A 49864-nucleotide genomic window follows, 5' to 3' on the forward strand; every position below is an offset into this window, starting at 1 on the left:
AATCCATCTGCTGACGGAAATCATCAATTTGCGCTAGAAGCTGATCCGGATGGACTTTGTCAATCTTATTGACCACCAAAATAACCGGTACCTTAGCCGCTTTCAAGCGTTCGATAATCATATCATCGCCCTTACCACGCGCCTCATCAGCCGGTACCATAAAGAGAACAGTGTCCACCTCACGCAACGTACTATAAGCCGCTTCCACCATGAAATCACCTAGAGCCGTCTTAGGCTTGTGGATTCCCGGCGTGTCGATAAAGACAATCTGCTCCTTATCCGTCGTGTAAATACCCATAATCTTATTGCGTGTAGTCTGGGCCTTGTCACTCATGATGGCAATCTTTTGCCCCATGACATGATTCAAAAATGTTGATTTGCCGACATTTGGTCGGCCTAAAATGGCTACAAAGCCTGATTTAAAAGTCATTGTTCTATTCCTTCTCTAAAAAATAATATCCCACAGTTTTGGCAGAAAGATAATCAAACCTGTGATAACTGCAAAACCAGAAACCACCAAAACTGCACCAGCTGCCATATCCTTGGCATTCTTAGCCCGCATAGAAAAGTGATAATCACTAGCCAGATCCACAACATTTTCAACGGCTGAATTCATGATTTCAAAGGCGATCACCAAAAAAATACTTAGCAGCAAGAACAGCCACTCCGTTGCTGAAATCCGAAAAATCAAACCCGCAATGATGGCAGCCACAGCTGAAAGAACATGGCTCCGCATATTCTTTTCTTCCTTAAAAGCTGTGAAAATCCCCGTCAGAGCGAACTCTAAACTTGATATGACATCTCGATTTTTCCACTTGCGCTTGTTATTTTTATTGTCTTGTAAGTCCATAAGCTGTCAAAATTTCTTCCTGTAAGCCAAACATTTCTGCTTCTTCTTCTGGCGTATAATGATCATAGCCGTTGATATGCAGAAAACCATGCACCGCCAAAAAGCCCATCTCCCGCTCAAAGCTGTGGCCATATTCTTCTGCCTGCTCCCGCGCCTTGTCCACCGAAATGAAGAGCTCGCCAATATAAGCATCAAAATCCTCCAGCATCTCAGCCAGCTCAGGGTTGTCTGCTAAATCTTCCTCGTCAAAGGCAATATCCAGCTCTGGCTTGTATTCCAAGCTGATGACATCCGTCGGCCGATCTGTGTCTCGGTATTCCAAGTTGAGCTCATGGCTGCGCTCATTGGTCACAAAAGTCACGGCCATTTCCTTATTTTCTTTGCCCGTTTTCTGAGCCGCAAACTCCAAGATTTCCTGAGTCTGCTTGATGATTTCTTGAGAAACCTGACCGGTTTCATCCACCATTTCGATATACATATTTTACCTGCCTTGCTAATATTACTTTTATTATATCATATTTGGGCGCCTATTAGAGCCACAAGCCTTGCATTTAAACGAGGAGAAATCCTGATTTAAAACCAAAAAAGGCTGAGAAAATCTCAACCTCTTTATCTAGTGCTAATTGCCGGGATCGAACCGGCGACCTCATCCTTACCATGGATGCGCTCTGCCTACTGAGCTAAATCAGCATTACCTATCTACTATATCATGTAGATAGGCACTTGTCAATATTCTTTCTCATTTTTTTGCGAAATATTGGTCCTTAGTCAGATAGTAATGCAGCCGCGTCACTATGCGTCCCTCCTCATGCTGGTCCAAGGCTGCGTATGGCTCTTCGTGCGAAAAGATCATGCCTGACTTTTGCATGACACGGCCGGAGGCAGGATTGTCAATATCATGTACGGCGACCAATTTGTTCATGCCAATTTCTTCAAAAGCCAGCTCAAGCACTGCCCGATTGGCCTCAGTCGTGTAGCCCTGATTCCAGTATTTTTTATGGATCACATAGCCGATAGCTGCGGTTTTCAAGTCCAAACGGATCTTATGCAGGTCAATCGTCCCGATAAAGTCGCCAGTCTCCTTCAGCTCAATGCCCCAGCGCCCCAAAGGATTAGCTAGGTAAAACAAGGCAATATTATTGCGGGTTTCTTCTAGATTTTTGTTGGTCGCAAAGGTATAGCGAACATTCTCCTCGTCCGAAGCATATTCAAACATGGCTGGAGCGTCCTCCAAAGTCACTGGACGCAAGATCAATCGTTCCGTTTCCAGTCTAGAATGCTGACTTAGCTTGACATAGATATTTTCCATCTCTTCCTCCTGATTTTTCTTATCAGAATAGCATAATTTCCTGCTCAAAACAATCCTTTTTTTCTTGCTTTTTGCGATAGTTTCCTTTAAAATGAAAACATCACAATAATTGACCTAGGTCCCTTTGTAGCCCTGTATTCAGAGATCCTAGCGTTAGAAAAAGGAGTAAAGCTCTATGTTAATCGGAATTCCAAAAGAAATTAAAAATAATGAAAATCGCGTTGCTCTGACGCCAGCTGGTGTACACAGTCTTGTAGGAAAAGGCCATCAGGTACTGATCGAAACAAATGCTGGACTTGGATCTGGCTTTGCAGATGCAGACTATGAAAAGCAAGGTGCAAAAATCGTTGCCACTGCTGCTGAAGCCTGGGCAGCTGAGTTAGTTGTTAAGGTTAAAGAACCGCTGGAAGCTGAGTACCAATTCTTGCGTGATGACCTTCTACTCTTCACTTACCTGCACATGGCCGCTGCTCCCGAATTAGCCCAAGCTATGGTAACTGCTAAAACTACCGGGGTTGCCTACGAGACTGTACGTGACGGACAAGGACAACTACCACTCTTAGTACCTATGAGTGAGGTTGCTGGCCGTATGGCGGTTCAAATCGGAGCTCATTTCCTAACCAAGCAAACAGGCGGCTCTGGCGTTCTCCTTGGCGGTGTACCCGGAGTGCCAAAAGGTAAAGTTACCGTTATCGGAGGCGGTGTTGTAGGAACTCATGCAGCCCGTATCGCTCTGGGACTAGGTGCTCAAGTTACTATTCTCGATATTAGTGCCAAACGTCTATCCGTACTGGAAGAAGTCTTTGGCAACCAAATTCAAACTCTCATGTCCAATCCATTTAACATCGAGGCAAGCGTCCGCGAAGCAGATGTCGTGATTGGAGCTGTGCTCATTCCTGGTGCTAAAGCACCAAAACTGGTAACTGACGATATGGTGAAGCAAATGCGCCCTGGTTCTGTCATTGTTGACGTGGCCGTTGACCAAGGTGGTGTTATCGAGACTGCTGACCGCGTGACAACCCACGATGAACCAGTCTATGAGAAACACGGTGTTCTCCACTATGCAGTAGCCAATATCCCAGGTGCCGTAGCCCGCACTTCTACTATCGCTCTGACCAATGTCACCCTTCCTTATATTGAAGCACTGGCTGGCAAAGGCTTCAGACAAGCTATTGCAGACGATGCTGGATTGCGTGAAGGTGTCACAACCTATCACGGTCACATCACTAGCCGACCAGTTGCAGAAGGCTTGAATCTCGATTATACTTCTATTGACGAACTTATCTAATCATTTTTCTCTTATATACAAAACCCGAAGGAGCTTCTAGTCCTTCGGGTTTCATTTGTTTTAAACTTGAAATTAGTATCACGCTGCAATCCATTTAGACAAGATCAACATTGCTTCAGGTCTTTAAATTATCAAGTCTGTTACTCTTTAATAGACATTTTTAAAAAAGCATACAACACTTGTGATTCCTAGCCCTGACTAGGCTCTTCTTTCTGGTAAAAGTTCATCCCAACCTCAGTATCCTCGACCAGAATATCATCAGTCTGGCCCAACAGCAGCAAAGCGATGTAAAAGTCACCAACACAGCCCGCTGCATGAATACTAGCTAGAGGCATGTAGAGAGTTGAACTGAGCAAGCCAAGCATAGCCAATAAGGTCAGAAACAGGCTAATCAAAACAAAGGGAGCCAAACCAATGACCAAGAAGTCCTTACGATGGTAGAAGGTTCCTGGACTAGTCGCATAGGCCATCCCATTTTTAAAACCAAACTTGACCTTGGCTTTCCCTTTACCAAGAAACTTGAAGAAGAAACCGTGGATGCACTCATGGATGACGACAAGGATAAAGGTAAAAACTAACAAATAGGCAAGATCTAGACCCGAAAAATCATAATGATCGGCTCGGAAGATTAGCTGAGTCAATTTCGCAAAAAGCATGGAGAAAGGAAAAATCAGCAATAGCCCCGCTATATTTAGCTCGATTACATATTTCTTTTCTTCCATAAAATTAATTTTTTTAATGAGTTTCATAAAATCTNCTCCATCATTTTCGACCTTTACTCAAGACATAGGTGCTTGCACTGATAAAAATAAGAAGCCAAATCACCAAATTAGAGAAATCTTCAATTTTAAAAGAATAGTCTCCTGTTTCAAAGAAGTTGATAAAAGGATTCATAAAAGTAAAACGTAGAATGTGCTGTATTGTTTTATCAAAACTAGCAAATAAGGGTACGAAACTAATCAGCAACAGCGGAAATAAACTATAAACCTGAGCTTGAGATTGTGTCTTGGAAATACCACCAATAAAAAGATTGATTAAAAGGATAATAACAATAATTAAGAGATTGATCAAAAGATAGATAGGCCATTTGCCAGAGAGATCTACATGCAAGTAATATGGGAAAAAAAGCAAGGCAAAGACTGTAAATAGGAAGGGATAAACCAACATGGATAAGAGGTATTCAGTAGAACGAACCCCGCTCAACATCAAGGTCTTTAGATTGCGCTTCTCCTTGTCCTCTGCCATCATAATAGACACCATATAGCCGCCACTCATGGCAAAGGTCATAGGCAGGATCATCTTCAATAGCCCTTGACCTGCATTGCCATTCTTATTTAAAATCATATTGTACAAAAAGAGGAGGCCAAAGGGCAGCAAGACGGACATAAGCAAAGAAGAATTTGTCAATAAAATCTGAGTACGCAGCCATGTGAGAGCTTTAATTTTTTTATACATCTAGTTTTTCTCCTGTTAATTGAATAAAGATTTCTTCTAATGTAGGTTCGCAAGAATGTACTGTAATAGCTAATTTTAGGTCTTTTGTAGCCAATTCTGAGAACGAAATTTGCTCGGTTTCTCCATTTTCATAGCTAATTTTAACTTTCTTGGCTGTGTTATATTTTTGAATAATAGCTTTCGGCTTGCCATATTCTACTAATACTCCCTTATTTAGCAAGGCCAGTCGATCACAAAGGGCGCTAGCCTCGTGCATATCATGTGTCGTCAGAAAAATGGTTGTTCCCTTTTTCTTCAGCTCAAGCAAAAGCTCATGAATCACCTTGGAAGTACGAGGATCAAGCCCACTCGTTGGTTCATCCAAGAATAAGACCTCAGGATTATTTAAAAGAGCTCGAGCTAGAAACATCCGCTGCTTCATACCTGTCGAAAGCTTCTCTGCTACAATATTTTTGCTTTCTAACAGACCAACCTGCTCTAAAACTTCATCTATCCGTTCATTTTTTAAATCGTATAATTTCGCATATATCTGCAGGTTTTTATAGAGAGTCATCTTTTCATAAAAGCCACTTGTATCAGATACTAGGCCAATTTTCACCAAATCCTGAGCATTAATAGCATCTGAAGCTTTACCAAGGATTTTACTTTGACCATTGTCGGCATCAAGCTGGCCTGTCAGGATATTAATTAAGGTTGTTTTTCCCGACCCAGATGGTCCTAAAAATCCGAAAATTTCTCCTTGATCGATATGAAAATTAATCCGTTCTAAAGCTTTTTTATCTCCAAAACTTTTAGAAATATTCTCTACTTGAATCACTTGTGACATAAGGCCTCTTCTCACTTTCTTACTTGTAATAACGTTTAACGATTTTGTACTGGCTGACAGTAACATAAAGATAGATGACCGATACCGCAATCCAAGCCAAAATCGTATCCAGTTGGAATAGAAGATTTAACAGTATCAGTCCAATATAGATACTAGGAAAGATAAAGCTTACTAATTTCAGATGAACTCCTTTTTAGCCGACAAACAGCTTATTTGAAATATCTTTTAACTGCTTGATAGGAGTCCACATTGATATAGACAAAAATAATGGTTAAGACAATCATGCCAGATACGACCTGCATTGGTGTCCCAACTCCAAGAATAAAGAGCAAGACATAAAGGCCTGGAATGAGGCGCTGATTGAGGTTGAAGAGGGTCAAAAAGCTCTGCTCATAATGAGCCTGCAACTCTCCTTCATCATAGGACAGCGCATAGTCCTTCATCTCCTCAATGGTCGGCATAGCAGATAATTTATATTGACGAACCTTCTGAGTGGTTTTCAATACAAGAATTTGACCTAACATCAAAGCAAGAAACAGTGCAATATCATAAAATGGAATGTGAATCGTCGTTTCTGACCCTAGCAGCTGACCTAGGTAGCTCACTCCTACAAAGAGGGTGAATAGAGTCAGAGCAGACGAGATATTATATAAAATCGTCGCATATTCTAGGGTTTTAAAAGTTTGACGATATAGCTCATAACTTTTGTCATCATCTTCTTCTCTCTGGTAAGCCCCGTGAACTTTATGCGTCTGATAGAGCAAGAAAAAGGTTACGGGATAGAGAATGAACAAACTCGCTCGACCAATGTTCTTCAGCAGTTCAACATTTAAGACGGTCGGCCAAGAGAAATGCTCAAAATGATCCATTATAAAAACAACTGCTCCTCCTAATATAGCAGCAAGAATTAAGATGCCGATATTTCTCAATATTCTTTTCTTTGTTGACATTGTTTTCTCCTATTCTTAAATAAGCGCAGTCAACCAAGTCATGACTTGGCTAATAAAATCAGAGGCAATTTCCAGTATTTCACGGCCAAATAAAGGTAAAATAATCAGGACTGTCATCAGAAAAATAAAGTGATTTCTGACTTTTTTGCTCATTTTATTCCACAAATAATCCCTTTGCAACCATCCTGCCAGATAGGCATAGCCCAAGGCTACAAAAATCCCTAACTCAGTTGATGCTAGCACTACAACTGCGAAGATCAGACGAATATAAGCTACCTTTATCCCAAAATAATCCGCCAAACCTGCACAGACACCAGCAATTTTTGCTTGTTCTTCGTTAACTTTAAAGTTTTCCATAAATTCTTGCATTGTTTTTCTCCTTGTTTTACTTTCCGTCACTTGCGGAAAAGCACTAATATACTTACTCAACTTATCAGGATCAGACAAGTAATCGCTATGATATGAAAGCTTGCTTGCTAGTCTTCATGACAAGATGGCTAGCATAAACTATCTCCAGCAACTGATTTTTCCTGACTATCTACTCTTCCTCCACTAGGCGAAAGACATTTTCGACACTTTCGTTGAAAATCTGAGCAATTTTGAGAGCAATGACCACGGAGGGCGTGTATTCATCCCTCTCCAGCAAGCTAATCGTCTGCCGCGACACGCCGGCTTTCTTGGCCAAGTCAGTTTGATTCAGCCCGTCTCTAGCCCTCAGCTCTTTGAGTCGATTTTTCAGCTTCATGACAACACCTCTCAGTCTTCTTTCAGTTCAACAGACTTGATATCGTCAATGCGCATCAATTTCATTCTTGTTTGACCTTTTTTATTGGTCTTACTCAACTTAACCCAATCGTCATCAGCATCAACTACCTCCCAGCAATCTGTCCCGAAAACTTCACCAATGATGATCGGTTTTTTCCCAATCATTTCTTTAAAAAAACGTGACATTTCTCCACTCCTTTCTTTATTTCTCTCTAAACGTTTCAACTTCCTTTTCACCTTGTTCAATTCACTGGATGACGTCAGCCACAAACCAGAAAATATCGGAAGTAGACACCAAAACAGTATCTCCATCAGTTCCTCCTTTTATCTTTTCTTCTTAACTTAAATACATTGTAACAGATTCTTTTCTTTTTGACAAGTATATTTGTCAAAAAAATAAATATTTTTGTCAGAAAGACTTGGATCCTTTACAAATGTTTGAGAAAGATAATCTGAAGACTGTGCAATTGGTAAATCCAAAATAACTTTCTGAAGGCATAAAAAAAGCCCCATATGAAAGCAATGAAAGGCATCATTGGAAAAATCATATGGAACGATGTTATTTGATAGAAAGGAACTTACTTATTTCTCCTTGTATAACTCAAGGAAATCCTGATAAGACTGTAAGAGATGCTCTTGATCATCAGATGAATAAGAACGATCTAGTTTGACATTTGTATAGAGATCGGTTTCTCCTTCAGACGCTAGAAGTCTGATACTGGTTTCATAAGAATCTTCTCCAGTTACAACTAAACTCCAGCCACTAGCAAGTTTTTCCTCTATATTTGGAAATTGCTGGCTTAGCTGCAACTTTTTAATCTGTAAATTTCCTTCCCCTTGAATGAGGGTGAAGTTATGCGGACTGTTGAGCAAAACCAAGCCGTACTTCTCTAGTTTGTCATCCAGATTGCTAGCACCATAGACAGGATACTTGTCACGGATACTCAGGGGCTTAAAATAATCTTTTAGATAAAAAGTCTGCCCGTTTTCAATATTGGTATAGAGAGTATAGATAGGCTTCTCCTCATGAGCGTTCGAGTAATCATTTTCATCCTTACCACCCGGTAGATAGACTTCAAAAGCAAAATAATATTGCCCATCCTGAGGATCTTGATACAGCTGATGGATGACTTTCCCTGGTATGGCTTGACTATGCAGTTTTTGAGCCAATTGAACTAAATCGTAATCTTTATACAACGCTTCAACTTGATTTAAAAGCTTAATTTTGACATGGTTGCTATGTTTATTGTCCTTACTAAAGACCTGATAGCTGTCGAAGTGGAAGGATTGATCAGTGTAATTCATTTCTTGCTGTAAGACATACTTATCAGACAAGATAGCAGAATTAGGATTTTTTACCATATAGATCTTGTCTGCAAGTTTTTCTATCTGAACAGCCTCATCTTTCGCTCTTGTAGGTTTCTTTTCTTGGGATGTTTTAGCCTGTCTTTGCTCAGACTGAATGGCTATTTTTTCCCTATCAAAAACATAAAAAGCCAAAAATAAACCAAGTGTAAAAGCCAAGGTATAGCCAACAACATTCAAAAAGATTTTATTTTGAAAGCATTTTTTTATATTTATCACTATCTTCTGCACCTATTTTTCCTCCGGAACTTTTACTTGACGAAGCTGTCCATCGATAAGGACATATATAATCCGACCAGACTGGATCATTTCATCGTGATTCAAGCTAGGCATATCAGTTGTCTCAAACTGTAATGAATCAAGAAGTGGATGCCCATTTTGTACTAATATTTTGGTCTTCCCTACTGCAAGATTGCTGTTAGTCCCAGTCTGATTCACTGTCATTTGCCCTTCTTCAAGACTAAATATGGAGAAGATTTTGTACAAGATTCCTTGATCCACAATTCCCTTAACGATATTCATATCGGATTCATGTACATTGTTGTTTGTTTTATATTGAAGCCAAGTGATATAGCGGGTCTCTTTCGGTTTATTGATTTTAGAATCCTCAATCAACCTACTGTAATCACTTACTGATTTTCTACCTAATTTATAAGACATGGCTGTGTCGATACTGACTTGATCAAACCGCACATCCCTTATATAGGAATAATTAGAGTCGATAAAGCCTAAACTATCTATATGGTCTTCTAGGTCAAAATTTTGGAGATAAACAGGTCCTTTTTTGAAATCAACGCTGACTATTTCCCCAGTATTGATATCAAAACCGATAGGAATCATTCCTTCTACCGCATTAAGCTTGCCTTCTTCTTTTACCCTCTCCATGAAAAAATCATATGAAAGGGGAGTCGATAAATCTTTTGTCTGTTTCAAAGCTCGGTCTGCCACGTAATCTTGTTTCTGTTGAGCAGACCAAAAGGGAGCTTCACCTGGATAATTGAAAAGATTAGCAAAATTTGAAACTTGTTGAGTTAGATCTTCTTTGTATTGAAACTGTGGATAGATCGTAAAACTACCTTTTTTAGCCATTTCAAAAATATGAGGATATTCTTGGTAGAGATTGATGAGTTCTCCTCCCTGATATGGTCGCATTGTGATGGTATCATCAGTATCAATAACGAAGCTCAGGTTCTTCAAGCGCTCTGCAAAGACAGGATTGGCTCTGACAACCGATAATTCTCTATTAGTCCTGCTAGTAATCTTTTCCTCAGATGAAGATCCTATAAGGCGAGTAATGCGACTTTCTAAGGTCTGTAAATCGATGATCAGTGAGAAAGTTCTCGCATCACCATTGATTTCTTCCAGCCCTATTTCTAAATAAGGAGCCTTGGTGGGTGAGTCAAAAGCATCTATTTTCGCCGTACTGATGATCTTATATTTCTTCTTTTCTTTGAGAAGGATATCTCTTACATCAATCTTTCTCAGTGACTGAATCCCTTCATCCTCTTTGTAAATGTCAATTTGATAAAAATACTCTGATTTTTCTTTGTCATAAAATGCTTGTCCTTCAGAAGGATCCTGAGTTTTGGGAATGCGATAATTCTGGGCAATAATGTAGCCTTCCTTCTGCTGGACATCACCAAACATATCAATGGCCAAAGCAAAATTTCCAATCTTTTGAAAATCTTTTACTTGACCATAGGCGATTTGATATTTGGACTGGCTCAGTCTAGCATCTTCCTCGTTCCTAGCTGTAAGATGAGGGACAAGAGATTGATAGTAGACATGATATGTCACAAAAGCGAATAGAAAGAAACTCGATATTTTCAAGAGTTTTTTGAGACGTGTTTGATTCATTTTTTCCCTTATAAAACTATAATAATACCATTTTATCATACTTTTCTTTTGCTTTTGGCAGAAAGCTTATAAAAAATGATATAATAGTCCATAATCTATCTAAAAGGAGAATAGGATGAAGAAGCTAGAGAATTTCTCTTGGCAAATGTGGCAGATTTATGCTTTAGCAACACTGGTCATTTTTCTTATCGCTGGTGCTTGTTCTTTCTTTTTCACAAAAGAAGCTGCTTATGTGATCAAAGAACGAAATTATGTCTATAAAGGAAAGAATCAGCGTTTGACTAATTATACAGCTATTGGCGAGACCGAACCAGAATTCCCTATGATTGCTCTTTCTTTTAAAGAGAAGGATGGGTGGAGCTCCTATGATTTTGCTGTTGGACGGAAATTTCTAGCATTTCAGGATTCCAAGCAGTATGTGGGAACACTGAAAGAAAAGGACAAGGAAGAATACTTCCGAATTCGTTATTATAAACTGGGGCAGGAGCAAGGGGATGGCCAAACAATTGATGTCTTGAAACTCGTTCAAGATATGGGCTATGTTTCCATAGAAGGAGAGATGGATAATCTTATGTATTCCGATGGAAAAGATGAATATGCAAAAATTCGGATAAACGATAATGATGAAATCTATGTAAACCTAACCAGTAAAAAAGCAACAAAAAAACGACCTAAAGAGGCCATCCAGTTCGGATATGGAGGGCTCTATCGGGTACTTTCAAGCCCATCATTTCTTTCAGAGAAATACTGGGATGATAGCAAAAATGTAACTAATTATCCGCCCACTTTGTTTAGTTACAAAAAGAACGATTACCAATCACGTTTAACGGATGGTGATTCTGATGATAGCGCTAGGAAACCAGAGGATAGTCGACTCCTTTCAATATTGAAAAAATTCGGCTATATAGTAGTTTTAGAAGAAAATATGCCCCTCAACGATAGCATTACCCTAACAAAAATGTTCTTCCCCGATGCCGACTATTTTTACTGGAGTATTGACAAGGAGTATACAAAGAGTGGCAAAGAAGAAATAATCCGTACTGAAGAGGAGTTCAAGCAAGTCATTAAGGAGGAAGCCATTGAAAAAGAATTTAAAGATTGATACGGACAAGATAAAAAGCTTCATGGTGCTTGTATGCTTTCTAGTGGTCTCGTCTTTGTTTTTCTACCGAAATCTAGAAGCTCATCTCAAAGGCTTTTACGCCAATCGTAATTTTCTTGGAGATGTTAAGATAATTGGCTTTTCCTGGGCTGACAAAATTTGGGGCATAGATGTCAATTATACCTATACTGAAAACATTAAGGACAAAACCATCTCTGTTCCTGTAAAAAAATCGGTCCGCTTCAAACAATTAGTCATACCTTATTACGACAAGATAGATGTAGACAAGCGGGAGGGGGAGAGCCCTATGTTTGAGTTAGGAACGACTTATGATGAATCTATGAGAGTATATGCGCCAATTATTGAAAAAGCTTTAGAAATTAACCCTGAGCGAGCCAAGTTGGAACAATCTTTAACGAGAAAGTTAAATCAGTCTTCACACCTAAAAGGGGGAACTGTTAAGTTAAGAAGCACTCTATCTGACCAAAATAGATTTGGTAAAGGTGAGCTCTGGTATAGCGATCGTATGAGAGATGCCGTTAGGAATAACCATTCTATTCTTGAAGAATTGTACGATTTGCCTTTAAATGATGCCTTGTCACATAATGCAGTCTATGTTCAAATTATCTTACCAGAAGAAAAATACAAGGAACATTTTTATCTAAGAGACCAAATCCAGCAGTTACTAGAACAATCACCCCTACCAGATGGAGCCTATGTCTTGGGGACTATTGATGAAACTAACGGTGATTATGTTGAGGTTAAGCATAGACAAATTGTAGAAAGGAGATAGACATGTCAGACAATAAAGAGAGAAAGGAAGCAGGTTTCTCTTGGCAAATTGGATTATTGATTGTATTTTATCTGGTCATCCTTGTCCTACCCTTTTTAAACGATCAATCACTTTCAATTTATCTTTTTCAAAACGAGGATTCTATCTTTTGGGGAAGTAATTTTAGAAATTTAATTGGTTCCTATTTTTTAACTTGTTTTACTTTATTTTCCATTTTGCCTGCTCTAGCTATTTTATTCAAATTCATTTTGAAAAAGAGAGGCTATCCTTTTATAGCAAGCCTACAATCCTTCCTAGTTTTCATAGCTAGTTTTATCTTCATGATCTATGCCCTGTTTTCCATCACTATTCAAAGGGATATTTATAGGCTAGATTGGGGCTTTTACTCTTGTCAAATCATTTTTCTAATTTATATTTTTAATGATTTGCGCTTTCTGAGAGCTAGAATTAAAAGTAAAACAGTGGACTAGATAGCAAGAGAGTGGGACAGAAATCCTAGCCTCTCACTTGTCTTTGGATTATCGAGCAAGACGCAGTGGTTGAGTGGACTCTATTACGCTGATTTCATCAGCTTTTACAGCCCTACTCAACTGTGCGGAGGTGGGACGACGAAATCGAATTCTAACGAATTACCGATTTCTGTCCCACTCTCTTTTAAATTTCCTTACGAGCTATAACTTGCATTCAGAATCATAGTAAATTTTCTTTTTTGAGTTATTACGAATCAAGCTAAGTCCACTCGGATTTAGCTTTTTTTGTGTATGCAAAAAGACCTACCCAAGTGGATAGATCTTTGTTTTCTTACAATTTACCTGCTACTGCCTCCAAGAGTTCTTGGATTTTCGTTTGGTTGCTTCCTCCTGCCATGGCCATGTCTGGTTTACCACCACCACGTCCATCGACGATTGGAGCCAATTCTTTGACAAGGTTTCCTGCATGCACATCTTTTGTCTTGCTTGCAACAAGCACATTGACCTTGTCACCGATAGCTGCAACTAGGACAAGCACGTCAGAGTAGTCTTTTTGTTTCCAGTTATCCGCAAAGGTACGAAGGGCACCTGCATCTGATACAGAAACCTGGCTAGCGATGTAACGGTGGCCGTTGACTTCCTTCACATCCTTGAAGACATCGCCTGCAGCTGCAGCTGCAGCTTTTTCTTTCAACTCTGCATTTTCTTTTTGCAATTGACGGAGTTGCTCTTGAAGCCCTTCGACCTTGTGAGGTACTTCTTTGAGTTGCGGTGCTTTCAAGGTTGCTGCGACGGCTTTCAAAGCGTCTTCTTGTTCGCGGTAGGCTTCAAAGGCTTCCTTACCAGTCACTGCCAAGATGCGGCGAGTTCCTGAGCCAATCCCTTCTTCTTTGACAATCTTGAAGAGGCCAATCTCAGAAGTGTTGCCAACGTGGGTACCACCACAAAGCTCGACAGAGTAGTCACCGATAGTCACAACACGGACTTCCTTGCCATATTTTTCACCAAAGAGGGCCATAGCTCCCATTTCTTTAGCGGTGTCAATATCTGTCTCAACCGTTTCTACTGCAATTGCTTCCCAGATTTTCTCATTGACTTGCTGTTCAATGGCGCGCAATTCTTCAGGAGTTACTGCTTGGAAGTGTGTGAAGTCAAAACGAAGGAATTCGACTTCGTTAAGGGACCCTGCCTGAGTTGCATGGTTTCCAAGGATATTGTGAAGAGCCGCATGGAGCAAGTGAGTTGCTGTGTGGTTTTTCATGACACGGTGACGACGATTGGTATCGATTGCCAAGGTATATTCTTGGTTCAAAGCAAGCGGAGCATAGACTTCAACAGTATGAAGCGGTTGTCCGTTTGGTGCTTTTTGAACATCTGTCACAGTAGCTACAACATTTCCAGCAACGTCCAAGATTTGACCGTGGTCAGCTACTTGTCCACCCATTTCCGCGTAAAATGGTGTTTCCGCAAAGATGAGAGAGGCTGTTCCTTCAGATACAGCTTCTACTTCTGCATTGTCCGCTACGATAGCCACCAACTTAGAAGGCAATTGACTAGCATTGTAGTTGAAGACACTTTCCACTGTGATGTTTTGCAGGGTTTCATTTTGCATACCCATTGAGCCACCTTTAACAGCTGACGCACGCGCACGTTCTTGCTGCTCTTTCATGGCTGCTTCGAAACCTTCACGGTCTACAGTCATACCAGCTTCATCAGCGATTTCTTCTGTCAACTCCACTGGGAATCCGTAAGTATCGTAGAGTTTAAAGACATCTTGTCCAGCGATAACGCTTTGACCTTTTTCTTTCAAGTCTGCTACGATGCCTTGGGCAAAGTGTTGACCTGAGTGAAGCGTACGGGCAAATGACTCTTCTTCGCTCTTGACGATTTTCTCGATAAAATCACGTTTTTCAAGTACTTCTGGGTAGTAACTTTCCATGATTTTTCCAACAGTTGGAACTAGTTTGTAAAGGAAAGGCTCGTTGATACCCAATTTTTGACCATGCATGGAAGCACGACGGAGAAGACGACGAAGGACATAGCCACGACCTTCGTTTCCTGGAAGGGCACCATCACCGATAGCAAATGAAAGGGAACGGATGTGGTCCGCGATGACCTTGAAGCTCATGTTGTCGCCATCTTGGTCGTAAACCTTACCAGACAATTTCTCCACTTCACGAATGATTGGCATGAAGAGGTCTGTTTCAAAGTTTGTCTTAGCCCCTTGAATCACCGCCACCAAACGCTCCAAACCAGCGCCCGTATCAATGTTCTTGTGTGGCAATTCCTTGTACTCGCTACGAGGAACAGCAGGGTCTGCGTTAAATTGTGACAAAACGATATTCCAGATTTCGATGTAACGGTCGTTTTCGATATCTTCTGCAAGGAGACGAAGACCTATATTTTCTGGGTCAAATGCTTCTCCACGGTCAAAGAAAATCTCTGTATCTGGTCCAGAAGGTCCAGCACCGATTTCCCAGAAGTTGTCTTCGATTGGAATCAAGTGACTTGGATCCACTCCCACTTCGATCCAGCGGTTGTAAGAATCTTTATCGTCTGGATAATAGGTCATGTAGAGTTTTTCAGCTGGGAAGTCAAACCACTCAGGGCTTGTCAAGAGTTCATAAGCCCAAGTGATAGCTTCATCACGGAAGTAATCTCCGATAGAAAAGTTCCCCAACATTTCAAACATGGTATGGTGACGCGCAGTTTTCCCTACGTTTTCGATGTCGTTGGTACGAATCGCTTTTTGCGCATTGGTAATACGTGGGTTTTCAGGGATAATGGTTCCGTCAAAGTATTTCTTAAGGGTTGCTACGCCAGAGTTAATCCACAAAAGAGTCGGGTCGTTTACAGGTACCAAGCTGACTGATGGTTCTACAGAGTGGCCTTTGCTTGCCCAGAAATCCAGCCACATTTGGCGAATTTGAGCACTTGACATTTGTTTCATTTATGTTTTCTCCTTAATTTTTCTAAATATTTATATTATGATGAAGAGCTTTCCAGCATCTCCACATAGTCAATAGCGACGCAGAGGGAAATGACCAAATCTGAATAAGCCTCATCATAGACAATCACCTGATAAGTAGAGGTTAGATGGAAAAGCTCCTTGGTAATCTCTGCCACGATTTGATTGCGGTCATCTAGTAATCGGAAGTTGAGATCCCAGATATTGCCTTCGACCCTTAGGCCTAAATTGTCAAACTGATACTTATCACGCAAGATAGTGAACTTCTGACGAATGTAAAAACTCGTCCCGTCACTGAGTTTGATTTCAAACTGGGGCATGAAGGTAAGAAAGGTTTTAGTGATCTGGCTGACAGTCTGCCCCTGTGTATCGTAGATTGTAAAGGTCTTGGGAATCTGAAAAAATGATCCTTCCACCTGATAAGCTACATTGCCTCGATCATCCTTGATATCGAAACGTTCACCGCCTAGGCGAAATTTTTGTTTGACAAGATAGGTCTTCATCGCTTTACCTCCAGAGTCAAGATAAAAGACAAGTTCCTTGTCTGAAGGGCGAAAAACCGCGGTACCACCTTCATTCAATGAACTTGTCATTCTCATTAGCTATTTAGTTTGAAACATGAGTAGCATGAATTTTCCTCTCACATGACTCGCAGCACCGCCAATTCTCTGAGCTGAGATTTAGAAAATCAATTCTCAATAGTTTTATTATACTGACTTCTTGGCTTTTCGTCAAGCTTATTCTGCTGCAGGAGCTGGTTTTTCTTCAGTATGAGCAGCTTCTGACTTGCTTTCTTCCGAGCTTGAAGCCTCAGATTTTGCTTCTTCCGAGCTAGAGGATTGTGATTTCTTTTCTTCTGAACTAGAAGACTGAGACTTGCTTTCTTCTTTAGACGATGAGCTAGAAGTATCTCCTTCTACATATTGGGCAAAGACATTTTGGAAAGCTGGATCCTTCACTTTCAGATTCGCTTCCTTCAATTCTTTAGAAATAACAGAACGAATAAAGCTTGCATCGTTTTGTTTTTGAGTCAGGATTCCCTCTTTTAGTTGTTTCTTGTAATCTGTCCATTTTGCAGATTTTTGAGTTTTCTTCACCAATTTAACAATGTAGTAACTTGCTGAATAGTTCTGCTTACCTCGTACAGTGATCACATCAGAAACGCCATTTTCTTCTAAGGCAAAAGTAGCTTTTTTAACGGCATCCGCAACTGTTGTAGAGGTTGAGTCAAATTTCACCTCACCACCCTTATCTTTGGTGTCCTTGTCGGTTGAGTTTTCCTTGGCCAACTGACCAAAGTCTGCTCCCTCAGCCTTGGCTTTTTCAAGCACTTCCTTAGCCTTTTCTTCACTGTCCACCTTGATAATTTGAGCCGTTACTTCTGGTGTATACGTTTCAAAGAAAGCCTTGTAGTTGTCATCTGTCAGCTCTTTTTCAGCTGCTTTCTTAACAGCGTATTCGACCAATTTATTTGCGCGGATCTGGTCTCTGTAGGCATCTTCTGTCATTCCGCTTTGAGCAAGAACATTTTGGAAGGCAGAACCATAAGCGGATTTCATTTTTTCAAAGGCTTCTTCAACCTCTTTATCCGTTACTTTTTTGCCATACTTTTCTTCAAAAACTTGCTTAATGGCCATTTGAAGCAAAACTTGTTGAGAGGCACCATTATTTTTTACTTGATCGTAAAATTCACTTACTGTGATTGTCTCGCCCTTCATTGTCACAATATCTTTATCTTTTGCTGTTTGTGAACATGCTGCTAAAGCCACTACAGAAAAGAGAGTTACTGCTCCTGTAAGGATTTTTTTCTTCATTATTTTGTCTACTCCTTCAATAAATTCACTTTGTCTATTGTACCACAAATACAACTTGATATCTTAATTTTTCCTAAAAATTTTTGGAAATTAAGAAAAAATCAAAGATATCATTTTTTTCTAATCATAAGTAGTCCATCTCCCAAGGGAAGCAGACTCGCAGTCAAATCTGGACTGTCCAAAGTTGCGTCAAAAAGACTATGCAGTCCTCGGTAAATAGCTCGTTGACCACGCTTAATTGCCTCAAAAGGCTTGGCAACATCGCCGCCTTGGAAGACATCATCAATGAGGACCAGACCACCAGGATTGAGGCGCTTGAGGACCTGAGGCAGAAAGACTACATACTTGGACTTGGCAGAGTCCATAAAGACAAGGTCGTAGGAATCCTCTAATGTCTCAAGCAAATCCACCGCATCACCTTCCAGCAGGATGATTTGCTGACGGCTATCATACTTAGCAAAATTAGCCTTGGCCAACTCAATCATCTCTGGATTGCGATCAATAGTCGTAATCTGGGCTTTAGGTGCATGTTCCGCCATCAAAAGGGCCGAAAAACCGATAGCCGTTCCGATTTCTAAAATCTTCTCTGGTTGCAGACTTTCAAGTAGCAGTCGGAAATAAGCCACTGTCTCATGGGGAATCACGGGTACATTTTCAGCTCTGGCAAAATCCTCCAGCTCCTTGAGTCCACCAGAAACTGGCTGGAGTCGTTGTCTCATAAAGTCTACGACTTCCTCTTTGACTACTGGCCGGCGCATATTAGGATTAGAGTTTTGATTATAAGTCTCGACCATCTTATGCCAGTCCCAACTTTTCTACCAAGGCTTCGAATTCGTCCAGGCGACGCTCAAAGACAGCAAAAGCAGCATTTAGGTAGTCTTCTTTTTCCATATCAACACCCGCTTTTTTGATGACATTGAGTGGATAATCAGAGTTCCCAGCTTTCAAATAGTCCAGATACTTGTCCTTGTCTTCCTGACTGCCATGGACAATCTTTTCAGCCAAGGCAGAAGCGGCTGCAAAGCCTGTCGAATATTGGAAAACATAGTAATCATAGTAGAAATGCGGAATCCGAGCCCATTCGTACTGAATCTGTGGATTATCTTCTTTTTTCAGTCCATAGTATTTCTCGTTCAAGTCAGCGTAAAGTTCATTGAGAAACTCGCTGGTCAAAACTTGACCTTCTTGGTCAGCCTTGTGGATAGCATGCTCAAACTCAGCAAACTGGGTTTGACGGAAGACCGTACCTCGGAAGCCATCTAAGAAGTGATTGAGGATAGCAAAGCGGGTTGCATCGTCCTCTACTTCTTCCAAGAGCTTCTCTGTCAGGATGTTTTCATTGGTTGTCGAAGCAATCTCAGCTAGGAAGATAGAGTAGTCTCCATAAACATAAGGCTGGGTCTCACGGGTATAGCTGGAGTGCATACTGTGGCCTGTCTCGTGTACTAAGGTAAATAGATTATCCAGTGTATCCTGCCAATTAAGCAACATAAAGGCATTGGTATCATAAGAACCGCCTGAGTATGCTCCTGAACGCTTGCCTTTACTTTCATGAACATCAATCCAGCGCTCTGAAAAAGCTGTCTTCACTCGGCTCAAATAATCCTCACCCAAAATAGCCAAAACTTCCTCAGACTTAGCCAAAGCTTCCTCATAAGTGAACTTGTAGTCTGTCTCTGACAAAGGTGTGTACATATCATACATCTTCAAATCAGAAATGCCTAGAATCTTCGCTCGTAAAGCGATATAACGCTGCAAAAGAGGCAAATGCTTATTGACAGCTGAAACTAGGCTATCATAAACACTTTCTGGAATAAAGTCCGCTGACAAGGCTGCTTCACGGGCAGATGAAAACTTGCGGACTTTCGCATTGTAGTTGTGAACCTTGACATTGGTCTGCAAAGTTTTAGCATAGGTATGCTGATACTGCTCGTAGACGCTGTAGAGAGCCTCGTAAGCTTCCTTACGGACTTCTCGGTTCTTAGACTCAACCAAGGTGATATAGTTGCCGTGGCTGAGCTGAACTTCATTTCCATCTTCGTCATGCACCATCGGAAAGACGATATCCGCATTATCCAAGATAGCAAAAGTTTCGCCCGCTGCGCCAAAAATTTCACCAGCACCGGCCAATAGCTCCTCTTCGCGCTGTGTCAGGATGTGGGCTTTCTTTTTCAAAAGCTTATCAAAATAATGCTGATACAGCTGCAAACCTGGCTGCTCAGCCAAGAAAGCTTGGTACTGCTCTTCTGTAATCGCCATAAATTCAGGCTCATAGAAAGCAAAACTTTGACCAAATTCGCTATAAAGAGTCATACCCTTAGCCTGATACTCTTGGTACTTAGCCACACGTGTATCCTGGTCATTCTTCATGTGAGCATAAGAATAAAGCTTTTCAATCCGACGCATCAAGTCCAACTGGATTTCTGTCGTTGTCAAAAGACTATCCGCTGAATCCAGCAAATGTCCAGCCAGACTAGCTGCCTTCTTCACTTCTTCTGAAACCTGCGCCAATTCTGCTTCAAAGGCTTCATCTGTTGGGAAAATTGTTGTCAAATCCCAAGTATATTTTTCTTCAATTTCATTTCTTTGTTTTGCCATAGAAATTTCCTCCATCTTTTCTATTTTATCATAAAACTGGGGGAAATCCTCGCATAAAATATCGGTGGATAGATAATTTGAAGCTGCTTATTTTTTTCAGCCTGATAATAGCGATGAAAGTGCTGGTAATAAGGAGTCAAATCTCTTGTTATTTGACAAAAGGAGGTGGCTTGGACAGGCCGAACCTGCGGATAAAAATCCTCGGTTGACTTAGTCAGAAGATTGTCTCCTTTTGGATAGAGCTGGGCTTGGAGCTTCATCCAACGAGGTTGCTGATAATAAAGCTGCTGACGAACATAGCGACAAATCTCTGGATCTTGCTTAGCCAGATAGCTCTCTAGCCCCTGCTTCTGAAAAGGCTTGCGCAAGACGGATAAAAGGCAGCCTTGACCAAAAGGAAAGGATTTGATCTTGTACTGAGCTCGCCCATGCAAGTCCTCGTGAATGAGATATTTAAGTCGAAGTTCCTGCTGTTTCTCATCCAATTCCCAAAGATGAAAGCCCATATTTTGACTAAAATAAAGAAAGTCCTTTTGCAGTTTCGTCAGTGACTGTTTTAACCATAATTTCTTGCCTAAGAGCCAGAGAACTTGATAGCCATGCTGGCGATAGGACAGCGTCCTTTCCTCAAGTCTTTCCTGACTGAGTGGACTACACTGGACCTCCAGCGCTATGCGACCATCTATCAAAAGGTCAGCAATCTGCCTTATCTTAGGTAAAAAGGCCTCCACCTGAATCTCTTGGCTTTGCTTTCCCCAGCTATAAAGGCCAGCTTTCAAGTTCAAATGCTCCGCACTTTCATTTTCTGCATAGAATGAGCAATTTTCAAGAGAAATATGAGCAAAATGCGGTCGCATGACCCTTCCTTTTTTGAAGCGGACCGCTCCCGAACAGGCAGGACAAAAGAGTTGTTCGCCTAGGGACGGCTGCTTTTCCATCGCATTCAGCAAAATCCCCTCTTTATTTTTCGCAAGCAACATGAGTATTTCCCTTTCAATATAATGTCTTTTATATCTTTATTCGTAATTAAAACACCAAAGAGAGGGCTTGTGAAATGGAACGAAGTATTATTTATTCTCTTACTTATGTAATCTCCCTAAACAAAAAAGAGCTGAAAAAATTCCAGACTCGTTTTTTTCTTATCCAAATAAATTCTGATTCTTTTTTTCAGGAACTTTCAAGAAGAGAGCAAGCAAGAGCACTAGACCTATAATTACTGCCAACATGAAATTCATACTACCATAGCCAAAACGATCTAAGATAGACCCTGACATATTCTGGATGAAAATTGTTCCTAGATTTCTCCCTGTCTGTAGTAACGCAAAAGCGGTCACCAAATATTTTTCATCTACTAAATTTGCCACGATGCGCAGACTAAGCATAGTCAGTACCATGCCAGAAGCATGCTTGGAAAGCAGAGTGACTACGATTTTCGAGCCTAAGCCAAAGTTTAAAGCATAAACCGCATACTGAAGAAGCATCATACCTAAGCAGATATAGAGCAACTTTTTGACAGCTATCTTATCCATGAAAAGATAGGAATAAAAGATCAAGGGTGCCTCACAGAGTACAGAAACTGCGACAACAGTCGTTGCCCAATCAACACTTAAGCCACTGGATTCTAGCATGGAAGGAATATAGGTATGCCCTGTATTGCCAACACCAGAGTAAAGGGCAACAAGGAAAAGATAAAAAAGATAGGTTCTGTTTTTAAGAATGGCTGAAAAAAGCGAATGGCCTCGTTTTTCAGTCTTTTTAGTTAATCTATCTCGCTTGGGATTCATGCCAAGAACTCCTAAAATACTCAGCAACATAGTCCCGATAAAGACCAGATAGATCGCCTGGGGAGAAATATTCTTATAAATCAAACCTGCCAGCTGTGAACCGACGGCATAACCGATTGTTCCCCAAATTCGAATTTTCCCATATTTATAAGGACTTTGGGTTGCTAGTACATCCATCACAGTGCCCACCCCATTGATGAGCATCAAGACAAAACTGTACCAGATGGCCAAGAGCCATAGATTATCAGCCTCCATGAAAAAAATGTCTCCCAGGATAATCAGAAAAAAACTGATAAGCGAAACTCTCTTGATGCCAAGCGTATCCGTTAACAGCCCCATGATCGGCTGAGCCAGCATGGAAGAAAAGAAAGAAGCTGATACGACGATAGATACTTGACCAGCCGTGTAGCCCTTATCCAGCATATAAACGGATATCAAGGTCGAAAACAATGAATTGGACAGAAAATAAAAATTATACATCAAAAAATAAGCCAAATAGCTATTAGAAAACTTTTTCCCCATCATCAAAACCTCTCCAAAAATAGAATAGAGAGTGGGACAGAAATCGGTAATTCGTTAGAATTCGATTTCGTCGTCCCACCTCCGCACAGTTGAGTAGGGCTGTAAAAGCTGATGAAATCAGCGTAGTAGAGCCCACTCAACCACTGCGTCTTGCTCGACAATCCAAAGACAATTGAGAGGCTAGGACTTTTGTCCCAGCCTCTATCTCAGCTTGCAAAATAAGCACAAGCCTTTATTTAAATCTTTGCTTTCTAGCTCTTGCTTTAGCTTTTCTCGATTTCCGATTCTCAATATAGAAAATCAGGACAATAATGACAATTGGCAAGGCAATTAACCAGCGGTTGCTCAGCAAGTCACTATACCAAGTTTTATTATTTTCTTTCTTAGTGACTTCTTCTTTGGCAGACTGGGTGACAGAAGCATCTACTTCCTCCACTTTCATCTCATCAGAGATCTTTGGAGAGAGCGTGTATAGATCATTTCCGGCCTTCAAGACACCATTCTCAACTACAGGCTTTGCCTTCACATCTTTTTTGATTGTCGCATAAAAATCTTCTGGCAGATTGTAAGTTTTTCCATCAATCTCCTGCTTCCCTTTAGAGAACAGTTTCTTGTACTCATAGTCAGCATAAGATTTTTCAATCAAGGCATTTCCAAATGGATGGCGGTAATATTCACCATCTTGGTCAGACCAGTCACCAACACCCATGATGACTCCAATCACGCGCTGATTTCCACGCTTGACAGTTGCAATGTAGTTGAAGGCACCGTTCGGACTTGATCCTGTCTTCAGACCATCTACTCCCTCTAGAGCATAGCGAGCACCTGGCAGAGAGTAATTATAAGTCTCAAATGTTTCTTCATAAGGCGTGCCAGCCTTGACAGTCACCTTAGCCTGATTGGTATAATTTAAAATATCTGGATAGTTCTTTACAAAATTATAAACTAAAATTCCTAAATCACGTGCCGTTGTTTGGTTGCTAACGTAGTTATTATATCTCTGAGGTGTGTAATAGCCCTTGAAAGAAACTGCTGCTGCACCACTGGCATTAAACCATTTGGTGTTGGTCATGCCTAGTTCCTGTGCTTTCGCGTTCATCTTATCCAAGAAAGCATCGGGATCGTTATCTGATAGGTAATTTGCCAGCATCACTGTTGTTGCGTTAGAAGAGGGTACAACTGTCATGGTAATCAGCTCAGAAACAGTATAATTGACTCCAGCCACGATTTTATTATTGGAAATTTCATAAATTTCCGCAACCGCCTGATCTTGCGGTGTCGCCTTAATCACCGTATCTAAACTGAGTTTTCCCTCTTTAATGGCTTCAAAAACCAAGTACAAGGTCATGATCTTACTCATGCTAGCTGGATCGCGAACCTCATCAATGTTATCCTGCCACAGTATATCGCCCGTATTTCCGTCAATCATCAAAGATGACTTAGGGCGATTGATTGCTTGTACATTTTCATTGGGATACATTTTTCGTGCCATATCTACCAATTCATCTGCCGCAGCAGAAAGCGGTGATAGAAAGGCAGACAAAATCAATCCAAACACCAAAAACTTCTTCTTCACATTTATCCTCCAAAAAAATTCATTCCTAACTAGTATATCATATTTTTAATCAAGTTTTTGATAAATATAAAAAATCCTATCTAAAAATTAGATAGGAAATAGATTGTTAGGCTTCTAATAAACTTAGAGCTTCTTTGTCTGCAATAATCACGACATCTTCATGGCCTTGAAGGGCGCTAGCTGGCACCGTTTCTGTTACCTCTCCTCGGACTGTTCCTGCAATGGCTTGAGCTTTAGAAGCGCCATAGGCAAAGAGGATGATTGATTTTGCATCTAAGATATTCCGAATTCCCATTGAGATGGCTTGAGTCGGTACGTCCTCTATCTTATCAAAGAAGCGAGCGTTTGCTTGGATAGTTGACTGCTCCAAATCGACAATATGGACAGTGCTATCAAAACTAGTTCCTGGTTCATTAAAGCCAATATGACCATTGGTTCCAATTCCCAAAATTTGCAAATCTACTGGATGATCAGCCAAGACTTGATTGTAGCGTTTCACTTCTGCTTCCACATCTTCTGCTGCACCGTTTGGCAAAAAGCTTTCTTTGAAAGGCTTTTTATTAAATAGCTGCTCATTCATAAAGTAACGGTAAGATTGGGGATTATCTTCTGAAAGTCCCACATACTCATCCAAGTTTACACTGGTCAGCTCTGACAAATCTAGGTCACTGGCAATAATTTGCTTGTAAAACTCAATCGGGCTACTTCCTGTTGCTAACCCCAATGTTTTGGCCCCCTGAGCCAACTTTTCTTTCAAGATTTCTAAAGCTACTTTTGCGCCTTCTACTTGATTCTCAACACGAATAACTTTCATTCTGTTCTCCTATTTTTCTTGATTGATTCCTTATTTTATTATATGGTATAGACCAATTTTTGTCAAGTAGATTCTACTTAATTTTTTCAAATTTTACTGAGAGACTTAGCGTCAAATCATGGTATAATAAAAGCATGCTATTACCAATGATTATAATCTTTTTACTGGGAATTGCTCTTTTTACCGCTGGGCTTTTCTTGAAAAAATATCTCGGTTGGCAACTAATTTTTTTATGCTTAGGAATTTTCTTTATCAGTATTCCCTTTTTACTTGCCGCCTACTATATTTGGATCATGAGAACTATTTAAGGAGATAGAATGAATACTGCTGATTTTGATTTTCACTTGCCGGAAGAACTGATTGCTCAGACCCCTCTGGAGAAGCGAGACTCTTCTCGCCTACTCATTGTAGATCGGGAAACTGGCCAGTTTATTGACCAACATTTTGACAATATTATTGACCAACTTGAGCCAGGTGATGCCTTGGTTATGAATAATACCCGTGTCCTGCCAGCTCGCCTTTATGGGACCAAACCTGAAACCGGCGGTCATGTAGAACTCCTGCTCTTGAAAAATACCCAAGGAGACTCTTGGGAAGTCCTAGCTAAGCCAGCCAAACGACTCAGAGTCGGAACGCGTGTTTCTTTCGGCGATGGTCGTTTGACTGCCACCGTTACAGAAGAGCTGGAGCACGGTGGACGAATTGTTCGCTTTGACTATCAAGGCATTTTCCTAGAGGTCCTAGAAAGTTTGGGTGAAATGCCCCTGCCGCCTTATATCCATGAGAAGCTAGAGGATCGTGAACGCTACCAGACAGTCTATGCCAAAGAAAACGGCTCCGCTGCCGCTCCAACCGCTGGCCTCCATTTCACAGAGGAATTGCTGGATAAAATTGCGGCAAAAGGCGTTAAGCTCGTCTACCTGACCCTGCATGTGGGGCTTGGAACCTTCCGACCTGTATCAGTTGACAACTTGGAAGAGCATGAGATGCATTCCGAATTTTATAGTTTGTCTGAGGAAGCAGCTGAGACCCTGCGCCAAGTCAAGGCAAGCGGCCACCGCATCGTTGCTGTCGGCACCACTTCTATCCGAACATTGGAAACAATCGGCAGCAAATTCGAGGGTCAAATCCAAGCAGACTCCGGCTGGACCAATATCTTTATTAAACCAGGCTATCAATGGAAGATTGTTGATGCTTTTTCAACCAACTTCCACTTGCCGAAATCAACCCTTGTCATGCTGGTATCAGCTTTTGCTGGACGCAAACTGACACTGCAAGCCTATGAGCATGCTATCACTGAGCGCTACCGCTTCTTTAGCTTTGGCGACGCTATGTTTATCAAATAATACAGGTGAATCTATGAATAAAATCGAAAGTAGGCATCGCCTCATTCGCTCCCTCATCATGGAAAAAAGAGTCCATACCCAGCAGGAACTTCAAGAACTACTGGAAGCAAATGGCGTCATTGTCACCCAGTCTACTCTCTCTCGTGACATGAAAACTCTCAATCTAGTCAAGGTGACCGAAAACGACAAATCCTACTATGTCATTAACAGTATCGCCCCTTCTCGTTGGGAGAAAAGGCTGCGCTTCTATATGGAAGATGCCCTCGTCATGCTCCGCCCCGTTCAGCATCAAGTCGTCATGAAAACCTTGCCCGGACTAGCCCAATCTTTTGGTGCCATTTTAGACGCTCTGGAATTACCCCAGATTGTTGCTACCGTCTGTGGAGATGATGTCTGCCTGATCATCTGCGAAGATAATCAAGCTGCTATCGAATGCTTTGATAAACTCAAAGAATTTGCACCCCCATTTTTCTTTAGTAAATGACAAAAAAAGAGTTGGAAAATCCAACTCTTTTTCGTGTTTATTCACAGTTTTTACTGGTAAAAATCCGCAACACTGATATCTATCCTAGCAATTTTACTCTCCTGCCAAGCGGAAAATAGTCTCAGCATAGATATCCATCGCACGATAGAGATCTTCCAAAGACGCTCTTTCATTGGCCTGATGTTCCGTCTGCTCTACTCCTGGGAAAAGAGCGCCAAAGGCCACACAATTTGGCATCGTCCGAGCAAAGGTTGCCCCACCAGAGGACATAGCTGGACTAGTATCGCCAGTCTTTTCTTGGTAGATAGCCATTAAGGTACTGACTAGTTCACTATCTTTAGGCACATAAAGCGGAGCCAGATAGTCAAACTCTTCATAGTCCAGCTGGTAGCGCCCAGCAATCTCCGCTAGTTGTGCTACTAGCTGATCTTTATCCGCTAAGACAGGAATCCGAATATCAATACGGATTTCAGACTTTTCTGAGTTCAGCGTCAGACCTGCAATATTAAAGGAGAGTCTACCAGAGGGTTCATCTGAAATGTCGCCAAATAAACGGCTACCAGTCGCATCTTCTCCCACCGCTTCTGCAATAAAGGCCAGAGCAGGATGAGCTTGTAAAGGCTGCAAAACTGTCGCTAGCCGAACAATAGCATTGATACCTTCAGCTACATCCTTGGCATGCTTAGGTAGACCGAGAACAGTGACTTGTTGGTCATTTTGCTCGTATTCAAAAGCAGCTGCCTGCAAACCTGCCACGACCGGCTCCAAAAGTTCTCCTTGATAGCTGGCCTTGCCAGGCACAACATTAAAGGCCTCTCCTGCTTCTAAGTCCAGCTGATCAGAACCAGGACCATGCAGCTTGACCTGTAAGAGGCCTTTCTCAGCATAGGTCAGAGGGAAAGAAGAATCTGGTGCAAAGCCAAGCGTCGCTGTTTCTTCGAGTTCATTGTACCGCCCCATACAGCGCCAAAGTGTCTCTTCGTCCGTACCAAAGATAAAACGAACCCGCTTTTTAAATTTTACTCCGCTATCTAACAGAGCCTTGACTGCATAAAGAGCAGCCATAGATGGTCCCTTATCATCTTGGACACCACGTCCGAAGATCCAGCCGTCTTTGATAGTTGCCTCGAATGGCGGTGTCCGCCAATCCGCTTCATCACCTGATGGAACAACATCCAAATGACAGAGAACGGCCAGGAGCTCTGCTCCCTGACCGATTTCTGCATATCCGTAATAACCTTTAGGGTCAAGATAGGTAGTGAAACCTAAACTTCGACAAATCCCTAAAGTTTTTTCTAGGACATCTTGAATTGCTTGTCCAAAAGGTGTTCCATTTTCTCCCTCGTTAAGTACCGAAGGGTAGGAAATCAAAGTCTTTAATGATGTAAGAAACTCATCTTTAACTTGATTTGTTATATATGTTTTCATGGAATCACCTCACTCACTCTTTATAGGAATGGAATGAACGTTCCAAGGAGAAGGAGAGCAATGGTCACTACAATGATAGCAACTACAAGTTTGCCCATGAATTTCCACCAAGTACCAATGTTGATACGTCCAAGTGCAAGAGCTCCCATCACAATACCAGATGTTGGTGCAATCAAGTTCAAGACACCTGAAGCAGATTGGTAAGCAGTGATGATCAAGCTAGGACGTACATTGACAAATTCTCCGAGCGGAGCCATGATACCCATAGTCGCGCTGGCAAGACCAGATGAAGATGGGATCAAGAATGACATAGGCAGATAGAAGATATAAGTCAAAACGATAAAGACTTGTGAAGACAGACCGCTCAGGCCTTCTTTACCCCAGTTGAGGATAGTATCAGTAATCATACCATCGTTCATGATAACTTGGATACCACGGGCAATCGCTACGATCAAGGCTACACTGAGCAAATCAGCAGCACCATTCATGAAGGCAGAGATAATCTTGTCTTCTTTAAGACCATAAACAACACCGATAAGGATACCCATAAAGGCGAAGAGCATTGCGCCTTCTGGGAAGTACCAAGTACCCAAAGCAGCTGTAGATGAGCCAACAATCTTACCGATAACTGGAAGACCAGTCAACCAAGTATTTAAGTCTCCAAAGAGAGTAATACCTAAGTCACTCCATGGAATGAAACTCAAGACCATCAAGACGAAAGTAAGAACAAAGAGTACGAAGACATGTTTTTGTTTCTTAGTAAGAGTTGAATTAACGTTTTCTTCGTCTTCACCAACATTGAAGAATTTCATATCTTCATCACGTGTTGCATAAGTAAGAGACTTAGTTGGATCTTTTTGGATCTTATCAGCATACTTGTAAACGAACCAAGTGCTAAGACCAGTTAAAGCAAACCAGAAAATCAAACGAAGGATAATCCCTTCACCAAGACCTACACCTGCAGTTGATGAAGCAATACCTGTCGCAAATGGGTTCAAGGTAGATGCCAAACATCCAATTTGTGAACCGAGCAAGATAATGGCAACCCCAGTCAAGCTATCAAATCCAACAGCCATCATAACTGGCACAAGAAGAGGATAGAAGGCCATAGTTTCTTCACCCATACCATAAGTTGTACCACCGAGGGCGAACAAAGGCATGAGAACCAAAATCAACATTTTTTCGCGGCCCTTGTACTTCTTCACAATAGAAGCAATACCAGTGTCTAGCATACCAGTTTCATTGACAACACCAAGAAAACCACCAACCATGAGGATGAAGAAGGCTACATCAATCGCTGCACTTGTTTCTTTAATCAGCGAACCTTCCTCTGGATGAGTACCTAGCATAGCCCGAATCGGTGCCATGAGAACATCCCAAATCCCTTGCGGATTTTGAGGTTGAGCTTTGTAAACACCATCCACAAAGGCACCTGCAGGGATGATCCAAGTCAACACTGCCATAATAGCAATGATTATCAACAAGACGGTATAAGATGAAGGCATCTTAAACCCTTTTTTAGCTTTTTCACTCATTTGTTTTTCCTCCTAATGTCTAACAAAGTGCAAAAAACCAACCACTTTCTTAAATAAATATTTAAGAAAAACGCTTTCTATTTATATTTATTTTACCACATTAAGGTCTAAAAAACTAGTATTTTTTGAAAATATCGCACTTATTTTCAAGAAATATTCCTAACTTGATATAAAGACGTTAGAAATACCATATATTTTACTAGTAAAATAGCTTATTCTTTTTCAATAATTGTTCCGCTTTCAGATTCGATCAAAGCGCCAAGATTTTCAAGGGAAGTAATAACTGCTTTTCCTTCTGGACGACCGTTGACAAAAGCGATAGCTGCTTCTACTTTTGGAAGCATGCTGCCTGGGGCAAATTGGTCTTGTTTGATATATTCTTCCAGCTGAGCAACATTCACATGTTCCAATTTTGCTTGGTCTGGTTTGTTGTAGTTTACAAAGACATAATCTACACCAGTCAAGACGATGAAAAGGTCAGCTTCGACTAATTCTGCCAAGCGTTGAGAAGCAAAGTCTTTATCAATAACAGCTTCAACACCAGCCAAATGACCGTTGTCTTCCTTGATGACTGGAATTCCGCCACCACCAGCAGCAACGACCACTTGACCAGCATTCAAGAGGGTACGAATTGTTTCGATTTCCTTGATATCAACAGGTTTTGGTGAAGCAACAACCTTGCGCCAACCACGGCCAGCATCCTCTTTGAAAGTCGCTCCGCTCTTTTCAGCTTCTGCTTTTGCTTCTTCTTCTGAATAAAAAGGACCAATTGGTTTGCTCAAGTTAACAAAAGCTGGGTCATTTTTATCGACAACAACTTGTGTCACAACTGAAGCAACATCTTTCTCGATGCCTTCATCCAAAAGAGCATTTTGCAAGGCATTTTGCAGCCAGAAACCGATGCTACCTTCTGTCATAGCAACAAGTGAATCGAGTGGGAAAGCAGGGTTCTTTTCAGAATCAGCCGCCAAGTGTTGGAGCAAAAGATTTCCAACTTGAGGACCATTACCGTGAGTGATAATCAAATCATCCCCATTTTTAATCAGTTTTACAAGGTGCTTAGCTGTTTCCACCAAAGCTTCCTGTTGAGCTTTTGCTGATGGATCAGAAGAAAGAATCGCATTTCCTCCCAAAGCTACTACAATTTTACGATTTGCCATAAATTCTCCTTTATCACATTCAATTGAATGCCTTTAGATTTCGGTTTAATATTTTTTCAAATTTTTATAAGAAATAACAGATTTCCATCATATAAAAGAGGACTGGACTAAAGCTATTAGTCGCAGCCCTCATAGCTGTTGGTATTACGGTTTATAAATTATACTTTTGGAATGTAAAGGTTGCCGAGTGTAGCAGCCATAACAGCTTTGATTGTGTGCATACGGTTTTCTGCTTGATCAAAGTGGCGAGCATATTTGCTGCGGAAGACTTCGTCTGTTACTTCCATTTCTTCTACGCCAAATTTTTCAGCGACATCTTTACCGTAAACAGTATTTGTATCGTGGAATGCTGGCAAGCAGTGCAAGAAGATCAAATCTTCATTGTCAGCTTTCTTCACCAATTCCATGTTAACTTGGTAAGGTTTCAAAAGTGCAACGCGTTCTGCGAATTTGTCTTCTTCACCCATAGATACCCAAACGTCTGTGTAAAGTACGTCTGCACCTTTAACAGCTTCGTCTGCATCTTCAGTGATGAGGATGTGTGCGCCGCTTTCTTTCGCAAAGCCTTCTGCCAATTCAACAATTTCTTTTTCGGGGAAGAGTTCTTTTGGTGAGAAGATGTGAACGTTAACGCCAAGGATAGCTCCTGTTACCAGCAAGCTGTTGGCAACGTTGTTACGTCCATCACCACAGTAAACCAATGTCAAGCCTTCCAAACGACCAAAGTTTTCTTGGACTGTCAAATAGTCAGCAAGCATTTGAGTTGGGTGCCATTCGTCAGTCAAACCATTCCATACTGGAACACCTGAGAATTCTGCCAATTCTTCTACCATGCGTTGGCTGAAGCCGCGGAATTCAATCCCGTCAAACATACGTCCCAATACTTTAGCAGTATCTTCTGTAGATTCTTTCTTACCAAGCTGAATATCATTAGCACCAAGGTATTCTGGATGTGCACCAAGGTCAATAGCTGCTGTAGTAAAGGCTGCACGCGTACGAGTAGATGTTTTTTCAAACAAGAGGGCGATATTCTTACCAGCAAGATAATGGTGCTGAATATTGCGTTTCTTCAAGTCTTTCAAGTGAGCTGAAAGTCCGATTAGGTATTCTAATTCTGCACGAGTAAAGTCTTTTTCTGCAAGGAAGCTACGTCCTTGGAATACTGAATGTGTCATTCTGTTATTTCCTCTTTCTAGTTATTAAATTTTCTATTGATAAATTGTCGAACACGAATTAAACTTCTTCACGTTCAAATGGCATAGACATACAACGAGGTCCACCACGGCCCCGAACCAATTCACTTCCGCGAATCTTGATCAAGCGAAGCCCGTATTCTTCCAAAATCTTGTTGGTTACAGTATTGCGGTCATAAACCACTACCACACCAGGAGCGATAGTCAAGGTGTTAGAACCGTCATTCCATTGTTCACGTCCAGCTGCTACGATATTGCCGCCACCGCAACGAATCAAATGAACTTTTTCTACGCCAAGGTTTTGCGCAAGGAGTTCAGCCAAGTCACCTTTTTCTTCAACGATCTTCAGTTTTTCGTTTTCATAAGTAACGGAGTAAACGCGAAGGTCGCCTTCGATTTCTGGGTGAATGGTGAACTTGTCATAGTCAACCATAGTGAAGACAGTATCTAAGTGCATGAATTTACGGTTGTTAGCAAATTCAAAGGCCAATACTTTCTTGAAGCCAACATTCTTCTTGAAGATGTTCACCAAAAGTTTTTCGATAGATGCTGCGTCTGTACGTTGAGAAATACCAACTGCCAATACATCTTTAGAAAGAACTAACTCATCTCCACCTTCGATACGAGTATCTTCTTCACGGTTGTAAACCAATTCCACTTTTCCAGCGTATTCTGGGTGATATTTGAAGATGTATTTACCGTAAAGTGTTTCACGGTTACGAGTATCTGCAAACATGTGGTTGAGCGATACAGCATTACCAATTGTAGCAAATGGGTCGCGTGTGAAGTAAAGGTTTGGCATTGGATCAATCGCAAATGGATAATCTGATTCTACCAAGTCAGTCAGACCTTTCGCTTCATCAGGGATTTNTGGCAATTCAGCTTTTTGAACCCCTGCCATTGTTTTTTCAACCAATTCTTGGTTGTCCTTGATACCATGCAGCAATTCACGAATAGCTTTCTTCGTTTCGCGTCCACGAATATTTGCTTCTTCCAAATATTCTTCGATGAACTGTTCACGAATTTCTGGAGAAATCAAGGATTCAGCAGCCAATTTTTCGAGATAAAGAACTTCAATTCCTTCATCACGAANAGCTTGAGCGAATGCATCGTGTTCTTTTTGAGCATCTTCCAAGAAAGGAATGTCATCAAAAAGAAGACGTTCTAGGTAGTCCGGTAGCAAGTTTTCCAGCTCTTTGCCCGGACGGTGCAACATAACTTTTTTCAGTTTTCCAATTTCTGAGAAAACATGAATTGGATGTGTAGACATCTATTGTCCTCCTTTTCGTTGAGGTTTGGTTTCCCAATCCCTTTTATGCTATTATTCTATCATGGATTGGAAAGGCTTACACCTAAAATCTTACATTACAAATGCCAAATCCTTTGCGTTTTTTATAAAACATTATGATATTTATTTATTTTAAAGCGTTTTCTTTGCATATTTTGGTTGTTCTATTATTTTTAGGAATATATATTTTTTTGTAAAAAATATATGTTCAATTAATATTAGAATATGATCAGAAAAAGCTTTTAAATGTGTAAAAATGTTTGAAAAAAGCCAATCAAATGATTGATTAGCTTCCTTCAAAATATCTCATAAAGTAATCCTTATTCTTAAATGTCAATTTTTTATGTTCGTAGTCAATCACTTCTTCTTCTCTTAGTTTTTTTAGAACCTGATTAACTGTTTCACGTGTAGTGGCTCCTAACTTGGCCAACTCTTTCATACTCATTGGAAATGGAAGTGTATCCTGCTCTTTGCACAGATCCATGCACAAAATAGATAAAGACTGGGTTACACGGTCCGTCGCACTGGCTGAGACGACATTCCGTAAGCGCAATTCCTGAAATTCTAAAATCTGCGATAAACGCTTGGTGATAAACAACAGCTGATCAACATTCTTTTTTGAATAGTCTTCAAATAAGTCCATAGGAATGCTGAAATACTCGACATTAGTGACCGCGCTAGCCGTATAATGATAACGCTCATCGAAAAACATACCTCCATATGGAAACACACTATTCATTTTAACATAGTCCATATATGAAAAAGTATCAGTTGAATCGTACTGCTCGATACGAACATAGCCTCGATGCAGGAGGAAAAGGCGATCTCTACGGTCCCCTGAAAAGAAGATAATCTGTCCCTTGGGAATCTTGCGGAATTGAATCTCAATAGCAATTTTATCAAAAATTTCCACAGGAAAATGTGCAAATGCTGGATGCTGCCTAATAATCTGATAATGTTCCTTATTGATCATAATAACCCTTCTTACTTGCTATTAGTATTATAGCATAAATCCGCTTCCAAAAACAGAAATATATTAACCTAGCTTCATTTTAGTAAAAAGGCAATAAGGCCGAAGTAAATTCTCAACAATTTAGCTTTACTCGCTTGCTTCTACAATTCATTTTAAACATTATTCTCTCAGAACTTTTTAAATACTCCTGCTAAGTACATTAAGAATCCTTTTCTAACAAAAAGAGAGGCTAGGAAGCTTTTGTCCTAACCTCTTCTTACTATCTAATCTCGTTTAAACTCTTACCTTCTTTACTTGAGCCTCATTAAGCATTTTTACTCTTGGTATTAAAAATTGATATCGATAGAAACTTCTTAGTCAAAAATACCAGAGCAAGAAATTCTACCAAAATAATCACTTCAACCAGAATTGGCTGATTCAACCAACCAACTTGAACCAGAGCAGGAGCCAAATCAATCAAAGCATGAAAGCCCAGAGCTGCAAGAAAATAGCCTAGCCTCTTATCTTTTACAGCCGTCCAAACCCAGAAAGTCAAGAATACTTGGATTGCAAGTGCTAAAATACGCTCGAAAGCCAGTAAGTAAATTTGACCTGTCTGTAGTTTTTGTACATAAGAAATCGTCGCTTGGGGTAATTGCGCTAGCAAAGGGCTGTCCCCTTGGCTGACTAGATGAGCGAGGACAAACAGACTCAAGAGACCTGAAATACCGATGAAAAGAGCTTCGATCCCGCCGTGTCCTAAACCATAGGCCAGACTATCACCGATAGTCAGTGGACGCTTCTTTTGTAGATATCGAAAAATCACATAGCGCGCCATCTCCTCAAAGATAGCTGCCGTTGCAATGCCATACAAAACATAAAGCAAGGGAGCATTTTTCATTAGAGCAATCGTTCCATCAGCCTGAGGCTGAAGAACCAATCGATGTAGGAGATTTTCGAAAATCTGACTAGACAGATAAAATCCAACCCCTCCCAAGAGGAAAACAAGCAGGGAAATTTGCTTGGTTTTTTTAAAATAAATTACTGGAATGACTACAGCGGCTAAAATCAGCACCATAGCAATCAAAATATGCGTTTGAAGCATGAAATCGTCTCCTCAACTATTAAAAGTTTTACTAAAATTATACCTTTTTCTTTCTTAAAGTCTATCCTGTCGGGAAGCTTTTGAAATTATGAAAGGTCGATGAAAATTCATTTGTTTATCGTGAATTTTTATCAGAAAGGAAGTTGAAATAAAAGAATATATCCTNACAACTGAAATGGTAATATAAAAATTCTGATTAGAAAAAGATCAGACTGGCTTTCCATCCCGTCAGCTTTAATCTCTAAAACACTCCAATTTCTTGGTTGTTCTAGTAACCTTATCTTTAACTGCCTGCGACCACTTTCCTTGCATATTGGAATCCATATCAGAAAGTACCAAAGCTATATCTGAACGAACTTCTTCAGAGAAAGATTTTATCTTTTGCTGGAGTAATTGGCGATTCTGAGTTTGTCTTACAATACCAGCCTGCCCTATGAACCCAACATTCCACTTTTGTAGCATTTTTTCATATTGAAGAAAAGAATCATCGTATCCTCTCGTTGAATGATCTAATAAATCTGTTGTAACAATCATTGATTTCTCCTTTGCAAATGGTGCATTTGTTCTTCATTATTGTCCAAATTTCGTTGATATTGACGCTTATGTTCTGAAAATTCTTCCATTAAATCTGATCGCTTTTGATTGATAAACCATTGAACCTGCTCACTACTTTCCTGATATTCCTGACAAACCTGCCCTAATAAAATAGAATCTGGTTCAAAAACATTCAAAGCAAGGCGAAGCTGATTCATGTTTTCTTCAAACATATTACGATAAAGATAATCCGCTCTTTCTAAATCTTCTTCTCGTCTATCATAATCCTGCTTATATTCCTTGAAATCTTCTTCGATCTTTGCACGTTGATTCCGCAAGTTGCCCATTATCTCATCAAATCCCATTGTTTAAAATTCCTTGCCAATTCTTGATCCTGATCCAACTGTTTTTGAATACCAGAACGCATTTTCTGAGCAATGCCTTCAAATTCTCGCTTAAGCTCATAGGCTAACGCCTTCTTTTCGCGGTAACGCTGAAAATCCGACACGCTAATGCTTTCTCTTGTCACACCAACATCTGACAGAGCAGAGTAAATTTCAGATTCACTCAATTTGGGACCCGCAGTATAGGCCTGGCGGACAATTAGATTCCAGAGATCTTCGGCTTCTTGAATGGCATCATCATACAGACTAATCAGCAAGTCCAATCCTTTTGTTGCAATATTTTCAATGGCCGAAGCAGTAACTAAGGCCTGCTCACTGTCTAAGTAGATTTTTTCCCCTCTCGAAAGACCATCTGCTTTTAGACGATCTCGCAATCCGACCAATGAAGCCAATTCCGTGTCCAAAGACTGCAGACTGTTTTTAGCCGTCTCCAAGTAATTGAAACGCATGGCAGTGATAACCACCCTGCCATGCTCATCAATAACCTCTCCCTGCTCATTAAACTGCCAATCAAAAATCTTATGGCTAGAACCATAAACCCAATAGATGGTTCCAAAGCCATCTCCACCCTTCACACCTGCCAAGTTCCCGTCTCGGTATTGAACGACATCATCTTCAACATGACGATAATTTTTAAACAGATGAGTATTTCTCTTAAGAAATTTTTCTTCATCTTTACTCAAGGTATCATAACTAAACCAGCCATTAAAGACAGTTGTTGGAATATGATATTTTGCGCCTAGCTTAATCATATAAGCACCTTGTGAATAGCCCGTCAGTTGTGTTACATGATAGTTCTTTCTAACTTCCTGAAGAAATTCATCTGCAACCGCTAATTGTGGTGAGCTCAACTCAGGATTGATACTGGTAATCGCCCCCCTCAAATCATTAAAATCAGTAGGAGTGGTTCCCGCAGCAACTACAGCCACACTATTCGTATCTACCTGACCATTAACAATCGGCGCAACGGCCATACCCTGAAAACCAGTTGCAGGGTCATTTTTGACAGAGACAACACGGAAATCTCTCCTTCCAACTCTAACAGTATTAGTTTCTTCTGAAGATAATTCCTCATCTTTTTTATCAGTAATAATTTTATGCTTGATCTTACTTTTTAAAGCCACATCAGGATTAACACTATAAACATACCCTTCCTGATTTAAAACATTTAACTCCTTATCAGTGTAATCATATGTCATTTAAGTATCTCCTTATCTTTAGTAGAATAGATAATTATAACTTGCGAATCAGTAGATCCTTCTTTTGAAGACAATTTTTCATAATACTTCATATGGTTTTTCCCTCCAAATATTGCATTATGATTCATTGTTTCATTCAAAGAATGTATCGTTTCATACTGTAATCTTGTTCCATCAGAAAAAGTCAATTGAACATGAACATACCATCCACCAGGCTTATCAGAATAACTTGGATCACTAAATTGAATCTCTTTAATATCTTTATAGCTATTTTTTAATGCTTTCGCTAAACTCGTCTCATATTCACGATTGCGCTTTAGTACTGTTTGATGATTAAAATAGCTAATCGCGCCAAAAATCAAGAAACCAGACAGCAACACACCTAAAGCACTCATAAGAATTCGCTTCTTCATCACAGCTACCTTTCATTTTTACTTTAAACAAAAAATAAATTCTACATTCATTTTACCATACTTACTTTTTCCTTAAAATAAAAATTAAATCATTCACATCCGTTGGCATCGTACCTGCAACTACAGCCACACTATTCGTATCTACCCGGCCATTAACAATCGGCGCAACGGCCATACCCTGAAAACCAGTTGCAGGGTCATTTTTGACGGAGACAACACGGAAATCTTGATTTCCTATAGCTATTGTATTTTTCTCATCATCAGCCAACTCATTATCCTTCTTAGAAGTTATAATTTCATGCCCATTGGTCTTAGCTAAATTCGGATCAACGCTATAAACATTTTTTTCTTGATTAAATTCATTTAATTCTTTATCAGAATAATTATATATCATTTCAAAATCATCTCCTCTTTTACTGAATAGATTACTTTAATTTCACCTTCTGTATGACCAACTCTAGATCGCAAATTGGCCATATTTTCATTGTAAGTAGGTCCCCCAAATGAAGCATCATGATTACTAACATCATCTAAATGATGAGCCGCCCCATATTTTAATTTTGTTCCATCAGCAAAGGTCAACTGAACATGAACATACCATCCACCAGGCTTTTCAGAATAACTTGGATCACTAAACTGAATCTCTTTAATATCTTTATAGCTATTTTTTAATGCTTTCGCTAAACTCGTCTCATATTCACGATTGCGTTTTAGTTCTGTTTGATAATTAAAATAGCTAACCGCACCAAAAATCAAGAAACCAGTCAACAACACGCCTAAAACACTCATAAGAATTCGCTTCTTCATCACAGCTACCTTTCATTTTTACTTTAAACAAAAAATAAATTCTACATTCATTTTACCATACTTACTTTTTCCTTAAAATAAAAATTAAATCATTCACATCCGTTGGCATCGTACCTGCAACTACAGCCACACTATTCGTATCTACCCGGCCATTAACAATCGGAGCAACTGCCATACCCTGAAAACCAGTTGCAGGGTCATTTTTGACAGAAAGAATCTTAAATCTTTGACCATCAGACGTTCTATATATGTTTGTTTCTCCTGCTTTTATCTGATCATCGGATTTATCAGTTATAATATCATGCTCTTTACTTTGTGCTAAATTTGGATCAACACTATAAACAGCCTCTTCTTGATTCAGTCCATTTAATTGTTCATCTGTATAAGTATATGTCATTTTATTTCCCCTTTAGAACCATCTGAGAACACAATTAAAATTTTATAACTAGTAATCCCTTTTTGAGAATCTAAATAGTTCCACTTTTTCTCGGCTTCTTTACCACCAATTGAACCACCATAATTTGTTTTCAAATGCAAAGCATGGATTGTGCTATATTCAACCTCTTCTCCGTCATTAAAATTTAATTTCACACGAACATACCATCCACCAGGCTTATCAGAATAACTTGGATCACTAAATTGAATCTCTTTAATATCTTTATAGCTATTTTTTAATGCTTTCGCTAAACTCGTCTCATATTCACGATTGCGCTTTAGTACTGTTTGATGATTAAAATAGCTAATCGCGCCAAAAATCAAGAAACCAGACAGCAACACACCTAAAGCACTCATAAGAATTCGCTTCTTCATCGTAGCCACCTCTCATTTTCACTTTAAGCAAAAAATAAATTATATATTTATTTTGCCATATTTACTTTTCCCTTAAAACAAAAATAAAATCATTCACATCCGTTGGCGTCGTACCTGGAGCTACCACTGCTACACTGTTTGTATCTACCTGACCATTGACAATCGGCGCAACAGCCATACCCTGAAAGCCAGTTGCACGGTCATTTTTGACAGAGACAACACGGAAATATTGATTTCCTATAGTTATTCGATTTGATTCTCCACCTTGGAGCATTTCACTTGGTTTATCTGTTATAACATCACGCCCTTTATTTCTGGCTAATTTCGGATCAACACTATAAACAGTTTCTTCCTGATTAAAAAGATTTAATTCCTTATCAGTATATTCATATGTCATTTTAAAATTACCTCTGTTTTCATTGAATACATTACCTTAATTTGATTCTCTGTATAACCAACTCTTGATTTTAATTTATCACTCTCTTCATCTAAAGTTGGACCAGAAAAAATTGAATCATGATTAACAGTATCACCAAGATGGTGTCCTGTTCTATACATCAACCTTACTCCATCTCTAAAGGTCAGCTGAACTTTCACATACCATCCACCAGGCTTATCAGAATAACTTGGATCACTAAATTGAATCTCTTTAATATCTTTATAGCTATTTTTCAGCGCTTTCGCCAGGCTTGTCTCATATTCATGATTTCGCTTTAGCTCTGTTTGATGATTACAATAGCTAACCACACCAAAAATCAAGAAACCAGACAACAACACACCTAAAACACTCATAAGAATTCGCTTCTTCATTGCAACCACCTCTCATTTTTACTCAAATCAATTATTAAATAAATAACTTGTCTTAATTCATGTTGACTCGGTGCCACTCATTGATGATATAGGCAATTTGACCGACCTGATCAATACCAACTCCGCTGATCTCCTCACTGGCTTCTGTGCTACCACCTAGATAGGCTGTATAAAGTGCCACAATATAGGGCTTCTCCTCCATGACAATAGCATCAACATTGAGTGCCTCTCTAACATACCCAGGCTTTTGGTAAATTGTCAAATCGTATAAATAACGTTTGTAATATTCACCAGGAAAGGAAACACCGATAAAATAAAGAATATCCTTGTATTTTTCTTGGTTATTCCACAGATACTCTAGAACTTGAATATAATAATCCGTTGTTGTTTTGTTTTCTCTGCTGATCGTCTTGACTTTAGCTTTTGATCGGCCATACCTTCCAAACATGCTGTAGGCCTTATCCATACCGCCTAGTCGCTCTGCTAGCGCATAAGCGGGCGTATTTTCAGAGTAGACCAAGGAATACTCCTGCATATCAGGAATAGACATGGCGCCATTGAAGGCCGCTACATAGTTATCGTGCTCCCCCTTGTATTCATAGCTGGTATTGGTAATATCAAACCGCTCTTCCAGCGATAATTTTCCTGCTGCTACCTCATCAACAACCAACATATTAAGGGGGAGTTTATAAGTAGAGCCTGCTGTCATAGGCTGGGTATCATTCATGGCATAAGTTTGCCCACTCATCAAATCTTTATAAGAAAAAGCAAGCTGCGAAGAGTCAATTCCCATGTCATCCATGTAAGCCTGAACAACTTGTGACAAGGTCATATTCGCATAATCGTAAGATAAGCCCAAGGCTTCCATGGTCGGAAAATCCTGCTCTATCACCTCTTGCTTCTCTTCCATTGTCTTGCTAGCACGCGCAGTCGCCTCAGACTTCGTTTCCTCTCCTTCTGTAGCCTGTGAAGAAGCGATTGATTGACCTGCTTCTGCTATCTTTTTATCAGCTCGCTGTGGCTCCACCAAAAGACCCAAAAAACAAATAAATAAGAAAACACCACCGAACCAGCAAGCCAGTTTCTTTATGTCATTTTTAATCAAAGCATTTCTCCTAATATTTTAGTATTATAAAAGATTCTCATTAAAATAACAAGTAGAAAGGTCAATTTAAGGGCATTTAAAAACGAATCATTACGATCCGTTTTATAATTCTATTATTTAGCTGCTGCGTAGAGCTCATCCACTTTATTCCAGTTGATCACTGAGAAGAAAGCCTTGATATAGTCAGGACGCACGTTGCGATATTTCACGTAGTAAGCATGTTCCCAAACGTCCAAGCCGAGGATCGGTGTCTTACCTTCTGAGATTGGTGTATCTTGGTTTGCTGTTGAAGTTACTTCAAGTTTCCCTTCTTTGTTGACAACCAACCATGCCCAACCTGAGCCGAAACGAGTTGTTGCTGCTGCAGTGAAGGCTGCTTGGAATTCTTCAAATGAACCAAATGTCTCATCGATCGCTGCTGCAAGTTCTGCTGAAGGAGCTGTCTTTTCAGGAGTCATCAATTCCCAGAAAAGAGCATGGTTCAAGTGTCCACCACCGTTGTTGATCACTGCTTGGCGAATATCAGCCGGAATAGACTCAACATCTGCCAACAGTTTTTCTAAGTCTTCACCAATTTCAGGATGTTTTTCAAGCGCCGCATTTACGTTATTCACGTAAGTTTGATGGTGCTTGTCATGGTGAAGGTGCATTGTTTCCTCATCGATGTAAGGTTCCAAAGCGTCGTATGCATAAGGTAGATCTGGTAAAATAATTGCCATTTACTTGTCCTCATTTTCTTTATTATTATACAAATCATAACGTAAAAACGCACATTTTTCAACTATTTTGCTTATAAATTTTGCTAAGCTTTTAGAAGTTTCCTGTTGCGATTTTCAGCAAGGCGAGGTCGAAAAGGTAGTCCTTGTCATAAAGGCCAGACTTGATCTGGTAGTCCGTTTCAATCAAGCAGGTCAGGGTTCTTTTCAGAAAGTTGAGGCTAAGCCCACGCGCATCCTTGAGTGCAAACTTGACTTGGAAGGGATTCATCTTGCGGCCTAGATAGTCTGATAACTCCGCCACGATTTGACTTTCAGATCGGCCATTATCCGCCAAAATCTTAACCTGAGTAAACATTCGAAACTGGCCTAACATGATGGCAATCAGCTTGATTTCATCTTCACCCTGCAGAGTCAAATCTCGCACCAAACTCCGCGCCGCATCAATTTGTTTCTGTAAAATCAGTTGGGTCAAATCAAAAATGTTGTCCTGCAAGGTTTTGGGAATGGCCTCAGCGATGTCTTCCAGACTGACCTTCCCCGACTCTTTATAAGACTTCAGAAAAGCCAAGTTTTTACTGATTTCGCTGAAATGAAATCCTGATTTGATCAGCAAGTGGTCAAAAGCCTTCGGAGCGAAGTCCAGACCTTCAAGCTGGGCTTGTTTTGTAAAATACTGACGTAAGTCTGCTTCCTTAATCTCAGCTGCTTCAAAGATCTGTCCGTCGCGCTTGAGCATTTTGACTAGTCTGAGTTTGCTGTCCAGCTTACCTTCCGCAAAAATGACCAACTTGGTCGTGCTACTAGGATCTTCCAAATACTGCTCAAAGGATTTGAGCTCTTCATCCGATAAATAGCGCTTTTTTGCTGTCGTTAGATCCGCAAAATGATCTAAAATAATAATCTTTTCATCTGCAAAAAAAGGCAGACTGACTAAATCTAACTCCACATCTGCATAAGACGTTTCTTTCATATCAAACAACGTGACATTCAAATCCGCTGGATCGTAGTGAATCTGCTTCAAAAACTCGTCTTTTAACAGCTCAAATTGCCCCAAGTCGTCTCCCGTCAAAATCGTTAAAGGCGGAAGGTTTTCGGGAGTGATTTTCCTAATTTTTTCAATTGCTAACACAGTGGCACTCCCTTCCTTTTTCTTGATTCTTAGTCATGTATAAATTGTAACAAAAAACAGCAGGAAAGTCTGCTGTTTTTCATCATTCTGACTAGAATATCAGGGATTAAAAGAATTGTCCCAACTGCATGATGATTGTGACCAAGAGAGTGATAAGAAAAAGAATGCCACCTAACACTGCAATCATACTAAACTCTTGCTTCTCTCTTTTCAACGGTCTTCTACGATTATCTAGCTGCTCGTTGATATGTTCCTGCAGAATTCCCTTTTGCTTCTCTGGCATGATTGTCCTCCCTTACTAAATCTGCATAAAGGAACTTGCCCTCATCGAAAGCAAGTTCTCATGTATCTGGTTAAAGAATGGCCTTATATTGCTCCAAACTAGCCTGATTAGCAGCCTGTTTCTGTCTAGCAAGTGCTGCTTCCATCTCTGATGAGTGGGCAAGGACACTTTGAATCTTATCCACCATGCCTGAAACATTTTCTGGCGAATAAATGTGATCATCTGCAATAAATCGACGGCTATGGCAAGTATTTTTGAAGCTGAGAATCAGCATGTTGTTCTCAAAAGCTGTGCGACATGCATTGAGGATTTCATCGCTGATATTGATATCTAGATACAAGTCACATCTCTCAAAAAGCTCTGCAACCTTGGCCGGACGAATATTTGGATAAAGCGAAACATTCGGATAACGATTGAGCCCCATCAAATGGCCAGACATTTCTGTGATGGCTCCAATATGGAAATGTACATTTGGTAGCTGAGTCAAGAGCTGCTCTATTTGCTCAAGCTGATCACTATTGGTCAAAATCAAGGCTTCTGGATTCATATTATTAAGACGCTGGTAATCATAAATATAACCAATATTGTGGAAATAGACTTTTTCTTCCGGTGTGTCCAAATCTCCTGTAAAATAACTGTAAGGAGACTCGACATCTGGTGAAAGATAGCCATCGTCTTGTACAACAACAGGACAATCAAGTCCTGTTGCTTTTAATGAACGTAACAAATCAAAACTTGCTTGATCATAGCGGTCAAACAAACAAATCATAGTGGTTATGCCTTTCTTTCTGAATCCTTCTTAGTTGGTCTGAGCCGATCGAACCAGATCAGACCAGCGCTGGGCAATATGCTCATCAAGGTAAGGCTCAGCTACCTCACTCGCTAAACAATCTTTTTGTGCGGTCAAGAAAACCTCTCCAATACTTGAAGAGGTTCGCTACTATGCTCAAGAATTGCTTCGTCTTTCTGAACGCAGACAAGTTGTCTTAAACGACATGGTAGCTCTAGCTCAGCCTTTACCAGAGTATGACATCTTACGGTCAATTCCTGCCATCGCAGAAACCACAGCGACATCTATCATTGGCGAATTGGGAGAGATTCGTTGCTTTCAGTCTACCAATCGAATCAACGCTTTTATTGGCATTGACCTGAGACACTATGAATCTGGGAACTTTCTAGCTAAGGAATACATCACTAAACGAGGTAATCCCTATGCCAGAAAAATCTTGTTCAAGTGCATTCACAACATCGCTTCAGCTAGTCATACCAATCCCTGCCATATCGCTGACTTTTATGAGAAACGAAAAAGACAATCGACAATAGCTTCAACTAAGCCACATACGATTGCCTCTATACATCGTCTCATTCGAACAATGTATTACCTCATTACGCATAACAAACTTTACGATTATTCTTTGACCCAAAATCGATAAGGTTGTCTATGCCGTATTATGGTAACACCTTGTTTCAAAAAATACCAGATGAGGTGTTTTTTAGCATGCCCTTTTATGGATCAAAAAGTGTTAAAAATAAGACAGTAACCTCAGAATAGCTACTGTCTTATCTCTTTTTTTACTTAAAGCCTTGATAGACTTGACAAATGGTAGAAAAGAGCCCAAAAACCCCAGATAGCCTTGAGCCATCCGGGGTTCTTATTTTCATCGCTAAAATGATATCAACAAAATTTCATTGTAGCCGATTTTTGGAACTTAGTCTTCTAAATCCATTTCAGAAGCTGCTGATCTCTTCTTCTTACCAAGAAGAGAGGCAGTTACCAAGGCAGCTACTCCTAATCCAAGACCAGCAAATTGGTTACTTGCAGTTCCTGTATTTGGTAAAGCCTTAGCGTTTGGAGTAACTTTGACTTGTCCTGGTTGTGCAGGCTGTGGCTTAGGTGCTTGAGAGTGATTTGTAGCACTCGAGATTGAAGCACTGTCAGACAAGCTAGCTGAGGTACTTGCGCTGTTGCTCATGCTTGTGCTTGTTGAAACTGATTCACTTGTGCTGATTGAAGCACTTACGCTGTTGCTCATGCTTGCTGAAGTTGAGGCATCGCCTGAGCCATTGCTTGTACTTGTTGAACCTGAACCACTACCTGAGTTGTTGCTTGCACTGATTGAGGCTGACACGCTGTTACTCAAGCTTGTGCTTGCTGATTCAGATGCACTGATTGACGCTGACACGCTGGTGCTCATGCTTGTGCTTGCTGATACTGAAGCACTGATTGAAGCAGACACGCTGGTGCTCATGCTTGTGCTTGCTGATACTGAAGCACTGATTGAAGCAGACACGCTGGTGCTCATGCTTGTGCTTNCTGATTCAGATGCACTAATTGAAGCTGATACGCTGGTGCTCATGCTTGTGCTTGCTGATTCAGATGCACTAATTGAAGCGGACACGCTGTTACTCAAGCTTGTGCTGGCTGATACTGAAGCACTGATTGAGGCAGACACGCTATTGCTCATGCTTGTGCTTGCTGATTGACTTGCACTGATTGAAGCAGACACGCTGGTGCTCATGCTTGTGCTGGCTGATTGACTTGCACTGATTGAGGCTGACACGCTGTTGCTCATGCTTGTGCTGGCTGATTGGCTAGCTGATACAGATGCTGAAGTACTTTGACTTGCAGATACTGACGCGCTAGCTGATTGGCTTGCACTGATTGAGGCTGACACGCTGTTACTCATGCTTGTGCTGGCTGATTCAGATGCACTAATTGAAGCAGACACGCTGTTGCTCATGCTTGTGCTGGCTGATTGACTTGCACTGATTGAGGCAGACACGCTGTTGCTCATGCTTGTGCTGGCTGATTCAGATGCACTGATTGAGGCAGACACGCTNTTGCTCATGCTTGTGCTTGCTGATTCAGATGCACTGATTGATGCGGACACGCTGTTACTCANGCTTGTGCTTGCTGATTCAGANGCACTGATTGATGCGGACACGCTGTTACTCAAGCTTGTGCTTGCTGATTCAGATGCACTGATTGAGGCAGACACGCTATTACTCATGCTTGTACTTGCTGATACTGAAGCACTGATTGAGGCAGACACGCTATTGCTCATGCTTGTGCTTGCTGATTCAGACGCACTGATTGATGCGGACACGCTGTTACTCAAGCTTGTGCTTGCTGATTCAGATGCACTAATTGAAGCTGACACGCTGTTGCTCATGCTTGTGCTTACTGATTCAGATGCACTAATTGAAGCGGACACGCTGTTGCTCATGCTTGTGCTTGCTGATTGGCTTGCACTGATTGAGGCAGACACGCTGTTACTCATGCTTGTGCTTGCTGATTCAGATGCACTAATTNAAGCTGACACGCTGGTGCTCATGCTTGTGCTTGCTGATTGGCTTGCACTGATTGAGGCAGACACGCTGGTGCTCATGCTTGTGCTTGCTGATTCAGATGCACTGATTGAAGCAGACACGCTGGTGCTCATGCTTGCTGATTCAGACGCACTAATTGAAGCTGACACGCTGGTGCTCATGCTTGCTGATTCAGACGCACTAATTGAAGCTGACACGCTGGTGCTCATGCTTGCTGATTCAGATGCACTGATTGAAGCAGACACGCTGGTGCTCATGCTTGCTGATTCAGACGCACTAATTGAAGCTGACACGCTGTTGCTCATGCTTGCTGATTCAGACGCACTAATTGAAGCTGACACGCTGTTGCTCATGCTTGCTGATTCAGACGCACTAATTGAAGCTGACACGCTGGTGCTCATGCTTGCTGATTCAGATGCACTAATTGAAGCTGACACGCTGGTGCTCATGCTTGCTGATTCAGACGCACTAATTGAAGCTGACACGCTGGTGCTCATGCTTGCTGATTCAGACGCACTAATTGAAGCTGACACGCTGGTGCTCATGCTTGTGCTTGCTGATTCAGATGCACTAATTGAAGCTGACACACTGTTGCTCATGCTTGTGCTTGCTGATCGGCTTGCGCTTACTGATGCTGAAGTACTTTGACTTGCAGATACTGAAGCTGATTGGCTTGCACTGATGCTTGCTGAGATAGATGCTGAAGTGCTTTGGCTTGCGCTTACTGATGCTGAAGTACTTTGACTTGCAGATACTGAAGCTGAAGCTGATTGGCTAGCTGATACAGATGCTGATTGACTAGCACTTACTGATGCTGAAGCACTTTGGCTCGCACTAATTGACGCAGAGTGGCTCGCGCTTNCTGAGATAGANGCTGAGTTCTGGTTGTTAGATGCTGAAGCTGAAGCACTGATGCTTGCGCTCACTGATGCTGAAGTACTTTGACTTGCAGATACTGAAGCTGAAGCTGATTGGCTAGCTGATACAGAGGCTGAGTGACTTGCACTTACTGATGCTGAAGTGCTTTGGCTCGCACTAATTGACGCAGAGTGGCTCGCGCTTACTGAGATAGACGCTGAGTTCTGGTTGTTAGATGCTGANGCTGAAGCACTGATGCTTGCGCTCACTGATGCTGAAGTACTTTGACTTGCAGATACTGATGCGCTAGTTGATTGACTTGCAGATACAGAAGCTGATGTGCTTTGGCTTGCTGATGCTGAAGCCGATTGACTTGCGCTTACTGATGCACTTACGCTTGCACTTGCTGAGCTTGATGCTGATTGGCTAGCACTGATGCTTGCTGAGATAGATGCTGAAGTGCTTTGGCTCGCACTAATTGACGCTGAGTGGCTCGCGCTTACTGAGATAGACGCTGAGTTCTGGTTGTTAGATGCTGAAGCTGAAGCACTTTGGCTCGCACTAATTGACGCAGACTGGCTCGCGCTTGCTGAGATAGACGCTGAGTTCTGGTTGTTAGATGCTGAAGCTGAGGCACTTTGGCTTGCGCTTACTGATGCTGAAGTACTTTGACTTGCAGATACTGAAGCTGATTGGCTAGCTGATACAGATGCTGAGTGACTTGCACTTACTGATGCTGAGGCGATTTGGCTCGCACTAATTGACGCTGAGTGGCTCGCGCTTACTGAGATAGACGCTGAGTTCTGGTTGTTAGAGGCTGAAGCTGAGGCACTTTGGCTTGCACTAATTGACGCAGACTGGCTCGCGCTTGCTGAGATAGAAGCTGAGTTCTGGTTGTTAGATGCTGAAGCTGAAGCACTGATGCTTGCGCTCACTGATGCTGAAGTACTTTGACTTGCAGATACTGAAGCTGANGCNNNTTGGCTAGCTGATACAGATGCTGAGTGACTTGCACTTACTGATGCTGATGCGATTTGGCTCGCACTAATTGACGCAGACTGGCTCGCGCTTGCTGAGATAGAAGCTGAGTTCTGGTTGTTAGATGCTGAAGCTGAAGCACTTTGGCTTGCACTAATTGACGCAGACTGGCTCGCGCTTACTGAGATAGACGCTGAGTTCTGGTTGTTAGATGCTGAAGCTGAAGCACTGATGCTTGCGCTCACTGATGCTGAAGTACTTTGACTTGCAGATACTGAAGCTGATTGGCTAGCTGATACAGATGCTGAGTGACTTGCACTTACTGATGCTGATGCGCTTTGGCTCGCACTAATTGACGCAGACTGGCTCGCGCTTGCTGAGATAGAAGCTGAGTTCTGGTTGTTAGATGCTGAAGCTGAAGCACTTTGGCTTGCACTAATTGACGCAGACTGGCTCGCGCTTACTGAGATAGACGCTGAGTTCTGGTTGTTAGATGCTGATGCTGAAGCACTGATGCTTGCGCTCACTGATGCTGAAGTACTTTGACTTGCAGATACAGACACTGAGGCGCTTTGGCTCGCACTAATTGACGCAGACTGGCTCGCGCTTGCTGAGATAGACGCTGAGTTNTGGTTGTTAGATGCTGATGCTGAAGCACTGATGCTTGCGCTCACTGATGCTGAAGTACTTTGACTTGCAGATACTGAAGCTGAAGCACTTTGGCTTGCACTAATTGACGCAGANTGGCTCGCGCTTACTGAGATAGACGCTGAGTTCTGGTTGTTAGATGCTGATGCTGAAGCACTGATGCTTGCGCTCACTGATGCTGAAGTACTTTGACTTGCAGATACAGACACTGAGGCGCTTTGGCTCGCACTAATTGACGCA

51 protein-coding genes, 1 tRNA gene and 1 pseudogene (1 of these 53 running past the window's edge) are annotated in these 49864 nt (G+C 41.0%); 7 read left to right on the forward strand and 46 right to left on the reverse strand.

Annotation, left to right across the window (positions count from 1 at the left end; all coding sequences use genetic code 11):
• The 5 genes from era to D8793_RS04230 all read right to left on the reverse strand — a co-directional run.
• A protein-coding gene (gene era / locus D8793_RS04210) for a GTPase Era (protein ID WP_048791656.1) crosses the window boundary here: on the reverse strand, nt 1-430 show its 5' portion. Its footprint begins 470 nt before the window's first position; 430 of the gene's 900 nt are visible here — the first part of the coding sequence; its start codon is at nt 428-430; its stop codon lies beyond the left edge, outside the window.
• A gap of 15 nt (nt 431-445) precedes the next feature.
• On the reverse strand, nt 446-850 hold the full coding sequence (locus tag D8793_RS12140; RefSeq protein WP_045499229.1) for a diacylglycerol kinase family protein: 405 nt from the start codon (nt 848-850) through the stop codon (nt 446-448).
• Complete coding sequence (ybeY, locus tag D8793_RS04220) at nt 831-1328, reverse strand: rRNA maturation RNase YbeY (RefSeq protein ID WP_015605451.1); 498 nt, start codon at nt 1326-1328, stop codon at nt 831-833. Before ybeY ends, D8793_RS12140 begins: the two co-directional genes overlap by 20 nt.
• Before the next feature lie 139 nt (nt 1329-1467).
• Nucleotides 1468-1540, reverse strand: a tRNA-Thr gene (locus D8793_RS04225).
• A 49-nt stretch (nt 1541-1589) separates the two neighbouring features.
• Nucleotides 1590-2159 (reverse strand): GNAT family N-acetyltransferase, encoded by a 570-nt coding sequence (locus D8793_RS04230; RefSeq protein ID WP_125370663.1) that lies wholly within the window; start codon nt 2157-2159, stop codon nt 1590-1592.
• Between the two features lie 175 nt (nt 2160-2334).
• Here D8793_RS04230 and ald point away from each other — a divergent pair, with 175 nt between their 5' ends.
• Entirely contained in the window at nt 2335-3447 is a 1113-nt protein-coding gene (gene ald / locus D8793_RS04235) for an alanine dehydrogenase (RefSeq protein ID WP_125370664.1), read from the forward strand.
• A gap of 188 nt (nt 3448-3635) precedes the next feature.
• On the opposite strand, the gene D8793_RS04240 is transcribed toward ald, so the two are convergent.
• The 9 genes from D8793_RS04240 to D8793_RS04285 all read right to left on the reverse strand — a co-directional run bounded on the left by D8793_RS04240 (nt 3636) and on the right by D8793_RS04285 (nt 10665).
• Nucleotides 3636-4196 carry a DUF3267 domain-containing protein gene (locus D8793_RS04240; protein WP_125370665.1) on the reverse strand — a complete coding sequence of 187 codons (561 nt, stop codon included), beginning with the start codon at nt 4194-4196 and terminating at the stop codon, nt 3636-3638.
• A 13-nt stretch (nt 4197-4209) separates the two neighbouring features.
• A complete protein-coding gene (locus D8793_RS04245) occupies nt 4210-4902 on the reverse strand; it encodes an ABC transporter permease (protein ID WP_125370666.1) in 693 nt (230 codons plus the stop codon).
• Nucleotides 4895-5728 carry an ABC transporter ATP-binding protein gene (locus tag D8793_RS04250; RefSeq protein ID WP_125370712.1) on the reverse strand — a complete coding sequence of 278 codons (834 nt, stop codon included), beginning with the start codon at nt 5726-5728 and terminating at the stop codon, nt 4895-4897. The genes D8793_RS04245 and D8793_RS04250 overlap by 8 nt, the downstream gene beginning before the upstream one ends.
• A gap of 209 nt (nt 5729-5937) precedes the next feature.
• The gene (locus tag D8793_RS04260) at nt 5938-6678 is read right to left on the reverse strand and encodes a DUF3169 family protein (RefSeq protein WP_125370667.1); all 741 of its coding nucleotides are present in this window, start codon (nt 6676-6678) and stop codon (nt 5938-5940) included.
• Between the two features lie 15 nt (nt 6679-6693).
• Entirely contained in the window at nt 6694-7047 is a 354-nt protein-coding gene (locus tag D8793_RS04265; protein WP_125370668.1) for a PspC domain-containing protein, read from the reverse strand.
• A 169-nt stretch (nt 7048-7216) separates the two neighbouring features.
• Nucleotides 7217-7423, reverse strand: a complete 207-nt coding sequence (locus D8793_RS04270) for a helix-turn-helix transcriptional regulator (protein WP_005590740.1) — start codon at nt 7421-7423, stop codon at nt 7217-7219.
• 11 nt (nt 7424-7434) lie between these two features.
• On the reverse strand, nt 7435-7629 hold the full coding sequence (locus D8793_RS12145) for an aspartyl-tRNA synthetase (protein WP_235285268.1): 195 nt from the start codon (nt 7627-7629) through the stop codon (nt 7435-7437).
• A 396-nt stretch (nt 7630-8025) separates the two neighbouring features.
• Complete coding sequence (locus D8793_RS04280; protein ID WP_260471075.1) at nt 8026-8988, reverse strand: hypothetical protein; 963 nt, start codon at nt 8986-8988, stop codon at nt 8026-8028.
• Between the two features lie 51 nt (nt 8989-9039).
• Entirely contained in the window at nt 9040-10665 is a 1626-nt protein-coding gene (locus D8793_RS04285) for a hypothetical protein (protein ID WP_125383768.1), read from the reverse strand.
• A gap of 115 nt (nt 10666-10780) precedes the next feature.
• On the opposite strand from D8793_RS04285, the gene D8793_RS04290 reads away from it, so the two are divergent.
• The 3 genes from D8793_RS04290 to D8793_RS04300 are packed head-to-tail and all read left to right on the forward strand — an operon-like array spanning nt 10781 to nt 13030.
• Nucleotides 10781-11767: a hypothetical protein gene (locus tag D8793_RS04290; RefSeq protein ID WP_125370672.1), complete on the forward strand. Its 987-nt coding sequence runs from the start codon at nt 10781-10783 to the stop codon at nt 11765-11767.
• Nucleotides 11745-12560 carry a hypothetical protein gene (locus D8793_RS04295; protein WP_125370673.1) on the forward strand — a complete coding sequence of 272 codons (816 nt, stop codon included), beginning with the start codon at nt 11745-11747 and terminating at the stop codon, nt 12558-12560. Before D8793_RS04290 ends, D8793_RS04295 begins: the two co-directional genes overlap by 23 nt.
• A gap of 2 nt (nt 12561-12562) precedes the next feature.
• A complete protein-coding gene (locus D8793_RS04300) occupies nt 12563-13030 on the forward strand; it encodes a hypothetical protein (RefSeq protein ID WP_125370674.1) in 468 nt (155 codons plus the stop codon).
• Between the two features lie 331 nt (nt 13031-13361).
• Here D8793_RS04300 and alaS read toward each other — a convergent pair whose 3' ends face one another.
• From alaS to nagB, 9 genes are all read right to left on the reverse strand, one after another.
• Nucleotides 13362-15980, reverse strand: a complete 2619-nt coding sequence (gene alaS, locus D8793_RS04310) for an alanine--tRNA ligase (protein ID WP_125370675.1) — start codon at nt 15978-15980, stop codon at nt 13362-13364.
• Between the two features lie 35 nt (nt 15981-16015).
• Nucleotides 16016-16597, reverse strand: coding sequence for an LURP-one-related/scramblase family protein (locus D8793_RS04315; RefSeq protein ID WP_185760995.1), 582 nt, complete (start codon nt 16595-16597; stop codon nt 16016-16018).
• A 138-nt stretch (nt 16598-16735) separates the two neighbouring features.
• Nucleotides 16736-17812, reverse strand: coding sequence for a peptidylprolyl isomerase PrsA (gene prsA, locus D8793_RS04320; protein WP_125370676.1), 1077 nt, complete (start codon nt 17810-17812; stop codon nt 16736-16738).
• A 110-nt stretch (nt 17813-17922) separates the two neighbouring features.
• On the reverse strand, nt 17923-18606 hold the full coding sequence (locus D8793_RS04325) for an O-methyltransferase (RefSeq protein ID WP_125370677.1): 684 nt from the start codon (nt 18604-18606) through the stop codon (nt 17923-17925).
• A 1-nt stretch (nt 18607) separates the two neighbouring features.
• Nucleotides 18608-20410: an oligoendopeptidase F gene (gene pepF / locus D8793_RS04330; protein WP_125370678.1), complete on the reverse strand. Its 1803-nt coding sequence runs from the start codon at nt 20408-20410 to the stop codon at nt 18608-18610.
• 20 nt (nt 20411-20430) lie between these two features.
• Complete coding sequence (locus D8793_RS04335; RefSeq protein WP_125370679.1) at nt 20431-21390, reverse strand: competence protein CoiA; 960 nt, start codon at nt 21388-21390, stop codon at nt 20431-20433.
• A 159-nt stretch (nt 21391-21549) separates the two neighbouring features.
• The gene (locus D8793_RS04340) at nt 21550-22716 is read right to left on the reverse strand and encodes an MFS transporter (RefSeq protein ID WP_185761000.1); all 1167 of its coding nucleotides are present in this window, start codon (nt 22714-22716) and stop codon (nt 21550-21552) included.
• Between the two features lie 232 nt (nt 22717-22948).
• Nucleotides 22949-24292, reverse strand: coding sequence for a D-alanyl-D-alanine carboxypeptidase (locus tag D8793_RS04345; RefSeq protein ID WP_125370681.1), 1344 nt, complete (start codon nt 24290-24292; stop codon nt 22949-22951).
• A gap of 106 nt (nt 24293-24398) precedes the next feature.
• On the reverse strand, nt 24399-25106 hold the full coding sequence (gene nagB / locus D8793_RS04350) for a glucosamine-6-phosphate deaminase (RefSeq protein ID WP_125370682.1): 708 nt from the start codon (nt 25104-25106) through the stop codon (nt 24399-24401).
• Between the two features lie 317 nt (nt 25107-25423).
• Here nagB and queA point away from each other — a divergent pair, with 317 nt between their 5' ends.
• Both queA and D8793_RS04360 read left to right on the forward strand, forming a co-directional pair.
• Nucleotides 25424-26452 carry a tRNA preQ1(34) S-adenosylmethionine ribosyltransferase-isomerase QueA gene (gene queA, locus D8793_RS04355; RefSeq protein WP_125370683.1) on the forward strand — a complete coding sequence of 343 codons (1029 nt, stop codon included), beginning with the start codon at nt 25424-25426 and terminating at the stop codon, nt 26450-26452.
• 13 nt (nt 26453-26465) lie between these two features.
• Complete coding sequence (locus D8793_RS04360; protein ID WP_005590761.1) at nt 26466-26936, forward strand: arginine repressor; 471 nt, start codon at nt 26466-26468, stop codon at nt 26934-26936.
• A 93-nt stretch (nt 26937-27029) separates the two neighbouring features.
• Here the strand turns inward: D8793_RS04360 and D8793_RS04365 are convergent, their stop codons facing one another.
• From D8793_RS04365 to D8793_RS04470, 22 genes are all read right to left on the reverse strand, one after another.
• Complete coding sequence (locus D8793_RS04365) at nt 27030-28364, reverse strand: dipeptidase (RefSeq protein ID WP_125370684.1); 1335 nt, start codon at nt 28362-28364, stop codon at nt 27030-27032.
• 20 nt (nt 28365-28384) lie between these two features.
• A complete protein-coding gene (locus D8793_RS04370; protein ID WP_045499182.1) occupies nt 28385-29899 on the reverse strand; it encodes a YfcC family protein in 1515 nt (504 codons plus the stop codon).
• Nucleotides 29900-30111: 212 nt separating this feature from the next.
• Nucleotides 30112-31059, reverse strand: a complete 948-nt coding sequence (gene arcC, locus D8793_RS04375) for a carbamate kinase (protein WP_125370685.1) — start codon at nt 31057-31059, stop codon at nt 30112-30114.
• A 158-nt stretch (nt 31060-31217) separates the two neighbouring features.
• The gene (gene argF / locus D8793_RS04380) at nt 31218-32234 is read right to left on the reverse strand and encodes an ornithine carbamoyltransferase (RefSeq protein WP_005590765.1); all 1017 of its coding nucleotides are present in this window, start codon (nt 32232-32234) and stop codon (nt 31218-31220) included.
• Between the two features lie 58 nt (nt 32235-32292).
• A complete protein-coding gene (arcA, locus tag D8793_RS04385) occupies nt 32293-33522 on the reverse strand; it encodes an arginine deiminase (RefSeq protein WP_125386869.1) in 1230 nt (409 codons plus the stop codon).
• 304 nt (nt 33523-33826) lie between these two features.
• Complete coding sequence (locus tag D8793_RS04390) at nt 33827-34513, reverse strand: Crp/Fnr family transcriptional regulator (RefSeq protein ID WP_125370686.1); 687 nt, start codon at nt 34511-34513, stop codon at nt 33827-33829.
• A gap of 304 nt (nt 34514-34817) precedes the next feature.
• Complete coding sequence (locus D8793_RS04395) at nt 34818-35597, reverse strand: YhfC family intramembrane metalloprotease (protein ID WP_125370687.1); 780 nt, start codon at nt 35595-35597, stop codon at nt 34818-34820.
• 234 nt (nt 35598-35831) lie between these two features.
• A complete protein-coding gene (locus D8793_RS04400) occupies nt 35832-36131 on the reverse strand; it encodes a hypothetical protein (protein ID WP_125370688.1) in 300 nt (99 codons plus the stop codon).
• Nucleotides 36128-36496 carry a hypothetical protein gene (locus tag D8793_RS04405; RefSeq protein ID WP_125370689.1) on the reverse strand — a complete coding sequence of 123 codons (369 nt, stop codon included), beginning with the start codon at nt 36494-36496 and terminating at the stop codon, nt 36128-36130. Before D8793_RS04405 ends, D8793_RS04400 begins: the two co-directional genes overlap by 4 nt.
• The gene (locus D8793_RS11870; RefSeq protein WP_185760996.1) at nt 36478-37734 is read right to left on the reverse strand and encodes a hypothetical protein; all 1257 of its coding nucleotides are present in this window, start codon (nt 37732-37734) and stop codon (nt 36478-36480) included. Before D8793_RS11870 ends, D8793_RS04405 begins: the two co-directional genes overlap by 19 nt.
• Nucleotides 37731-38147: a hypothetical protein gene (locus tag D8793_RS04415; RefSeq protein ID WP_125370690.1), complete on the reverse strand. Its 417-nt coding sequence runs from the start codon at nt 38145-38147 to the stop codon at nt 37731-37733. Before D8793_RS04415 ends, D8793_RS11870 begins: the two co-directional genes overlap by 4 nt.
• 61 nt (nt 38148-38208) lie before the next feature.
• Complete coding sequence (locus D8793_RS04420; RefSeq protein WP_125370691.1) at nt 38209-38541, reverse strand: hypothetical protein; 333 nt, start codon at nt 38539-38541, stop codon at nt 38209-38211.
• A complete protein-coding gene (locus D8793_RS04425) occupies nt 38538-38954 on the reverse strand; it encodes a hypothetical protein (RefSeq protein ID WP_125370692.1) in 417 nt (138 codons plus the stop codon). The genes D8793_RS04420 and D8793_RS04425 overlap by 4 nt, the downstream gene beginning before the upstream one ends.
• 61 nt (nt 38955-39015) lie before the next feature.
• Nucleotides 39016-39351: a hypothetical protein gene (locus D8793_RS04430; protein WP_125370693.1), complete on the reverse strand. Its 336-nt coding sequence runs from the start codon at nt 39349-39351 to the stop codon at nt 39016-39018.
• A complete protein-coding gene (locus D8793_RS04435; protein WP_125370694.1) occupies nt 39348-39764 on the reverse strand; it encodes a hypothetical protein in 417 nt (138 codons plus the stop codon). Before D8793_RS04435 ends, D8793_RS04430 begins: the two co-directional genes overlap by 4 nt.
• Before the next feature lie 61 nt (nt 39765-39825).
• Nucleotides 39826-40161 (reverse strand): hypothetical protein, encoded by a 336-nt coding sequence (locus D8793_RS04440; RefSeq protein WP_125370695.1) that lies wholly within the window; start codon nt 40159-40161, stop codon nt 39826-39828.
• Nucleotides 40158-40574, reverse strand: a complete 417-nt coding sequence (locus D8793_RS04445; RefSeq protein ID WP_125370696.1) for a hypothetical protein — start codon at nt 40572-40574, stop codon at nt 40158-40160. Before D8793_RS04445 ends, D8793_RS04440 begins: the two co-directional genes overlap by 4 nt.
• Nucleotides 40575-40626: 52 nt before the next feature.
• On the reverse strand, nt 40627-41679 hold the full coding sequence (locus tag D8793_RS04450; protein WP_125370697.1) for a serine hydrolase: 1053 nt from the start codon (nt 41677-41679) through the stop codon (nt 40627-40629).
• A gap of 113 nt (nt 41680-41792) precedes the next feature.
• On the reverse strand, nt 41793-42398 hold the full coding sequence (gene sodA, locus D8793_RS04455) for a superoxide dismutase SodA (protein WP_005590771.1): 606 nt from the start codon (nt 42396-42398) through the stop codon (nt 41793-41795).
• Between the two features lie 91 nt (nt 42399-42489).
• The gene (gene holA, locus D8793_RS04460; protein WP_125370698.1) at nt 42490-43527 is read right to left on the reverse strand and encodes a DNA polymerase III subunit delta; all 1038 of its coding nucleotides are present in this window, start codon (nt 43525-43527) and stop codon (nt 42490-42492) included.
• A 106-nt stretch (nt 43528-43633) separates the two neighbouring features.
• Entirely contained in the window at nt 43634-43810 is a 177-nt protein-coding gene (locus D8793_RS04465; RefSeq protein ID WP_125370699.1) for an XRE family transcriptional regulator, read from the reverse strand.
• Between the two features lie 70 nt (nt 43811-43880).
• Entirely contained in the window at nt 43881-44579 is a 699-nt protein-coding gene (locus D8793_RS04470) for a glycosyltransferase family protein (protein WP_125370700.1), read from the reverse strand.
• 106 nt (nt 44580-44685) lie between these two features.
• Between D8793_RS04470 and D8793_RS04475 the strand changes: the two are divergent.
• Nucleotides 44686-45243: pseudogene (locus D8793_RS04475) on the forward strand (transposase); the annotation flags it as partial.
• 276 nt (nt 45244-45519) lie between these two features.
• On the opposite strand, the gene D8793_RS12430 reads toward D8793_RS04475, so the two are convergent.
• A complete protein-coding gene (locus tag D8793_RS12430) occupies nt 45520-47739 on the reverse strand; it encodes an LPXTG cell wall anchor domain-containing protein (protein WP_446677587.1) in 2220 nt (739 codons plus the stop codon).
• Nucleotides 47740-49864 lie beyond the last annotated feature (2125 nt).

It is taken from the genome of Streptococcus cristatus (assembly GCF_003943465.1).
GTDB lineage: Bacteria > Bacillota > Bacilli > Lactobacillales > Streptococcaceae > Streptococcus > Streptococcus cristatus_C.

What these genes read in the sequence shown, in the direction of transcription:
- nagB (WP_125370682.1), bottom strand. Translation starts at nt 25,106, where the DNA reads ATGAAAGTTATTCGTGTTGAGAATCAAGTAGAAGGCGCAAAAGTAGCT.
- D8793_RS04440 (WP_125370695.1), bottom strand. Translation starts at nt 40,161, where the DNA reads ATGACATATGAATATACTGATAAGGAATTAAATCTTTTTAATCAGGAA.
- D8793_RS04400 (WP_125370688.1), bottom strand. Translation starts at nt 36,131, where the DNA reads ATGATTGTTACAACAGATTTATTAGATCATTCAACGAGAGGATACGAT.
- D8793_RS04465 (WP_125370699.1), bottom strand. Translation starts at nt 43,810, where the DNA reads ATGCCAGAGAAGCAAAAGGGAATTCTGCAGGAACATATCAACGAGCAG.
- D8793_RS04300 (WP_125370674.1), top strand. Translation starts at nt 12,563, where the DNA reads ATGTCAGACAATAAAGAGAGAAAGGAAGCAGGTTTCTCTTGGCAAATT.
- argF (WP_005590765.1), bottom strand. Translation starts at nt 32,234, where the DNA reads ATGACACATTCAGTATTCCAAGGACGTAGCTTCCTTGCAGAAAAAGAC.
- D8793_RS04370 (WP_045499182.1), bottom strand. Translation starts at nt 29,899, where the DNA reads ATGAGTGAAAAAGCTAAAAAAGGGTTTAAGATGCCTTCATCTTATACC.
- queA (WP_125370683.1), top strand. Translation starts at nt 25,424, where the DNA reads ATGAATACTGCTGATTTTGATTTTCACTTGCCGGAAGAACTGATTGCT.
- D8793_RS04435 (WP_125370694.1), bottom strand. Translation starts at nt 39,764, where the DNA reads ATGAAGAAGCGAATTCTTATGAGTGCTTTAGGTGTGTTGCTGTCTGGT.
- D8793_RS04430 (WP_125370693.1), bottom strand. Translation starts at nt 39,351, where the DNA reads ATGACATATACTTATACAGATGAACAATTAAATGGACTGAATCAAGAA.
- D8793_RS04365 (WP_125370684.1), bottom strand. Translation starts at nt 28,364, where the DNA reads ATGAAAACATATATAACAAATCAAGTTAAAGATGAGTTTCTTACATCA.
- alaS (WP_125370675.1), bottom strand. Translation starts at nt 15,980, where the DNA reads ATGAAACAAATGTCAAGTGCTCAAATTCGCCAAATGTGGCTGGATTTC.
- D8793_RS04360 (WP_005590761.1), top strand. Translation starts at nt 26,466, where the DNA reads ATGAATAAAATCGAAAGTAGGCATCGCCTCATTCGCTCCCTCATCATG.
- D8793_RS04245 (WP_125370666.1), bottom strand. Translation starts at nt 4,902, where the DNA reads ATGTATAAAAAAATTAAAGCTCTCACATGGCTGCGTACTCAGATTTTA.
- D8793_RS04390 (WP_125370686.1), bottom strand. Translation starts at nt 34,513, where the DNA reads ATGATCAATAAGGAACATTATCAGATTATTAGGCAGCATCCAGCATTT.
- D8793_RS04290 (WP_125370672.1), top strand. Translation starts at nt 10,781, where the DNA reads ATGAAGAAGCTAGAGAATTTCTCTTGGCAAATGTGGCAGATTTATGCT.
- D8793_RS04340 (WP_185761000.1), bottom strand. Translation starts at nt 22,716, where the DNA reads ATGGGGAAAAAGTTTTCTAATAGCTATTTGGCTTATTTTTTGATGTAT.
- prsA (WP_125370676.1), bottom strand. Translation starts at nt 17,812, where the DNA reads ATGAAGAAAAAAATCCTTACAGGAGCAGTAACTCTCTTTTCTGTAGTG.
- D8793_RS04415 (WP_125370690.1), bottom strand. Translation starts at nt 38,147, where the DNA reads ATGAAGAAGCGAATTCTTATGAGTGCTTTAGGTGTGTTGCTGTCTGGT.
- ald (WP_125370664.1), top strand. Translation starts at nt 2,335, where the DNA reads ATGTTAATCGGAATTCCAAAAGAAATTAAAAATAATGAAAATCGCGTT.
- pepF (WP_125370678.1), bottom strand. Translation starts at nt 20,410, where the DNA reads ATGGCAAAACAAAGAAATGAAATTGAAGAAAAATATACTTGGGATTTG.
- D8793_RS04425 (WP_125370692.1), bottom strand. Translation starts at nt 38,954, where the DNA reads ATGAAGAAGCGAATTCTTATGAGTGTTTTAGGCGTGTTGTTGACTGGT.
- D8793_RS04470 (WP_125370700.1), bottom strand. Translation starts at nt 44,579, where the DNA reads ATGATTTGTTTGTTTGACCGCTATGATCAAGCAAGTTTTGATTTGTTA.
- D8793_RS04335 (WP_125370679.1), bottom strand. Translation starts at nt 21,390, where the DNA reads ATGTTGCTTGCGAAAAATAAAGAGGGGATTTTGCTGAATGCGATGGAA.
- D8793_RS04265 (WP_125370668.1), bottom strand. Translation starts at nt 7,047, where the DNA reads ATGCAAGAATTTATGGAAAACTTTAAAGTTAACGAAGAACAAGCAAAA.
- D8793_RS04250 (WP_125370712.1), bottom strand. Translation starts at nt 5,728, where the DNA reads ATGTCACAAGTGATTCAAGTAGAGAATATTTCTAAAAGTTTTGGAGAT.
- sodA (WP_005590771.1), bottom strand. Translation starts at nt 42,398, where the DNA reads ATGGCAATTATTTTACCAGATCTACCTTATGCATACGACGCTTTGGAA.
- D8793_RS04240 (WP_125370665.1), bottom strand. Translation starts at nt 4,196, where the DNA reads ATGAAACTCATTAAAAAAATTAATTTTATGGAAGAAAAGAAATATGTA.
- D8793_RS11870 (WP_185760996.1), bottom strand. Translation starts at nt 37,734, where the DNA reads ATGACATATGATTACACTGATAAGGAGTTAAATGTTTTAAATCAGGAA.
- D8793_RS12140 (WP_045499229.1), bottom strand. Translation starts at nt 850, where the DNA reads ATGGACTTACAAGACAATAAAAATAACAAGCGCAAGTGGAAAAATCGA.
- D8793_RS04395 (WP_125370687.1), bottom strand. Translation starts at nt 35,597, where the DNA reads ATGCTTCAAACGCATATTTTGATTGCTATGGTGCTGATTTTAGCCGCT.
- D8793_RS04405 (WP_125370689.1), bottom strand. Translation starts at nt 36,496, where the DNA reads ATGGGATTTGATGAGATAATGGGCAACTTGCGGAATCAACGTGCAAAG.
- D8793_RS04270 (WP_005590740.1), bottom strand. Translation starts at nt 7,423, where the DNA reads ATGAAGCTGAAAAATCGACTCAAAGAGCTGAGGGCTAGAGACGGGCTG.
- ybeY (WP_015605451.1), bottom strand. Translation starts at nt 1,328, where the DNA reads ATGTATATCGAAATGGTGGATGAAACCGGTCAGGTTTCTCAAGAAATC.
- D8793_RS04260 (WP_125370667.1), bottom strand. Translation starts at nt 6,678, where the DNA reads ATGTCAACAAAGAAAAGAATATTGAGAAATATCGGCATCTTAATTCTT.
- D8793_RS04230 (WP_125370663.1), bottom strand. Translation starts at nt 2,159, where the DNA reads ATGGAAAATATCTATGTCAAGCTAAGTCAGCATTCTAGACTGGAAACG.
- D8793_RS04420 (WP_125370691.1), bottom strand. Translation starts at nt 38,541, where the DNA reads ATGATATATAATTATTCTGATAAAGAATTAAATGAATTTAATCAAGAA.
- arcC (WP_125370685.1), bottom strand. Translation starts at nt 31,059, where the DNA reads ATGGCAAATCGTAAAATTGTAGTAGCTTTGGGAGGAAATGCGATTCTT.
- D8793_RS12145 (WP_235285268.1), bottom strand. Translation starts at nt 7,629, where the DNA reads ATGTCACGTTTTTTTAAAGAAATGATTGGGAAAAAACCGATCATCATT.
- D8793_RS04315 (WP_185760995.1), bottom strand. Translation starts at nt 16,597, where the DNA reads ATGAGAATGACAAGTTCATTGAATGAAGGTGGTACCGCGGTTTTTCGC.
- D8793_RS04445 (WP_125370696.1), bottom strand. Translation starts at nt 40,574, where the DNA reads ATGAAGAAGCGAATTCTTATGAGTGTTTTAGGTGTGTTGTTGTCTGGT.
- D8793_RS04285 (WP_125383768.1), bottom strand. Translation starts at nt 10,665, where the DNA reads ATGAATCAAACACGTCTCAAAAAACTCTTGAAAATATCGAGTTTCTTT.
- D8793_RS04325 (WP_125370677.1), bottom strand. Translation starts at nt 18,606, where the DNA reads ATGGTCGAGACTTATAATCAAAACTCTAATCCTAATATGCGCCGGCCA.